Raw genomic sequence first — 56313 nt, forward strand, 5'->3', positions numbered from 1 at the left:
TCATGTGGAGGTCACGCGCGAGTCCCGTCACGTGTGGCGCGTCAGCGGCCCGGCCGTCGAGCGCATGGTGGTCCAGACCGACTGGGACAACGAGGAGGCCGTGGCGTACCTTCAGCATCGCCTCGGGCGCACGGGCATCGACGCCAAGCTCGCCGACGCAGGCTGCGCGACGGGCGACGAGGTGCGCATTCTGGATTTTGCCTTCAGCTACGAGGGCGTCGAGCACGACGAGGGGCCCGATGGCGTTGCGGGTGACGAAAGATGAGCGACGTCATCGACACCGACGGCGTCATCGTCGTCAAGCTCGGCTCCTCCACGCTCGTGGACGCCTCCGAAGGGATTGACGAGGCCTTCATCGGCAGCCTTGCCGACCAGGTGGCCCGTCTGGCGCGCGAGGGCTATCGCGTCATCATTGTCTCCTCGGGGGCCGTCGCCGCAGGCCTCGGGCGTCTGGGATTCACCCGGCGCCCCGCTGACATGCCGAGCCTTCAGGCCTGCGCGTCGGCCGGTCAGGCCGTCCTCACCGAGGTGTACGCCGATGCCCTCTCACGCCACGGCATGACGGTGGGACAGGTCCTCCTCACCCGGCGCGACCTCGCCGACCGTCAGGGCTACCTCAACGCGCGCTCCACCTTGGGAAGGCTGCTCTCGCTGGGCGCCGTCCCCCTCGTCAACGAGAACGACACCGTCTCGGTGACCGAGTTCAACTTCGGCGACAACGACACCCTGGGCGCCATCGTCGCCTGCGCGGTCAACGCGAGCCTCTACGTGATCCTCTCGGACGTGGATGGCCTGCATGCGAGCGACCCCTCCGCCCATCCCGACGCCCCGCTCGTGGCCCGCATCGAGGCCATCACGCCCGAGGTCGAGGCCATGGCGGGCGGGGCGGGCACGTCCGTGGGCACGGGAGGCATGCGCACGAAGCTCAGGGCGGGTCGCATCGCCCTGGCAGGCAAGGTGCCCATGGTGATCTGTCGGGGACGGCAGCCGCAGGTGCTCGAGGACGTGGTGCATGGCAGGCCGGTGGGCACGCGCATCGAGGCTGCGGCGCAGACGTCGCGAGAGTCCGCTCGCAAGCTCTGGCTCGCCACGGCTGAGCTGCCTCGGGGCAGCGTCGTCATAGATGACGGCGCCGTGCGCGCCGTGCTCGAGCGGGGGGCGTCAGTTTTGCCCGTGGGCGTCAGGGGCGTCGAGGGGAGCTTCCTCGAGCAGGACGTCGTCGACGTCCGCGCCGCCGACGGGACCCTCGTGGGGCGGGGCGTCTGCCGCTACTCGTCCGACGACCTCTCACGCTGCAAGGGGCTCAGGCTCGACGTCATCGGGCGCTTCTCTCCCGATAAGGCCACGACGCCCGCCATCCACCGTGACGACCTGCTCATCTTCTAGGAGGCGCATGAATCGGGACACGTGCGACAAGGACGGGGGGGCACGCGCCGACGCCGTGCGCGGCGACCTTCCCCCGCTTGGGGCGGACCCAGGGCGCACCTACCGCCTCGGCATCATGGGCGGCACCTTTGACCCCATTCACAACGGTCACCTCGTGGCGGCGGAGCAGGCCTTTGACGACCTCGGCCTTGACGTGGTCGTGTTCATGCCGGCGGGCCGTCCCGCGTTCAAGCAGGACAGGCACGTGAGCCTCGGCGAGCACCGCTATGCCATGACGCTGCTCGCGACCTCCGACAACCCCCACTTCGTCGCCTCGCGCTTTGAGGTGGACCGCGCGGGCGTCACCTACACCGCCGACACCCTGAGGCTCCTGAGGGACCTGTACCCCGACAACGTGGAGCTCTATTTCATCACGGGCGCCGATGCGGTGGCGGACATCGTGAGCTGGCGCGACGCCGGCACGATCGCCCGGCTCGCCACCCTCGTCGCGGCGACGCGGCCCGGCTACGACCTCGGCCGGGCCGAGCGCGCCATCGACCGCTCCCCGTTTGGCTTTGACGTCATCTACCTTGAGGTTCCGGCCCTCGCGATCTCGTCCAGCTACCTTCGGGCACGCGTCGCCGCCTGCCAGAGCCTGCGCTATCTCACGCCGGACGTCGTGACGGGCTACATCCACAAGCACGCGCTCTACGGGGCCCGACCCACCCGCTACGGGTCATTGGAGGACGCATGACGTCACACGTCGCATCGTCAGGGACCTTGCCGCGCCCGTCCTACGACGAGGGGCGTCGTGAGACGATCGCGCGTCTTGAGGGGGACCTTGAGCGGCACATGCGCGGCCTGAGGCCCCGACGCTTCGAACACTCGCTTTCGGTGGCCCTGACGGCCGAGTCGCTGGCGCGTGCCTACGGCGTCGACCCCTTCGTGGCCCGCTGCGCCGGTATCCTGCACGACTGGGACAAGGTCCTCTCCCCCTCGGAGCAGCTCGAGGCGGCGCGGGAGCTCGACGTCGACCTGGGCGTCGACCTTGCGCTCGTGCTGCCGCTCCTGCACGGCCTCACGGCCGCGCGACGTCTCGCGACCCTCTACCCGGAGCTGCCGCGCGAGGTCTTCAGGGCCATCGAGCTCCATACCTTGGGCTCGGCGGACATGACGCCCCTTGACATGGTGGTCTTCGTGGCGGACGCCATCGAGCCGACGCGCCGGGCGTCTGCCGACATCGAGGAGGTCAGGGCCATGGTGGCCGCCGGCGCGCCGCTCGACGCGGTGTTTGAGCGCATGTTCGTCGCGGGCATCGCCTACGTGCTCAAGACGCGTCGCTATCTGTATACGGGTACGATAGACACATATAACCAGCTGGTGCTGGCGCGCCGTTCGTGAGGGCGCCCGCCCGCGACCAAAGGAGAGGGGTTCGCTACATGACGATGACATCACGTGAGGTGGCGAAGGTTGCCGCGTTGGCGGCGGACGACAAGAAGGCCGCGGACATCCTGCTCCTTGACCTGACGGGGCTCTCTGACGTCTGCGACTACTTCCTCATCTGCACCGCGCAGAACAACCCCCAGCTCGATGCCATCGTCGATGAGGTCCGCCAGAAGGTGAGCGCAAACTGCGGCATCAAGCCGCTCTCGTCCGAGGGGCGCGGCACCGCAAGCTGGGTGCTCATTGACTACGGTTCCCTCGTCGTTCACGTGTTCAAGCCCGAGGCGCGCGACTACTTCAGGCTCGAGCGCCTGTGGGGCGAGGCGCCTCGCGTGGACCTGGGCCTCGAGGGCGCTCTGAGCGAGCCTGCCGCGCCGGGGCCCGTCGCGGGATAGTCCCGAGCCCTCCGGAGACGCCTCGCCGTAGGGCGGGGAGGCGCGGCGCGGGTCAGCCCGTCCCGTCGTGGTTGTTGCCCACCGTGTCCGACAGGGCCTCCCTCAGGCGCAGGTCGCTGCCGCGGGTGAGCGCGCCCGCGCCGAAGCGCGAGCGGATGCTGTCCTCCACCTCGACGAGGCGACGCCGGCCGCCCCCGTCGCCCCCGTCCCGTGTCGTCGGCGTCCCGTCGGGCATGAAGAGGGAGAGCTGCTCCGCCTGCGCCCGGTCGAAGCCGCTGAGCGCGACGCCCACCAGGCGCACGGCAGTCCCCTCGGACCACACGTCGTCGAGCAGCTCCAGGGCCGTCGGGCCAAACACGCGCTCGTCGTCCGTGGGGCGCGCGAGCCGCCGGTGCGCCGTGCGCGTGTGGTCAAGGTCAAAGCGGAGCTTGAGCGTGAGCTCGTCGGCGCGCAGGCCCCTTTTGCGCAGGCGGGGACCCACGAGCGCGCACATGTGGGTCACGGCGGCCTCGAGCTCCCCTCCGCCCGTCTCTTATACACATCTAGATGTGTATAAGAGACCACCCATGCGGACGGCAGGCCCCTCTTCGAGGTCTCTGCCGTCACCGGTCAGGGAATCGACGAGCTCGTGAGCGCGGTCGCGCGAACGGTCGGTCGCCTCAGGGCCGAGACGCCGCTTAAGGCCTCGACGGGCAGCGGGGCCAAGAACGCCTGCGTCTGCGCGTTCCTGACGACGCAGAGGCCGCGCGGCTTGTCGCGCTCGGAGGCGATCTTTGCCACGGTCTTGTTGACGCCCAGGCCTATGGAGCAGCTGATGCCCAGGTCGAGGACGCGGCGCTGGATGCGCCGGCAGATGGCGACGGGGTCCTCGCGCGAGTACCGGCCGGGCGTGACGTCAAAGAAGGCCTCGTCGATGGAAACCTGCTCCACGCGGGGCGTCTCGTCCCCGACGATCGCCATGACGCGCCTCGAAAGCTCGCGGTAGCGCTCGAAGTGCCCCGTCGTCCACATGGCGTCAGGACAGAGCCTCCGCGCCTGCCATGAGGGCATGGCGGAGTGGACGCCATAGCGTCTCGCCTCGTAGGATGCCGTCGACACGACGCCGCGCCGCTGCGGTGACCCTCCCACGATGACGGGCCTGCCGCGCCAGTCGGGATGGTCGAGCTGCTCGACGGAGGCGAAGAAGGCGTCGAGGTCCAAGAGCCCGATGGCAGCTCCCTCCCAGGCCATCTACGCCTCCCTTGCCGAGTGCGGCGACTGGGGCAGGATGACGAAGAAGGTCGTCCCCGCCGCCCTGTCGCTCGTCGCCGCTATGGATCCCCCCTGAGCCTCCGCGATGCCCTTGGCGATGGCCAGGCCCAGGCCAAACCCCCCGGGTGAGTCCGTCCGGGTGCGCGAGCCGTCCGAGCGGTAGAAGCGGTCGAAGACGTGCCTGAGGTCGCCGGGCAAAATCGTCTCGCCCTGGTTGGTGACGGACAGGCGCAGGCGGCGGTGACGCTCCGGGGCGAGACGCACCGTGACCTCGCTGTCCCTGCACGCGTACTTGCAGGCGTTGTCGACGAGGATTCGCACGAGGCGCGAGGTCCAGTCCGGGTCACCCTGGGTATGGAGTCCCTCGACGATCTCGGTCTTGATGGCGCAGCCCCTGTCGAAGGCGATGGCGTCAAACTCGAGGCAGGCGGACTCGACCAGCTCGCTGAGGTCCATCTCGCGGGTGCTGAGAGCGGGGGAGGCGGGGTTGGCGACGCCCTCGTCCGCCTTGGCGAGCTGCAGCAGGTCGACGACGAGGCCCCTCATGCGCCGGGCCTCGTCCCGGGTGCTCTCGACCCAGCGTCGGTCACGCGCAAGGAGCGCGTCCGACCTGAGGAGGATGTCGCTGTTGGCGAGGATGACGGCAAGCGGCGTCTTGAGCTCGTGTGAGGCGTCTGCCACAAAGCGCCGCTGTCGGTCGAAGGCCTCCTGGATGGGCTGGACGACCCAGTCGGCGAGGAACATGGCGATGATGGTGACCGCTCCCAGCGAGAGGACGAAGGCGACGAGCGAACGCGTCACCTGGCTCTTCCAGAAGCGGTTGTAGCCGCTCGCGTCGAGCATGGCGATGCGCAGGTTGCCGTTGGCGAGCCTTCGGGACTTCCAGGCGACGTCGAGGCCGTCCACGCGCCCGTCACCCGACGCGCCCCCCAGCGCCATGGAGACGATTGCCTCGAGATCGTCCGCGTCAAGCGAGACGGACGGGTTGTTGGTGGACAGCACGATGCCGGTGGGGGAGACCTCAAGCGAGGTCACCAGGACGCCGCTGCCGACGGCGGCCTCGGGGCGCATGTCGACGGCGGGCTGGGCCGAGAGCGACCCCTCGAGGTAATGGCCGAGCACCTGATCCATGGCGTTGCTCTTGGCAAGCCAGGAAAACCACAGCGACGCCGCCAGGACGCCCGTGAGGACGAGGCCCACGAGCGTCGTGACGACGATGGTGAACTTTCGCTTGAGCGGCCCGAGCATGCTCACCCCCGACAGAGCGTCGCGTGGCGCTAGCAGTCGTCCTGACCAAAGTACTCAAGACGATAGCCGAGCATGCGCAACGTGGTGATCTGCACCTTCGAGTGGATGTGAGCGACCTTCTTGCGCAAGAACGAGACGTAGGCCTCGACGGAGTTCTCCGAGGCGCCGCCCGTCGTGCCCCAGACCCTGCTGAGGAGGTCCTGCTTCGAGATGACGCGTGCGTTGGAGCTCATGAGCATCTGCATGACGGAGAACTCCTTGCCCGAGAGATGCACCTTGCGCCCGCCGCAGGACAGGTCATGGGTCATGAGGTCGAGCTTGAGGTCGGCAAAGTCCACCTCGTCGATGACGACGTCTCCCTGACGGCGGGTGAGCGCCCTCAGGCGGGCGATGAGCTCTGGCGTCTCGAAGGGCTTGGTCATGTAGTCGTCCGCGCCGGCGTCCAGGCCGCTGACCATGTCGGCGGTGGACGTCTTGGCCGTGAGCATGAGCACGGGCACGGAGTTGCCCGAATGGCGCAGCGCCCTGACGACCTCGATGCCGTCGATGCCCGGAAGCATGATGTCGAGGACGACGGCGTCATAGAGGCCGCTCTGGGCGGCGGCGAGGCCTGAAGGCCCGTCATAGACGGCCTCGGCGTTGAAGTCCTCGTCCTTGAGGATGTGCACGATGGCGTCGGCGAGGTTGCGCTCGTCCTCGACTACCAGGATGTTCATTGCTGCCTCCTGCGGCTGGTGGATGGGGCGTGCTGACGAGACGGGTTCGAGCCATTGTACTATCTGCGCCTGTAATTGGCCTTAAACCACGTTGCCCATCGCGCCTCCACACGACTCACGGCACCTGTCGCCCGCCCGATGGCGCCGGCTCCACAAAAACTGTAGCTTGCGCCAGGTGACGCATGTCGTATCATAAAGAATCGCTTGTGTGGCAATGCGACGCATGACCAAACCGACCGAGGCGTCGCGCGATGTAAGGAGTACTACTTTGGCAGTTAAGATTCGTCTCGCCCGTCACGGCGCAAAGAAGCGTCCGTATTACCGCGTCGTCGTCGCCGACGGCCGCATGCCCCGCGACGGCCGCTACATCGACCTCGTCGGACGCTATAACCCGCTGACGAACCCCAAGACGATCGACATCGACATCGAGAGGGTCGACGAGTGGGTCGCCAAGGGCGCCCAGCCCTCCAACGCCGTCGCCCATCTGATCGACATCGTGAAAAACGGCACTCCCGCCCCCGAGAAGAAGCGCAAGCCCTCCAAGAAGGCTGCCGCCAAGGCCGCCGCGGCCGCCGAAGAGAGCGCGGAGTAGCCGTCGTGGACGAGACACGCGCACCCGAGGTCGAGGAGCTTCCCTCCGACAAGGTGGCCGACCTCGTCGAGTTCGTCGTGTGCGGCTTGGTCACCCACGAGGAGAGCGTCTCCCTTGACGTCACCGACGGTGACGGCGCCTCGCTCATCGAGATCAGCTGCGCCGAGGAGGACGCCGGGCGCGTCATCGGCAAGCGCGGCCGCACCATCAAGGCCATTCGCACCCTGGCCCGGGCGCTGGGCTCCAAGGTGGGATGCGCGGTAGAGGTCGAGGTCCTGGGGTAGACGTTGCGTCAGAGCTTTCGACAGCTTGCGCGCGTCGAGAAGGCGCACGGACGAAGAGGGGAGGTCGTCGCGGTTCCCGTTGACGGCCTCCCGTGCTACCTACGCCCCGGCATGACCGTGTGGGCCGTCCCGCCGCCGCTTAAGGCGCCGAGGCGTCTGATGATTCAGGGCCTCAGGGGCGACGGGGAAGGTCGCCTGGTCTCCTTTGAGGGCGTGGGGGACATCGACGCCGCCTCCGCCTACGTGGGGACCACGCTTCTCGCGGCGACGGACGACCTGCCCGCCGACTTCTGGCTCCATGACGCCCGCACCCTGGTGGGGCGTCCGGTGCGCGACCTGCGTCGCGGGGACGTGGGCAGCATCGTCGAGGTCATGCGGGGCGTCGCCAACGACGGCTGGGTCGTGCGGGGGCCGGACGGCGACCTGCTCGTCGCCGTCGTGGACGAGCAGGTCGTGGGCATTGACGAGGGGGGCGTCGTCGTGGTGCGCCTGCCGGCGGACGCCCGGGCGGCGACGCCCGGCGAGGACGAGGAGGTGTCAGGCTCATGATGATCGAGGCCCTCTCGGTGATCCCGGAGGTCTTTGACCCCTACCTGTCGGCGTCCGTCCTCGGTCGCGCCCGTCGCCGCGGCGTCTTCACCTTCGAGGCGCACGACCTCAGAAGCTGGACGCACGACCGGCATCGCACCGTGGACGACGCCCCCTTCGGCGGAGGCCAGGGCATGCTCATGATGTGCGGACCCCTCTTCGAGGCCGTCGAGGACCTCAGGGCCCGCGGCCCGAGGCGCCCGCACGTGGTGTTTTTCTCGCCCTGCGGACGACCCTACAGCCAGGCGCTGGCGCAGGGGCTCGCCGCCCGCGACCGCCTCCTTCTTGTCTGCGGCCGCTACGAGGGCATGGACGAGCGGGCCTATGAGCTGGCGGACGAGACGGTCTCGCTGGGTGACTACGTCCTGACGGGCGGGGAGCTCGCCGCACTGGCGCTCATCGACTCCGTCGTTCGGCTGCTGCCCGGCGCCCTGGGCGACGAGCAGAGCGCCCAGGACGAGTCGTTCTCGGACGGCCTGCTCGAATACGCGCAGTACACGCGCCCCGCCGACTTTCGGGGCAGGCGGGTGCCCGAGGTGCTCCTGTCGGGCGACCATGCGAAGGTGGACGCCTGGCGCAGGGAGAGCGCCATCAGGCGCACGGCCCGCTGGCGCCCCGACCTCCTGGACGCCGCGACGCTCACGGTGCTCGAGCGCGCCTTCGCAGGGGAGCTCGCGGGCCGGGCGGAAGGGGAGGGCCAGGATGGGTGACATCGATGACGCCTCGGGCGCGGGCGGCGCGCACCTGCGCGAGGAGCGCCGCGATGCCGGCGCCCTCTCGTGGGCCAAGTCCTTCGTCGTCGCCCTCGTCGTGGTGGCGCTGCTGCGCGCCTTCGTCTTCGGCGTCTACTACGTGCCGTCGGGCTCGATGCTCGACACGATTCGCCAGGGTGACCAGCTGGTGGGCGAGAAGGTGTCGTACCGCTTCGTGAGCCCCCGCCCCGGCGACGTCGTCACCTTCGATGACCCCGAGGACCCGGGCACGACCCTCATCAAGCGCGTGGTCGCGACGGCGGGCCAGACGGTGGACATCCATGACGGGAAGGTGTACGTGGACGGCGTCGAGCAGGTGGAGGACTACGTCGAGGGCAGGCCGACCCTCCCGCTCGACCGCCACGCCCCCGCCCTCGCGGCCGACGTCAGCTATCCCTACATCGTGCCCGGCGACCGCGTCTGGGTGATGGGTGACAACCGCACCAACTCGCTCGACTCCCGCTACTTTGGCGCCGTGAGCGTCTCGTCGATCACGTCGCGCGCGCTGTTCATCTATTGGCCCTTCGCCGACGCCAGGGGGCTCTAGCATCCCGTCGGGACGGATTGGAGACGCACGGAGGATGGATACGAAATCGCTGACGTTCCAGGACATGATCCTGGCCCTCGAGCACTACTGGGCGGACCAGGGATGCACCGTCATGCAGCCCTATGACTCGGAGGTGGGCGCCGGCACGTTCCACACGGCCACCCTCCTGCGCTCGCTCGGCCCCGCCGCGTGGCGCACCTGCTACCCGCAGCCCTGCCGCCGCCCCGCCGACGGGCGCTACGGCGAGAACCCCAACCGCATGCAGCACTACTACCAGTTCCAGGTGGTCCTCAAGCCGTCCCCGGCGGACTCCCAGGAGCTCTACCTCGGCTCGCTCTCGGCGATCGGCCTTGACCCCGCCGCCCATGACGTGCGCTTCGTCGAGGACGACTGGGAGAGCCCCACGCTCGGTGCCTGGGGCCTGGGCTGGGAGGTGTGGATGGACGGCATGGAGGTCACGCAGTTCACCTACTTCCAGCAGGTGGGCGGCATCGAGGTCGATCCCGTCCCCGTCGAGATCACCTACGGCCTGGAGCGCATCGCCATGTACGCCCAAGGCGTCGACTCGGTGTATGACATCGTGTGGAGCTATCTGCCCGACGGGACCCCGATGACCTATGGCACGGTGTTCCTCGAGAACGAGCGCGAGTTCTCGACGTACAACTTCGAGGTCGCCAACGTCGACCTCATGCGCGAGAAGTTTGACGAGTACGAGGCGGAGTGCCACGCCTGCCTACGGCGCAGGCTGCCGCTCCCCGCCTATGACTGCGTCATGAAGTGCAGTCACGCCTTCAACCTGCTGGACTCGCGCGGCGCCATCTCGGCCACCGAGCGCGCCAACTACATCCTGCGCGTCCGCGCCTTGGCCAAGGCCTGCTGCGAGTCATATCTGACGGAGGTGGCGTCCGCCGTCGAGGGCGCGGGCACGGAAGGGGAGGTGGCCTAGGATGGCCGAGACACGCGACTTTCTGCTCGAGATCGGCTGCGAGGAGATGCCCTCCGCGCCGCTCATGAACGCCCAGAGGCAGCTGGGCGAGCTCGTCCGCGCCGGCCTGGGGCAGGCGGGCCTCGCCTTCGAGGGCCTTGAGACCCTCTCCACGCCCCGTCGCCTCGCCGTCGTCGTCAGGGGGCTGCCGACCCGGACAAGGGAGGTCCGTGAGACCCGGCGCGGCCCTGCGGCCTCCATCGCGTTTGACGAGGGAGGAAGCCCCACGAAGGCTGCTCTGGGCTTCGCACGCAAGAACGCCGTCGACTCCGGCGACCTCGTGCGCCGACGTGACGCTGACGGCAAAGAATACGTCTTCGCCGAGCGCGTGAGCCCCTCCCGCCAGAGCGCCCAGATCCTCAGCGAGCTGTCCGAGCACGTCATGGCCTCCCTGGAGTGGCCCAACTACCGCTCCCAGCGCTGGGGCTGCGAGCGCCAGACCTTCGTGCGACCCGTTCGCTGGATCTGCGCCCTCTTCGGCGCCGAGGTGGTCCCCGTGACCTACGCGGGCGTCACGAGCGGCGCCACGACGCGAGGTCACCGGGTCATGGGTGCGGGCGAGCATGAGGTCAAGGACCCGGCGAGCTACGTGGAGACGCTCCGCTCCTGTCACGTGATGGGCGAGCGCGAGCGCGCGCAGGTCATCCGGGCGGGCATCGCCGACGTCGAGGCCGCCCGCGACGGTGCCCGGGTGGACACGCCCGCCCGCGTCTTTGACGAGGTCGTGAACCTCTGCGAGTGGCCCCACGTGCTCGTGGGCCGCTTTGACGAGGAGTTCCTCGCGGTGCCCGAGGAGATCATCAGCGAGTCCATGCTCTCCCACCAGCGCTACTTTCCCATCCTGGACGCCTCGGGCGCCCTCACGCGCGAGTTTGTCGTCGTCTCCAACGCCGACCCGGCCTGCGACGACACGGTGATCGACGGCAACGAGCGGGTCGTGAGGGCGCGCCTCGACGACGCCAAGTTCTTCTGGGAGGAGGACCTCAAGCGCCCTCTGGAGGACTACGTGAGCCGCCTGGGCACCGTCGTCTTCCAGGAGCGCCTGGGCACGGTCCTGCAGAAGGCCGAGCGCATGGAGGCCGTCGCCCCCGAGGTCGCCCGCGCGGCGGGCGCAGACGCCGACGTCGTCGCCCATGCGGCGCGCGCGGCCCGCCTTGCCAAGGCCGACCTCGTCACCCAGGCCGTCGTCGAGTTCACGAGCCAGCAGGGCGTCATGGGGGGCTATTACGCCCGGGCCGCCGGCGAGCCCGCCGACGTCGCCGACGCCATTCGCGAGCACTACCGCCCGCGGTTTTCCGGCGACGCGCTGCCCACCGGCGTCGTGGGCACGGCGGTCGCCGTCGCCGACAAGCTCGACACCATCTGCGGCATCTTTGCCATCGACGAGGCCCCGACGGGCTCCAAGGACCCCTTTGCGGTGCGTCGGGCGGCCATCGGCGTCATCGCACTGCTGCGCTCGCTGCCTCCCGTGAGCCTGTGCGCGCTCATCTCCCTCTCGCTCGACACCTATCAGTCCCAGGGGCTCCCGTTTGACCCCGAGGTCGCCCTTCGTGCGATCGTCGGCTTCTTCCAGGGGCGCCTGGCGACCATCGCCCGCGAGGACGGCGTCTCCGTCGACGTCATCGAAGCCGTCACGGCCGTCGGGGTCATCGACCCCGCCGAGTTCCTCGCGCGCGCCCACGCCCTCGAGGACGCCCGCTCAAGAGAGCCCGAGCTCTTCGAGGATCTGGCCCACGCCTACACCCGTGCCGCCCACCTCGCCGACTCGAGCCTGGCCGGCGAGCCGGACGAGACGACCATGAGCGACGCCGAGCGCGCGCTGCTCGCGGCCTGCCGCGTGGGGTCCGCCTCCGTGCGCGCCGCGCTCGCGGCGCACGACTACGAGGCCGCCTGCGTCGCCCTCGCCGAATTGCGCCGACCAATCGACCGGTTCTTCGAGGACGTTCTCGTCATGGACAAGGACACTGGTATCAGGGAGAATCGTCTTAGGCTCCTCAACCTGTTCGTCTCGGTCTTCACGGGCGTGGCGGACGTCGGGGCGCTCTCCAGGGCGCAATAGGGCCAGCAGCATCGTTTGTGCCGCGAACGTCGTCGGCGGCACCGAGGATTGGGAGGACCATAGATGGTGGAAGATTCGCTTGGCGTGGACATCTTCTCGGACGTCACCCCCGTCGTGTTCGTGCTCTCCGACGCGCGCGGCGAGACTGCGGCGAGCGTCGTCGAGGCGGCAGCCGATCAGTTCAGCGACAAGGTCGTGACCATCAAGCAGCTCGGCAACGTCAAGTCCTTGGACATGGTTCGCACGTACCTGGACTCCAACATCACCGCGGACGTGCCCCTGGCGGTGTTTCACACGATCGTCGATCGCAACCTGCGTCGTGACATCCGCCGCGAGCTTGACAGCCGGGGCATTCCGAGCATTGACCTGCTCGGCCCCGCCATCACGGTCATCTCGACGCTCACGGGCGAGGAGCCCCGCTACGAGGTGGGCCGCCGCAGCGACAACGAGGCTCAAGTCGGCTAGCACATCCAGGCCCTCGTCTGCGCCACAAATATGCCAGGTGGTCAAAGGATTCGATGTTTGGCGGACCTCCCAGGCTCGCGGCGTTGCTGACTAGAATGGATTCGATAGGGAGGCGGCGTTTTTGGACGCCGTCTTGCAGGAATGGTACGGACAGTCCGTGCCTGGCTATTGATTGGGGTGTCGCATGGCTGAAAAGCATGTATATCGCTTCGGCGTGGACGAGAACGGCCAGAACGTGACGGAGGTCGCCGGCGACTCCGTCGAGAAGGCGCGGTGGATCACCGGCGGCAAGGGCGCCAACCTCGCCGAGATGGCCAACATCGGCCTGCCCGTCCCCCCGGGCTTCTCCATCACCTGCCAGACCTGCGTCGCCTATTCGAACGCCGGCAACGTCTGGCCCGACGGCGTCCTCGACGAGATCGACGGATATCGCCAGGACCTCGAGCGTCGCATGGGCAAGAAGATCGGCGACGCCGATGACCCGCTGCTCGTCTCCGTCCGCTCCGGCGCCCCCTTCTCCATGCCCGGCATGATGGACACGGTTCTCAACCTCGGCCTCAACGACCAGTCGGTCCTGGGTCTCATCAAGAAGACGGGCAACGAGCGCTTCGGCTGGGACTCCTACCGTCGCTTCATCCAGATGTTCTCCAACGTCGTCATGGGCGTCGAGGGCCAGCTCTTCGAGGATGCCATCACCGAGATGAAGCGCGCCAAGGGGGTCAAGCTCGACACCGACCTCGACGCCGACGACCTCAAGGAGCTTACGGACCAGTTCAAGCAGATCTTCGCCAGGAACGTCGACTCCCAGGCCCATCCCGAGGTCGCCCCCGACGGCGTCGCCGCCTTCCCGCAGGACCCTCTGCTCCAGCTGCGTCTTGCCGAGCAGGCCGTCTTTGGGTCCTGGAACACCGAGCGCGCCATCCTCTACCGCAAGCAGAACAAGATCGACGACACGCTCGGCACCGCCGTCAACGTCCAGGTCATGGTCTTCGGCAACATGGGCGACACTTCGGCCACCGGCGTCGCGTTCACGCGCAATCCCGCCGACGGCACCAACGAGCGCTACGGCGACTTCTTGGTCAACGCACAGGGCGAGGACGTCGTGGCCGGCATCCGCAACACGGAGCCCATCTCGGACCTTCCCAAGATCGCCGGCCTCGAGAAGGCGGGCGAGGACCTGTATCGCGTCTTCGAGATCCTCGAGGACCACTACGCCGACATGATGGACCTCGAGTTCACCATCCAGGAGGGCAAGCTCTGGATGCTGCAGACCCGCGTGGGCAAGCGCACCGCCCTCTCGGCGCTCAAGGTTGCCATGCAGATGGTTGACGAGGGCCGCATCACCAAGGAGCAGGCGATCCTGCGCGTGGCGCCCGACCAGCTCGACCAGCTGCTGCACCCCCAGCTTGACCCCAGCGCGGACTTTGAGGTGGCCGCCAAGGGCATGAACGCCAGCCCCGGCGCCGCCGTCGGCGCGGTCGTCTTCTCCTCCGACGCCGCCGTCCACTACGCCAACGTCGAGAAGCCCTGCATCCTCGTCCGCTGGGAGACCACGCCCGACGACCTCAAGGGCATGGTGGCCGCCGAGGGCATCCTGACCTCGCACGGCGGCAAGACCTCGCACGCGGCCGTCATCGCCCGCGGCATGGGCACCCCCTGCGTCTGCGGTGCCGAGGCGCTCAGGATCGACGCCAAGAACAAGGAGGTCTCCATCGCCGGCACCGACATCACGCTGCACGAGGGGGACATCATCTCCATCAACGGCACGACGGGCGACATCATCGTGGGCGCCGTGCCCCTGAAGCGCCCCGAGCTCACCGGTGACCTCGAGCACATGCTCCAGTGGGCCGACGAGGTTCGTCGGGACGCCTCGCGCGGTCGCATCTTCGGCGTGCGCACCAACGCCGACAACCCCGAGGACGCGCAGCTCTCCGTTGACTTCGGCGCCGAGGGCATCGGCCTCGACCGCACGGAGCACATGTTCCTCGGCGAGCGCAAGCAGATCATCCAGTCCTTCATCCTCGCCGAGACCGACGGCCAGAAGCAGCAGGCCCTCGGCCAGCTCCTCAAGGCCCAGACCGGCGACTTCGAGGGCATGTTCAGGGCCATGGACGGCAAGGCCGTCATCGTGCGCCTGCTCGACCCGCCCCTGCACGAGTTCCTCGACGACCCCCGCGAGCTTGCCGTCGAGATCGCCCATGCCGAGGGCCGCGGCGAGAACGAGACCCAGATCGAGGCCATGCGCGAGCGCCTCGCCCGCCTGGACTCCTTCCAGGAGGCCAATCCCATGCTCGGCCTGCGCGGCTGCCGTCTGGGTATCGTCTATCCCGAGCTCAATGACATGCAGGTTCGCGCCATCGCCGGCGCCGCCGCCGCACTCAAGAAGCAGGGCCTTGACCCCAAGCCCGAGATCATGGTCCCGCTCATCTCCACGGTCGAAGAGCTCAGGCTCGTCCGCGAGCAGGTCGAGGCCGGCATCAAAGCCGTCGAGGAGTCCGAGGGCGTGGAGCTCTCCATCCCCATCGGCTGCATGATCGAGCTGCCGCGCGCGGCCGTGACCGCCGACGAGATCGGCATGTACGCCGACTTCTTCTCCTTCGGCACCAACGACCTCACGCAGACCGCCTTCGGCTTCTCGCGCGATGACGTCGAGAGCGCCTTCATCCCGCAGTACCTCGCCAAGAAGGTCCTCAAGACCAACCCGTTCGAGACGCTTGACGCCGGCGTCGCCAAGCTCGTCGAGATGGGCGTCAAGGGCGGTCGTTCCGCCAACGAGACCATCGTCTGCGGCGTCTGCGGCGAGACGGGCGGAGACCCCGACTCCATCAAGATGTACTATGACCTCGGCCTTGACTACGTCTCCTGCTCGCCCTATCGCGTGCCCATCGCACGCCTCGCCGGCGCGCAGGCCAAGATCCTCTCCAACGGCGGGCCCGCGACGGTCGCCTAGGTGAGGCCAGAGCGGTAGAACGAGAGGGGGAAGGGGTCTGGCCCCTTCCCCCTCTCTTTTGGAAGGGAGTCTCCCATGGGCAAGGGCCTCGCCCTCATCAGTCGCGAGGATCTCGAGGGCAGGGAGCGACGGCTCCTTTGTTGTGCCGCCTGTCGAGCCGACCAGAGCAAGGGGAGGCTCCGCGCCGAGCAGGACGATCCCTACCGCACCTGCTTTCAGCAGGACCGCGACCGCATCCTTCACAGCAAGAGCTTCAGGAGGCTGGCCAACAAGACGCAGGTGTTCCTCGCGCCCGAGGGCGACCACTACCGCACGCGGCTCACGCACACGCTCGAGGTGGCGCAGATAGCCGGCTCGATAGCCCGGCCCCTCGGCCTCAACGAGGACCTCACCGAGGCCGTCGCGCTCGGGCATGACCTGGGCCACACGCCGTTCGGCCATGCCGGCGAGCGGGCCCTCAGGGCGGCGCAGGCCAAGGTCCTGAGCGTGGACCCTGCGGCGGAGGGCCTCTTCTCGCACAGTGAGCAGAGCGTCCGCATCGTCGAGACGCTCGAGCGGGACGGACGCGGCCTCAATCTCACGGCCGAGGTCGTAGACGGCATCCTCTGCCACAACTGCGGGCCTGTCGCCTCCACCCTGGAGGGGCGCATCGTCGCGCTTGCCGACAGGATCGCCTACGTGACCCATGACATGGACGATGCCAAGCGGGCGGGCTTGCTCAAGGAGGAGTCTCTGCCTGCCGCCTATCGCGACGTTCTGGGCACGAGCTCGTCGGAGCGCATAGAGACCATGGTCCATGACGCGGTCGAGACGAGCGCGCAGGCGGGGGACATCCTCATGTCAGACACGGTGGGCAGCGCCATGCTGGGCATGCGCCGCTTTCTCTTTGAGAACCTCTACCTGCACGGCGAGGCGAAGCGCGAGGAGCCCAAGGCGTCCCATCTCGTCTTTGAGCTCTTCCTGCACTTTTATGCCCACCCCGACGAGCTTCCGCCGGCATGCGAGGGCTGCGAGGACGACCCCCTCCATGTACGGGCGGCCGACCACGTGAGCAGCATGACGGACCGCTTTGCCATCCGCTGCTACGAGAGGATCAACGTCCCCAAGGCCTGGAGCCTGTCGGGGATGGCCGTGGTGTGAGCCATGCCCATGGTTCTGGGGTTGCCGGGCGTGGGAGGTCTTGCTATCCTTAAAAAGGTAACTGAGGTTAACTTTTTAAGGAGGCTCGACAGTGGAGACGCCATCAAGGGGAGGGGACTCACCCCTTGCCCGACTGTATGAGTGGTCCCGGCCCTATCACGGACTCTACCTGCTCTCGGTCCTGTTGGCGGTCGTCGGCGTCGCCGGCAGCGTCCTGCCGTACGTCGCCGCAGGCAACATGGTCGTGGCTGTCCTGCAGGGCAGGCGGGAGCTCGGCCTCTACGTCGGCTGGTGCGCCTTTGCGGCGGCAAGCTATGGCTGCTACGTCCTGTTCCACTATGCCTCGACGTCTGTCTCGCACCTTGCGACGTTCAGGACCATCTCCGCCGTGCGCAGGCTCGTCGCGACCAAGCTCGCCCGCGTGCCGATGGGCTATGTACTCGACACGCCCTCGGGCACCCTCAAGAACATCCTCGTCGAGAAGGCCGACGGCATCGAGACGGTCCTCGCCCACGTGGTGCCCGAGATGACCAGCAACCTCCTGGTGCCGGTGGTCGTCGTCGCCTATCTGTTCTCGCTCGACTGGAGGTTGGCGCTCGTCTCCCTTGCGACGCTGCCCGTCGGCGCGCTCGCGCTCGGCCAGATGATGCGCGACTATGAGAGCTGGTATGGCAGAACGGTCAGGACGGGCAACGAGATGTCGTCCGCGGCGGTCGAGTACGTGAACGGCATACAGGTGATCAAGGCCTTCGGTCGCTCGGCGAGCTCGTACGAGAAGTTCTCGACGGCCGCGCGGAGTTACGCTCGCTCCTACATCGACTGGATGGCCCACTGCCAGGTCTGGTCCGACCTGGCCCTTGCCATCATGCCCGCGACGCTGGTGGGAGTCCTGCCCGTGGGCTGCATGCTCGTCTCGGCGGGCCAGCTGGCCCCCGAGACCCTTATCCTGGCGGCCACGCTCTCCTTGGGCATCTTCCCACCGCTGTATGCCGCACTCAGCTTCTTCGACTCCCTCGCCCAGGTCGGGACCATCGTCGGGCAGATCTCGGGCGTGCTTGACGAGAGGGAGCAGCGCCGGGCTGACGATGGCGCCGTCCTGCCTGCGCTTGAGGACGTGCCCGGCATCGAGCTTTCGGGCGTGCGCTTCTCCTATGGTGATGTCGAGGTCCTCCATGGGGTGGACCTCTCCGTCAGGCCGGGCTCCGTCTGTGCCCTCGTGGGCCCCAGCGGCTCGGGCAAATCGACCCTGGCGCGGCTCATGGCCGGGTATTGGGACCCGGACGCGGGGACCGTGAGCCTTGGGGGCCGCAATCTCACGAGCCTCTCGGCACGCCAGCTCGCCAACGAGGTCGCCTATGTGTCCCAGGAGTGCTACCTCTTCAATGACTCGATCATGGAGAACATCCGGATGGGGCGGCCCGACGCGACGGACGCCGAGGTGATGGAAGCAGCCCGCCTCTGCGGATGCCACGAGTTCATCATGGCGCTCGACCACGGGTACCAGACCGTGGTGGGTGACGCCGGCGGTCACCTCTCGGGCGGGGAGCGTCAGCGCGTCGCCATCGTCCGCGCCATGCTGCACGACAGTCCCATCATCATTCTGGACGAGGCGACCGCCTACACGGACCCCGAGAGCGAGGCACAGGTGGAGGCCGCCGTCTCTCGCCTCATCCGCGGCCGCACGCTCGTCGTCATAGCGCATCGCCTCTCCACCATAACCACCGCAGACAGGATCGTCGTCGTGGACGGCGGGCTCGTGCGCGCCAGCGGGACGCATGAGGAGCTCATGGAAGAGTGTGCGCTGTACCGCAGGATGTACCTCACGCACAGGGGCGCCCGCGACGAGGCGCAGGAAGGGGAGTAGCCATGCTTTCTACCATCCGCGCGTACTTCGCCTTTGGGGGTGCAAACGCGGCCAAGCTGCGTCGAGGCATGGCATGGGCGGTGGCGAACTCCCTCTTCGAGGCGCTGCAGATTCTCGCCCTCTCCATCGTCCTCAGCGCCGTCGCGCGCCGCGAGCTCAGCTCGTCGACTGCCGTCTCGTCACTTCTCGTCATGCTTGTCTCCATCGCCGGCAGCTTCGTCACGGCTCACTTCAAGAGCCAGAACTTCTGCGACGGCAACTACTCCATGTGCGGCGAGAAGCGCGCCGCCATAGGGGACCACCTCCGCCTTTTGCCCATGGGCTACTTCAACGAGACCAGCCTCGGCGAGATGGCGAGCACCATGACGAGCACCCTCGATGACGTGCAAAACGCCGGCGGCATCGTCTACACCAACGTCATCTCGGGCCTCGTGCTCACCCTGATCATGTCCCTCGCGCTGGGCGTGATGGACCCGCGCTGCGGCTTGCTCGCGCTCGCCACCCTCGCCGGCGTGCTGGGGGTCATGGCCGTCATGCAGCGCGTCTCACGCGCCACCTCGCGCCGTCGAGTCGAGGCACAGCAGGGCCTCGTGGGCGCCGTCCTTGAATACGTGCAGGGCATGTCGGTCGTGAGGGCCTTCTCGGTCGCAAAGCGCGCCGAGAGTCGCCTTGGTGCGGCAATACGGTCCTGCGAGGCCGTCAACCTCGGCCTCGAGCTTCGCTTCATCGGCTTCATGGTGCTGGAGGCGGCAATCTGCAAGGCCGCCAGCGTTGGCCTGTGCCTCCTCTCTGTCCATCTTTGGGTCTCGGGCTCGCTTGAGACGGGCACCTGCCTCACCATGCTCGTCGCGTCGTTCCTGGTCTTCGCCAAGCTCGAGCTCGTCGGCAGCTATGCCAGCCTGCTGCGCATGATTGACCTCAGCATGGACAAGGTGAACGCGCTCATCGCCACGCCCCCCATGGACGAGGGGGCGGGCGTCGAGTCAAGCGAGGGCTTTGACATACGGCTGGAGGACGTCTCGTTCAGCTATGGGGGGCGTCGAGTGGTCGATCGCGTTTCGCTCGACATCCCTCAGGGCAGCTCCTGCGCCCTCGTCGGTCCCTCCGGCGCGGGCAAGACTACGCTCGCACACCTCATGGTGCGCTTCTGGGACGTGAGCGCGGGCCGCGTCCTCGTGGGGGGCCATGACGTGCGCGACTGGAAGGTAGACGCGCTCCTCTCCAACTTCTCCATGGTGTTCCAGGGCGTCTACCTCTTTGACGACACGGTCGAGAACAACATCAAGTTCGGCAGGCCTGAGGCCAGTCATGAGGAGGTGGTGGAGGCGGCCCGTCGCGCCTGCTGCGACACCTTCATCGAGAGCCTTCCCCAGGGCTACGAGACGAGGGTGGGCGAGGGCGGGGCTGCGCTCTCGGGTGGTGAGCGCCAGCGGCTCTCCATCGCCCGCGCCATCCTGAAGGATGCCCCCGTCGTCATTCTGGACGAGGCAACGGCAAACGTGGACCCCGAGAACGAGCTCGAGCTCCAACGTGCCGTCGAGGAGCTGAGACGCGGAAAGACGGTCATCATGATAGCCCACCGGCTGAAGACCGTGAGGACGGTTGACCAGATCGCGGTGATTGACGCCGGGAGGATCGTCCAGCGCGGAACCCATGACGAGCTCATGCGCTCGGGCGGCATCTACCGAGATTTCGTGGGCATGCGTGAGAGGGCAATCGGATGGAGGCTCGCCCGTTCCTAGGACAGACGCGCGTCTCGCGGCATGGAAGGGTGGAAATGATGAAATGCGGCTTGCCCTCGCGGGCCTTGAGTCCTACAATACTCTTTCGTGTGCAAAGCTATGTGTCACGCCAAGACGGTGGCACCTCTAGAGACGAGGAAACTATGGACTACATTCGCGCCATCGAGCGCCAGCAGATCCGCGAGGACATCCCGCAGGTCCGCGTCGGCGACAACGTCAAGGTTCACTACCGCATCAAGGAGGGCGACCGCGAGCGCGAGCAGGTCTTCCAGGGCGACGTCATCCGCATGAGCGGCGGCAGCTCCCGCGAGACCTTCACCGTCCGCAAGATCAGCTTCGGCGTGGGCGTCGAGCGCACCTTCCCCCTCCACAGCCTCAAGATCGCCAAGCTCGAGGTCGTCCGTCATGGCGCCGTCCGTCGCGCCAAGCTCTATTATCTGCGCGACCGCGTGGGCAAGGCGGCCCGCATCCGCGAGAAGCGCTAAGACGTCAGCGAAGGCCCCGGGAGACCGGGGCCTGTTCGTAAGGAGGTCCCATGGCGCGGCCGCAGGCCGCTTCGGCTCGCGAGGTCGCCGCCCTTCTGGGTGAGGCGGACGCGGACGAGCTGGGCGAGCTGATCGCACGGTATGCCGACGACCCGCGCCGGCAGGTGGCGCGCGCTTAATGGAACGGGACCCGCGTGCTCCTCCCCCCTTTCCCTACCCGGCGCTCTTCCGATCTGACCTCGAGGGCGCGCCTGCCCCTGTCTCTTATACACATCTAGATGTGTATAAGAGACAGGGGAGGTCCTGGCCGCCCGAATCCTGGCCGTGGCCGCAGCCGTGGGCGTCTGTCACGTCGAGCCCGCCGACATCGACGAGCTGGGCATGGGCCAGGCCCTGCGTCGGGCCATGGCGGGGGCCATACGCGACGCCGGCGTGACGCCCGCATGCGTCCTCATCGACGGCAACCCCGTCCATGTGCACCCGCTTGAGCGCACGGTGGTGCACGGCGACGCCCGCATAGCCTCCATCGCCGCCGCGTCCATCGTGGCCAAGGTCACGCGCGACGCCCTGATGCGCACCTACGACGAGGAGTATCCCGGCTATCACCTTGCGGCCTGCAAGGGCTATGCCTCCGCCGAGCACATAGCGGCCATCCGCGAGCGCGGGCTCACGCCGCTTCACCGGGCGAGCTTCTGTGGAAACTTCCTGGAGCCGCCCCGCCTCTTCTGAGGGCCTCGCGCCCGCCCTCGCAGCGGTCGCGTCTCATCCGGCCCCCTGAGCTTTTGAAACGGTCTGCCTGCGTCGCCTGCGCGACGCCGGCGCAGGCCGCCGCAGACGGGTGCGAGCCCCCCGCAAGTTCGGCCTGGCATCCTTGGCGTACGCACACGACCAAGGGGGGACCGATGGACGACGCCAGCTTTGTCTCGAGAATGACCTTCGGCAGGGGGGCTGAGGACCCCATGCCCGCCGACGCAGGGCCTGGTAAGGGCCTCGAGGCGCAGGAGGGGGCCGACGCCGTCCACGGTGACGTGGGCCCTGAGCATCTTCGCGCGCGCCAGGACGCCTGGTGGTCATCCGTGGACGACTGCTGGGAGCCCAAAGGCACCTCGCCCTATGACATGAGCCCGCGCGAGGTGGGCCGCCTCGGCGAGCGCCTTGCCGCCGGCTACCTCGCGCGCCGGGGCTTCGAGCTGCTGGAGCGCAATCTCGTCAATGCCGGCGGCGAGGCGGACATCGTCGCCAGGGATGACGATTGCGTCGTCCTCGTGGAGGTCAAGACGCGCGTCGCGCGCCCCGACGACGTTGACGTGGTCCCCGAGCTGGCCGTCACCAAGGACAAGCGCCGCCGCTATCGCAACATCGCCCTGGCCTACCTCCTCGAGCACGAGAGGACGGAGTGTCTGCGCTTTGACGTCATCGCCATCAAGGTGGAAGGCGAGCGGCAGGCTCATCTGCGGCACCTCGTCGGCGCTTTCGCCTGGGACCTCTGATGGCGGCGTCAAACGTGTCGGTGGCGTCGGCCTGCCTCTGGGGCGTCGAGGCGCTGCCCATACAGGTCGAAGTGGCCACGTCGGCGGGGCTGCCCGGCATCTCCATCGTGGGGCTCCCGGGGGCGGGGGTCATGGACGCCCGCTCGCGGGTGCGCTGCGCCCTCAAGTCCTGCGGGTTCAAGATGCCGCCCCTGCACTATACCGTCAACCTCGCGCCTGCTGGCATCAGAAAGAACGGCACGGGCTTTGACCTTCCCATCGCCGTGGCCGTCCTCGCCTTGAGCGGGCAGATGTCCACCGAGGGGCTCGACCGCTGCCTCTTCGTGGGCGAGCTGGGTCTGGCGGGCGAGGTGTGCGAGACGCGCGGCGCGGTGGCCTATCAGATGCTCGCTCGCAGGCTGGGGGCTCAACTCGTGGGCGCCGGCGGCGCGACGTTGGGTGCTGACGGCTGCGACCTGCGGTCCCTGCGGAGCCTGGCGGACCTTCGCCGGGGCGTGAAGGAGCTGCCTCGCGCGTCCCGCCCCGCCCCGGGCCTCGCGCCCAGTGGGGACGGTCGTGTCAAGGACCTCGACTTTGTCGACGTGTACGGCCAGGAGGAGGCAAAGAGGGCGCTGGTCATCGCCGCCGCAGGCAAACACGGCCTGCTCATGGTGGGGTCTCCCGGGGCCGGCAAGACCATGCTGGCCCGGCGCCTCCCCTCCATCCTGCCCCCTCTCACCGACGCCGAGCTCGAGGAGGTGCTGCTGATGTCGTCGGTGTCAGGCCAGCCCGTCGACGACCTGGCCGTCTCTCGGCGGCGACCCTTCAGGGCGCCGCATCATTCCGTCTCCCTGGGCGGCCTGGTGGGCGGCGGACGTCCCGTCATACCTGGAGAGATCTCCCTTGCCCATCATGGCGTGCTGTTTCTGGACGAGCTTCCGGAGTTTGCGACGAACGTCCTGCAGGCCCTGCGCCAGCCCATGGAGGACCGCTGCGTGCGCCTGGTGCGAGTGGACGGCCTCTACAGCTTCCCCTGCGACTTTCAGCTCGTGGCCGCGGCAAACCCCTGTCCCTGCGGGCATCTGGGAGACCCGGCGCGCAGCTGCAGCTGCGCGCCCGGGCGCGTCCAGGCGTACCAGGGACGCATCGGCGGGCCCCCCCTGGACAGGATCGACCTGCACCTTGACGTGAGGCGTCCGCCCTCGCAGCTCGTGGTGAAGGGGGTGCGGGGGGTGGGGTCCGCCCCTGTCCCCTATACCCCTCCAGATGGGGATAAGCGACAGCCGTGGGCCTGACTGTCTCGTTACGCCCGACCACCACCATCAGGACGGGGCGCGCATTGCCGCTCCACACCCCCCGCGCCTGCAGCTCGGTGCAGCCGCGCCCCAGGGTGTCGCGGGCGGCAGGACGATCATCGTGGCGGGCACCGGGGCCGACGTCACCTATCCGCAGAGCTCGCGCGACATCTTCCTGGAGGCTCCCGACCAGGGCGCCGTCGTCTCCCTGGAGCCCTGGGGCCAGGCACCGCGCCGTTACGCGTTTCCCAAGAGGAACCGCGTCATCGCCGCCCTGTCGCAGAGCCTGATCATCTGCGAGGCCGGGCTGCGGTCGGGAACCTTCTCGACCGCCGTCGCGGCCGATGACCTGGGACGCGACCTCTACGTGGTTCCCGGCAGCATCTTCTCGCCGGAGTCCATGGGCGCCAACCGGCTCATCGCCGACGGCGCCTGCGTCATCGCCTCCGAGATGGACCTCGAGCAGCGCATCGCGCTCGACTACGGCGTCCTCAGAATGGTGCGCGAGGGCGCCCGACGCTCCGAGGGAAGGCTGCTCGCGGCGCTCGTCAGCGAGCCGACGCGCCCCGACGACCTCGCCCGATACCTCCAGCAGGGCATCGTCCAGGTGCTGGGCGCGCTTGCCGACTATGAGTCGCGCGGCGTGGTGAGGAGGCTTCCCGACGGCCGCTTCAGCCTGACGGAGACGGCGTACCTCGCGCACGGTACAATGGGGGCGTCACATGACGCAGAGCCGGCAAACGCCGGGGGCGAGGGGGGCCGCTAGGTGCAGGACGCTCGGGTTATCGTCGTCGGCGGGGGGCTCGCGGGCTGCGAGTGCGCGCTGCAGCTGGCGCGACGCGGCGTCGCCGTGACGATCTTTGAGCAGCGCCCCGCCGTGACGTCGCCGGCGCATCATACGGGCGACTTCGCCGAGCTCGTATGCTCCAACTCGTTCAAGTCAACCCGTCATGACTCCGCGGCGGGCCTCCTCAAGGAGGAGCTGCGCGCGATGGGTTCCGTCCTGCTTTCCTGCGCCTTTGAGGCCCGCATCCCCGCGGGCGGGGCTCTCGCGGTGGACCGCGCGCGCTTCTCGAGGCTCGTCGGCGCCGCCCTTGAGGAGAGCCCCCTCATCGAGCTGCGTCGCCAGGAGCTGACGTCCGTGCCGGAGGGGCCCTGCGTCATCGCCGCGGGCCCCCTGTGCTCCCCGGCCCTGTTCGAGGACCTGCGCGCCCGTCTCGGCTCGTCCTCCCTGTCCTTCTATGACGCCGCCGCGCCCATCGTCGACGCCGAGACGCTCGATTGCTCGGTGGTCTTCGAGCAGTCCCGCTACGGGGGGGAGGGCGGCGACTATCTCAACTGCCCGCTGACCCGAGAGGAGTACGACGCCTTCCTTGACGAGCTCGTCTCGGCGCGGCGGACCATTCTCAGGGACTTTGAGCGCTCCGAGCTCTTCTGCGCCTGTCAGCCGGTGGAGGAGGTGGCTCGCACGGGACGCGACGCCCTGCGCTTTGGCGCCTTGAAGCCGGTCGGGCTCACCGACCCGCGGACGGGGCGCCGTCCCTGGGCCGTGGTGCAGCTGAGGGCCGAGAACGCCGCGCGCAGCGCCTACAACATCGTGGGCTTCCAGACCAACCTCACCTGGGGCGAGCAGGCGCGCGTGTTCCGGATGATTCCGGGGCTCGCGGGCGCGGAGTTCTTCCGCTTCGGCGTCATGCACCGCAACTCCTTCGTCGACGCCCCCCGCGCCTTGGACGAGAGCTTTGCCATACCGGGCACCAGCTGTCGGCTGGCGGGCCAGATCTGCGGCACCGAGGGGTATACCGAGGCGCTTGCCTCAGGTCTGCTCGCGGCCCTCAACACGGTTGCCGACCTGCACGGGATCGCCCGCGTCAGCCTTCCGGTCACGGGGGCGCTCGGCTCCTTGGTGGCCTGGGCGACCAACCCCGCCACGACGGACTATCAGCCCATGCACGTGAACTTCGGGCTGGTGCCCCCGCTCGCGGGCCCGCGCAAAAAAAAGCGCGAGCGCTATCAAGCCTACGCCGACCGCGCGACGGAGGACCTTGCCCGCTACCTGGCGAGCCGCCCGGAGCTCTTCGAGGTGTCCCATGCCTAGCGCCCGCCGCCACGCGGCCGCCGGCGACCTTTCCGAGCCTGTCGCCGGCCCCCAGGACGCCCGCCTCAGAGAGGACGAGGAGCGCTTCCTTGAGCACCTTCGCGTGGCGCGCGGCCTCTCGCCTCACACGATACGGGCCTACCGGTCCGACCTTGACGCCTATCGCTCATGGGTGGCGCGCCACGGCAGGGACGCGCGCGAGGTCTCCCATCGCGACCTGCGCGGCTTCTTGGGGGAGCTTTCGCGGGCGCACTACGCCACGACGACCATCGACCGTCGGCTCTCCGCCGTGCGCAGCTTCTATCGATGGCTCGCTCGCGAGGGGATCTGCGACAAGGTCGCCGCCGACGCGATCGCAAGCCCCAAGGCCGCCCGCTCGCTGCCTCGCACGATCGACGACGCGGACGTGAGCCGCCTTTTGGACGCCTGCGAGCAGGACGTCGCGGGACGCCGTGACGCCCTGCTCATCGAGCTGCTCTACGCCACGGGCGCGCGCATCTCCGAGGTCGCCCGGCTCACGGTGGGAAGCGTTGACGTCGCGCGCGGGCAGGTGCGACTGTTTGGCAAGGGCTCCAAGGAGCGCATCGTGCCGCTCTACCGCGGAATCGTCGAGCGGCTCTGCTCGTACGTGCGCGGCCCTCGCGCGGAGCTCGCGTCCCGGGCGCGCGGGGACAGGACCGAGGCCCTGTTCGTCTCGACCAGGGGTAACGCCATGAGCGCCGACGCGCTGAGGGCGGCCTTCGAGCGTCGGGTCAGCCTCGCGGGGCTCTCGGACGAGGTGACGCCGCACACGCTTCGTCACAGCTATGCGACCGAACTGCTCGCCGGCGGTGCCGACCTGCGCAGCGTCCAGGAGCTGCTGGGTCACGCAAGCCTCTCGACGACGCAGATCTACACGCACCTGTCGGCCGAGCGCCTGAAGGAGGCCGCGCGTCAGGCGCACCCGCGCGCCGAGTGACGACGCGCCGCCGCCCTTCCTCGTTCACTAACTGTGGATGAACGAGCATACGGCGTCGTTCTTGGTGGCGCGGACGTGGCGCGCCTGCTACAATCAAGAGCTGCCGTGCGACCGCACGGCGTCAATTCGCACGCGTGGCTACTCGAACCCCCTGGTGCCCAGGCCTCTTGCCAAGGCGTGGGTGGGGCTTTGGGACTGACACCACGCGGAGGCCCAACCAACGGAGGTTAGAACATGGCTGTCAAAATCAACATCCGCACCCTGCTCGAGGCCGGCTGCCACTACGGTCACCAGACCCGTCGCTGGAACCCCAAGATGAGGGAGTACATCTTCGGCGAGCGCAACGGCATCTACATCCTCGACCTCAAGAAGACCGTCCTCGGTGCCGACAGGGCCTACAGCTTCCTCAAGGAGACCGCCGCCAAGGGCGGGCGCGTGCTGTTCGTGGGCACCAAGAAGCAGGCCCAGGAGCCCGTCGCCGCCCAGGCCGAGCGCGCGGGCATGCCCTACATCAACCAGCGCTGGCTCGGCGGCATGCTCACCAACTTCGTGACCATGCGCTCCCGCATCGACCGCATGGAGGAGCTCGAGGCCATGGTGGAGGACGGCCGCATGGCGCTTCGCGGCAAGAAGGAGCAGGCCGTGCTCACCAAGGAGCTTGAGAAGCTCCAGCGCAACCTCGGCGGCGTCCGCGACATGAAGAGCCTGCCCCAGGCCCTCTTCGTCATCGACTCCAAGCGCGAGGAGATCGCGATTCGCGAGGCCAACCGCCTGCACATCCCCGTCGTCGCCCTGCTGGACACCAACTCCGACCCCGACGTCGTCGACTACGGCATCCCCGCGAACGATGACGCCATCCGCTCGGTGAACCTCATGTGCGAGCTCGTCGCCGACGCCGTCCTCGCGGGCTCCGGCAAGGAGCAGATCAGCGTCGAGGAGATGGAGGCCGGCCAGACCACGCCTGCCGTCGAGACGACCCCCGCTCCCGAGCCCGCCGCCGCGCCCGAGGGCGCGCCCGACGCCGGCAAGGCCGAGTAGCTCGAGCCCAGACACATCAGCTCTCAGGACCCAAGAAGGAGACACACCATGGCCAACGTTACCGCCGCAATGGTCAAGCAGCTGCGCGAGATGACCGACTCGCCCATGATGGAGTGCAAGAAGGCCCTCGTCGAGGCCGACGGGGACATCGAGAAGGCCGTTGACGTGCTGCGCAAGATGGGCGTCGCCAAGGCCGTCAAGCGCGCCGGCCGCGACACCAACGAGGGCACCATCGCCACGCACATCTCCGAGGACGGTAAGGTGGGCGCGATTCTCGAGCTCACCTGCGAGACCGACTTCGTGGGCACGAACCCCAAGTTCACCGACTTTGCCGCCGAGCTCGCCAAGGTCGTCGCGCAGAACGACCCTGCGGACGTCGAGGCGCTCAAGGCCTGCGCCATGGGAGACGCGACCGTGGCCGACGAGCTCACCGAGATGATTCACGTCATCGGCGAGAACATGAAGATCGCCCGCTTCCGCCGCGTGAGCGTCGAGGACGGCGCCCTCTCCTCCTACGTGCACCTGGGCGGCAAGCTTGCCGACCTCGCCTGGTTCTCGCTCACCAAGGCCGAGACGGCGCAGAGCGACGCGTTCAAGGTCTTCGCGCATGACGTCGCCATGCAGGTCGCCGCCGCCGCGCCCGTGGCTGCCAGGCGCGAGGACGTGCCCGCCGAGACCGTGGAGCACGAGAAGTCCATCTACATGGCCCAGGCCGCCGAGTCCGGCAAGCCCGCGTTCATCCAGGAGAAGATGGCCGTCGGCAAGCTCGAGAAGTTCTACAAGGAGATCGTCCTCACCGAGCAGGAGTTCATCAAGGACTCCTCGATGACCATCGCCGATTACGCCGCCAAGGTCGGCAAGGAGCTCGGCGACACCGTCAAGGTGGAGGGCTTCGTCCGCTTCGCCTTCGGGGAGTAGGTCTCGGGGCCTGCGGATGCTGCGCCTGCCAGGCCCGCACCACACGGTGCGGGCCTTTTTTGGGCCGCGCGGTCGTCGCGCACGAGGCGGACGGCATGCCTTTGCGGGCGCGTCCGCGTCGCGGGGGAGGGGGGAGTCTGCGGGCTCTGGTAGAATTGACGGGGCCAGGCTGCTGCCGGGCCACGTGACGGGCTCGCGTCTGGAGGTCAATGGTGACTACGTACAAGTACAAGCGCGTCTTGCTCAAGCTGTCCGGCGAGGCGCTCATGGGCGACAAGGACTTCGGGATCGACCCCTGCGTCCCCCAGAAGATCGCCGACGACATCAAGCCCGCCTATGACAACGGCGTGCAGATAGCCGTCGTCGTGGGCGGCGGCAACATCTTTCGAGGCCTCTCCGGCGCCGCCGCCGGCATGGATCGCGCCCAGGGCGACAACATGGGCATGCTTGCGACGGTCATCAACTCCCTCGCGCTGCAGGACTGCTTCGAGCGCAATGGCATGCAGTGCCGCGTCATGAGCGCCATCGAGATGCACCAGGTGTCCGAGACCTACATTCGGCGCCGTGCGATTCGCCACCTCGAGAAGGGTCGCATCACCATCTTCGCGGCGGGCACCGGCAATCCCTACTTCACCACCGACACGGCGGCGGCCCTCAGGGCCTGCGAGATCGGTGCGGAGGTGCTCATGAAGGCGACGCAGGTGGACGGCATCTACGACGCCGACCCCCGCACGAACGAGGATGCCACCAAGTACGATACCATCAGCTACACGGAGGTCCTCCTCAAGGGTCTGCAGGTCATGGACTCCACGGCCACGGCGCTCTGCCATGACAACCACATGCCCATCATGGTGTTCAACCTTGATGGCACCGACATATTCGAGCGCGCCCTCAAGGGCGAATCCGTGGGAACGACCGTCGTTGACGAATAGGAGACAGCTATGAGCGAGTACACCGACTCGGCCAAGAGGCACATGGAGAAGTGCGTTGACGCCCTGGGCCACAACTTCTCGAAGGTACGCACGGGGCGCGCCAACCCCCATGTCCTCGATGACATCCGGGTTGACTACTACGGTCAGTCAACCCCGGTCAACCAGCTCGCGGGCATCAAGTCCGAGGCGTCCCTGCTCATCGTCGAGCCCTGGGACAAGAGCTCCCTCAAGGCCGTCGAGAAGGCCATCGCCTCCTCGGACCTTGGCATCACGCCCAGCAACGACGGCGTGAGCATTCGTCTGCCCTTCCCCAAGCCCACCGAGGAGCGCCGCCGCGAGCTTGCCAAGGAGTGCAGCAAGTACGCCGAGGAGGCGAAGATTTCCGTGCGCAACGCCCGTCGCGACGCCAACAGCCTTGCCGAGCGCGCCGAGAAGGCGGGCGACCTCTCCGAGGACGACGTCAGTCGCGAGAAGAAGTCCATCCAGAAGCTCACGGATGGCTTCATCGAGCGGATCGACGCCATGCTCAAGGCGAAGACCGCCGAGGTCATGGAGATATAGGTGGAGTTTGACCTCGACAAGCTGCGCGCGCACTATGCCGACGCCCGGAAGGACGTCTCCCTGGCCGACGTCGACCTCTCGCGCCTGCCCTCCCACGTCTCGATCATCATGGACGGCAACGGCCGCTGGGCCCAGGCCCGGGGCCTCGACCGCTCCCGAGGCCACGTCGCCGGCGTGGACGCGCTGCGCGAGACGGTCACGACGAGCGTGCGTCTGGGGCTGGACGTGCTGTCGGCCTACGCCTTCTCCACTGAGAACTGGCGTCGTCCCCAGCGCGAGGTTGACCTGCTCATGCACCTGTTCGCCACCACGCTCGTCAAGGAGCTCCCCCTCTTTCGCCAGGAGAACGTGAGGCTGCGCTTCCTGGGCGACCTCGATGCCCTGCCCCGCAAGACCCACGACGTCTTCATGCGCGGCCTGGACGAGACGGCCGGCAACACCGGCATGACCTTCGCGCTGGCGGTCAACTACGGCTCGCGCGCCGAGATCGCCCGTGCCGCCCGCCTTGTCGCCCTCGACGTCGTCGAGGGGCGCTCGCGCGTCGAGGACGTCGACGAGGAGACGCTGGGACGGCACCTCTACACGGCGGGGCTTGCTGACCCTGACCTGCTCATTCGCACCTCCGGCGAGCTGAGGCTCTCCAACTACCTGCTGTGGCAGCTGGCATACACGGAGCTGTACGTGTCACGCGTGTTGTGGCCCGACTTCGATCGCTGGGAGCTGCTTCGCGCCATCCGGGACTTTCAGTCCCGCGACCGCCGCTTTGGGGGTGTCCACTCGTCGTGAGCGACGCATCTGGCACAGAGGGCCGCAGGACGGAGGCGCGGCGCACGCGCGGCCTTGACGCGGGCATAGACCTGCTCGAGCGCATCCGCCTGAGGCGGGAGCCCCGGCGCGACCGCGGCGACCTGCGTTCCCAGAAGGTCCGTGCGCGCACCGAGAGGGTCCTCACTCGCGTGCTCACCGGCGCCATCTACGCCCTCACGACCCTGGTGGCCATCCTCTTGGGGAGCCTTCCCACGGCAGTCGTCGTCTGCTCCATGTCCTGGCTCTGCTGCTCCGAGTTCTACAAGCTCACGCGCCTCTCGGGCCGCATGCCCAACGAGGTGGTCGGCCTGGCCGCCGCCGTCGTCTTTCCCCTGATGCCCCTCACGGGACGTCTCGTGGGGTCGCTCGTGGCGCTGTTCGTGTTCATAGCCCTTGTGGCGGGCTGGTACGTGGTGACGCCGCGGGCCAACGTCTCGGACGTCGCGATCACGTTCTTCGGCCCCGTCTACACCTCGCTGACCCTCTCGTGCATCGTGATCATCCGCATGTGCGACGGCGGCGTCAACGGGCAGCTGCTCACCTTTGGCGTCATGGGGTCGGTGTGGCTCAACGACTCGCTCGCGTACTTTGCGGGCTCGCGCTTCGGCAAGCATAAGCTCGCCCCGCGCATCTCGCCCAACAAGAGCGTCGAGGGGCTCGTCGCGGGCCTGCTCGGCAGCGTCCTCGTCTGGATCCTCATGTGGCTGCTGGGCGTGCGCGGCCTCACCCTGGGCCTCGCCGTGGCGGGCGGTCTACTCGTGGGCGTCTTCGCCGTCGTGGGCGACCTCTTTGAGTCGCGCATCAAGCGCGGCGTCGGCGTCAAGGACTCCGGCACCATCATGCCGGGCCACGGCGGCCTTCTCGACCGCTCGGACTCCATGCTCTTTGGTGCCACCGTGGCGTTTTTGCTTCTCTATCTAGGAGGTATGCTGTGAGCATCCTCGACGAGCCGCCCGTCCCTTGCGGCGGGCGTCCGCGCCCTCTTCGTCTTGCCATCCTGGGCGCCTCGGGCTCCATCGGCACGCAGGCTCTGGACGTCTGCCGCCGTCATCGTGACCGCCTTGAGGTCTACGGCCTGTCCGTCAACGGCTCCGTCGCCGCGGCGGTGCGCGCCGCGCGGGAGTTTGGCGCTCGCCGCGTCGTCATCACCGACGAGGCGCATCGCGATGACGCCGCCCTTTCTGACCTGCCTGCGGGCTGCCGCGTCGACGTGGGTGCCGCCGCGCTCGAGGACCTCGCGCGCGACGCCGAGGTGGACTGCGTGCTCAACGCCGTGACGGGCTTTGCCGGCATCGGCGCCGGCTTCGAGGCGCTCAAGGCGGGCAAGATCCTGACCTACGCCAACAAGGAGTCCCTCGTCGTGGGGGGCGACCTCCTCATGCCGCTTGCGCGTCCGGGACGCTTTCGTCCCATCGACTCCGAGCACAGCGCCATCTTCCAGTGCCTCGTGGGGGAGCGCCACGAGCGGATTCACGCCCTGTGGCTCACCTGCTCGGGCGGTCCCTTCTTCGGTCGCAGTCGCGAGGAGCTCGCGCGCGTCACGGCTGCCGAGGCGCTCAGGCACCCCACCTGGTCCATGGGTCCCAAGATCACGATCGACTCGGCGACGCTCATGAACAAGGGGCTCGAGGTGCTCGAGGCGCACCAGCTCTTTGACGTGTCGGTCGACCAGGTGCGGGTCCTCGTCCACCGCGAGAGTCGCGTCCACTCGATGGTCGAGTTCTCCGACGGGGTCGTGAAGGTGCAGCTCGGCCCCTCGGACATGCGCACGCCCATCCAATACGCCCTGAGCTACCCGGAGCGCTGGGACTGTCCCCAGGAGCGCGTGGACTACTGCGCCATCGGGAGCCTGAGCTTTGACGCCCCCGACGAGGAGGCGTTCGGCTGCCTGGCGCTCGCCCGCGAGGCGGGGCGCGTCGGCGGCACGCTTCCCTGCGCCATGAACGCGGCCAACGAGGTCGCCAACGCGCGCTTCCGGAACGGGGTCTGCGGCTTCTTGGACATCGAGGCCTGCGTGAGCGCCGTCATGAACGCCACGGACGTCGAGCGGGTCGAGTCCCTCGGCCAGCTTCGTGACGTGGATGGTCGGGCCCGTCGGCAGGCCGAGGCCTTCCTGGGGTCGCTGTGCTGACGGCCGCCTGCGCAGGCGCGCTTTCGGCGGCGTTCTGGGGCGTGCTCGTCCTCTCCCTGCTCGTCTTCGTGCACGAGGGGGGTCACTACCTCATGGCGCGCGCCTGCGGCATGCGCGTGACGGAGTTCTTCCTGGGCATGCCCTGCAGGCTCAAGCTGTCGTGGAAGTCGCGGCGACGGGGCACGGAGTTTGGCGTGACGCCCCTGCTTCTGGGGGGCTACACGCGCATCTGCGGCATGGGGGGCGTCCAGGACGAGCTGCTGGGCGCCTGCTTCGAGCTGGTCCAGCGCCAGGGGCGCGTGAGCCTGCCCCAGGTGGCCCAGACCCTGGGCGTCGACGAGGGACGTGCCTACGACCTGCTCGTCACCCTGTGCGACTGGGCGGCCATCAGGCAGCGGCCCGCCGCGACGGGCGACGACGCGCGCTTCGAGACCCTCGCGCGCGACGGGCGCTTTTTGACCGAGTACGATCGCGGCTGCGACTTCGCCCTGCCCGGATGCACCGACGCGGGCGCGCCGCGCCCCCTGGACGGGGACGTCGCCTCCGCCCTCGACAGGGAGCGCTCGTTCACCTACCTGGGAAAGGGCTTCGTCCGCCGCACGCTCACCCTTCTGGCCGGCCCCCTCGTCAACCTGCTTTTCGCATTCGTGGTCATGACGGCGGGACTCTGCCTCGTGGGGACCGACGTTGCCTCCGGCAGCAACGTCGTCGGGTCCGTGGGCGACGGCAGCCTCGCCCAGGCGGCGGGGCTTCAGGCGGGCGACGCCGTCGTCTCCGTCGATGGCCGACCGGTGAGCGACTGGGCCGGCGTCGCGCAAGCCCTGTCGGGGGTGCTGGGGGAGGGGCGCGACTTCTCCCTTGACGTCATGCGCGCGGGCGAGACCATCACGCTTTCCGTCGACGTCCCCGACGGCCAGGACGTCCAGGCCATCGGCATCAGGCCCACCACCCGCAAGGTCAGGATGGGCCTCGTCGAGGCCTCCCGTGTCACCCTGTCCTACGGCGCCTCGGTGGCGGGCTTTGCCGTTCGGCTCATCATGCCGCAGCACACGCTTGAGACGATCCAGGGCACCTCGTCGGTGGTGGGCATCTCGGCCATGGCGAGCGAGGCGGCCTCTGCGGGCGCCTACCCGCTGATCCTCTTCATGGCGCTCGTCTCCATGTCGCTGGGCGTCATGAACCTGCTGCCCATCCCGCCGCTGGACGGGGGCAAGGTCATCATCGAGCTGATTCAGCTCGTCCTGCGCCGCCCCCTTTCGCTCAGGGTCCAGACGGCCGTGAGCTACGTGGGGCTCGCCCTCTTCGTCCTCATCTTCGTCATCGCCTTGAGGAACGACGTCTTGCATCTCATGCTCGGATAGGAGGACCCATGAACCTTCCGAAGGGGCGACGGTTTCCCCATCCGCCGACGGAAGACGCCCGCCGTGCCACGCACCAGGTTCGCGTGGGATCCGTCGCCGTGGGCGCAGGAGCGCCCATCTCGGTGCAGTCCATGTGCACCACCAAGACGGACGACGTTTCCGCGACGCTGTCGCAGATCGCCCTGCTCGCGCGGGAGGGCTGCGAGATCGTCCGCGTGGCCGTCCCGAACGCCCGCTCCCTCGACGGGTTTGCGGCCGTCTGCGAGGCGAGTCCGCTGCCCGTGGTGGCCGACATCCACTTTGATTACCGTCTGGCGGTCGAGGCCGCACGGCGCGGCGCCGCGGCGCTGCGCATCAACCCCGGCAACATCGGCTCCCTCGATCGAGTGGACGCGGTCATCGACGCGGCGGGGGAGGCGCACATCCCCATTCGCATCGGGGTCAACGCGGGCTCGCTCGACCCTGCGGTGGACGGGCGGGATGACCTCACCCTGTCCGAGAAGCTCGTTTACTCCGCGGCATCCTTCGTGAGGCACGTGGAGGGGCGGGGCTTTCATGACGTCGTGCTCAGCGCCAAGGCGCACTCCGTCCCGGTGACGCTCGCCACCTACCGCGCCCTCTCGCGCGAGCTGCCCCACGTGCCCCTGCACGTGGGCGTGACCGAGGCGGGCGGCCTGCGCCAGGGCACCGTCAAGAACTGCGTTGCCGTGGGCGTCCTGCTCGAGGAGGGCATCGGCGACACGATGCGCCTCTCGCTGACGGCCGATCCCGTCGAGGAGGTCCGCGTCGCCTGGGACCTCCTGGGCGCCCTGGGCCTCAGGCGCCTGCATCCCGAGCTTGTCAGCTGCCCCACCTGCGGACGCTGCCAGGTGGACCTCATCGGGATCGCCGACGAGGTCCAGCGGCGCCTCCAGGAGGTTGACGCGCCGCTCTCCGTCGCCGTGATGGGCTGCGTCGTCAACGGGCCCGGCGAGGCGCGCGACGCCGACCTGGGCATTGCCTGCGGCCTGGGGCAGGGCGTGCTCTTCGAGAACGGTCGGCGCGTCAGGAACGTTCCCGAGGAGCGCATCGTGGACGAGCTCATGAACGAGGTGGCCAAGAGGGTCGCCGGCACGTCCTAGCGCGAAGCCGGACCCGGTGATGTACCATGGCAGCCGGTCGCAGGGGCCTGACCTTGCATGCCGGCGAGGAAGATGACGTGAAAGGACGAGCGTTGAGAAGCTACATGAGGATGTCAAGGCTGTACGGCCCCACCCTGAAGGAGGACCCCGCAGAGGCGGAGCTCGCGAGCCATCGGCTCCTGCTGAGGGCCGGCTTCATCCGCAAGGGCGCGTCGGGCCTCTACAGCTACCTGCCCCTCGCGTGGCGCTCGATCATGAAGATCGAGGCCATCATCCGCGACGAGATGGACGGCATCGGCGCGCAGGAGATGCAGGTGCCCATCCTCACGGATGCCGAGCTCTGGCACCAGAGCGGCCGCTGGGACGCCTACGGGCCCGAGCTCATGCGCATCACCGACCGCCACGACCGCCAGTTCGCCCTGGGGCCCACCCACGAGGAGTCGTTCACCGACCTCGTCCGCAACGAGCTCAAGAGCTACAAGCAGCTGCCCGTCACGCTCTATCAGATTCAGGACAAGTTCCGCGACGAGCTGCGGCCCCGCTTTGGCCTCATGCGCGGCCGCGAGTTCATCATGAAGGACGCCTACTCCTTCAGCGCGACGCAGGAGTCGCTCCAGGAGTGCTACGACCAGGAGAAGGAGGCCTACGCCCGCATCTGCGAGCGCTGCGGCCTCAGGGCACTTCCCGTCGTGGCCGACTCCGGCCAGATCGGCGGCGACACCTCCGTCGAGTTCATGGCGCTGGCCGAGGCCGGCGAGGCCGAGCTCGTCTACTGCGACGCCTGCGGCTTCGCGGCCGACACCGAGGCCGCGACGGCGCCGGTCAGGCTCGTGGAGGGCGAGGAGGGCTCGCTCGAGGTCGTCTCGACGCCCGGCTGCTCCACCATCGCCCAGCTCGCGGACTTCCTCGGCGTGGACGAGGCCGCGACGCGCAAGGCGCTCGCGCTCGTGGACGGCGAGGGAGCGCCCGTCGTCGTGTTCGTTCCCGGCGACCATGACATGAACGACGTCAAGGCGCGGCACGCCTTCGGCGACTATCACCTGATGAGCGACGAGGAGCTCGCCCAGGCCGGGCTCTGCAAGGGCTTCATCGGCCCCATCGGGCTTCCCGAGGGCGTGCGCGCCTGCTTCGACGTCTCGCTCAAGGGCTCCCAGTGGTGGTGCGCGGGAGCCAACGAGGAGGGTCGCCACATGGTCCACGCCCTCGTGGGCCGTGACATTGACATTCCCGACGACGCCTGGGTTGACGTCCTTGCGGTGAGGGAGGGCGACCTCTGCCCGCACTGCGGCTCGCCGCTTGCGAGCGCCCGCGGCATCGAGGTCAGCCAGGTGTTCCAGCTGGGCACCAAGTACTCCGAGGCCATGGGGGCGACCTTCGCCGACGAGGACGGCAGGGAGCGGCCCTTCCTCATGGGCTGCTACGGCATCGGCGTCTCGCGCATGCTCGCCGCCGTGGTCGAGCAGCATCACGACGAGGATGGCATCGCCTGGCCCGTTCCCGTGGCACCCTTTGAGGTCGAGGTCATCGCCCTTGACGTCAAGGACGACCTCGTCTGGCCGGCGGCGCAGGCCCTCGCCGCCGCGCTCGCGGAACGTGGCCTCGACGTGCTGCTCGACGACCGCAGGGAGCGCCCGGGCGTCAAGTTCAACGACGCCGACCTGATGGGCGTTCCCTTCCAGCTCGTCTGCGGCAAGCGAGGGATCAAGGCCGGCATGGCCGAGCTCAAGGTGCGCGCCACGGGCGAGCGCAGCGACGTGGCGCTCGACGAGGCTGCAAAGCTCGTGGCGTCAAGGGTCGCGGCGCTGAGAGGCTAGGGGAGAGCCAGGGAGCCTTCGGGGGGCCAGAGGCTAGGGGAGAGCCAGGGAGCCTCCAGAGACTAGGGGAGAGCCAGGGAGCCTTCGGGGAGCCGTCGGGGGCTCGTTTCAGGCCCGTCCCACCAGGGCCCTTCCTCACGCTCGCTCGAGGCGTCTCTTGACGACGAGGGCGGACAGGCAGACGGCCAGGCAGAGCACGGCCCCCATGGCGATGGCGCCCAGCGCCAGGACGTCGGCGGCGCCCACGGTCGCGACGGCGGTCGAGAGGTTCGCCAGCTCGACGGCGCACCCCACGCCCGAAGCACGGCTGATGAGGCGGGCGTTGGAGGGGACGTTGGCCAGCCTCGCCAGGCGCAGGTTGATGACGAGCAGCACGACGCCCCCCATGAGGACCAGACCTCCCTTGACGGGATGCTGTCCCTGGGCGAGCAGCACCGCGCCGAAGACGGCGGCTGCGGCGCCGGCCGCGAGGGCGACGAGGGTCAGGATCTTCACACGCTTGGCGTCTGAGGGCATGGCTACTCCCTTTCATGTCGGCTCACGTGGGTAGTCTACCTCACGGGCGTATGACGCGCGTGGCGAGGCGTTTGCGACGACGGCCGTCAGGAGCCTCGTGTCGCGGGCATCCCGCGATTGCGGGCTCGCCCGACACGCGGGTCCTCTCGACAGGAGGAGTCCTCTCGACAGAAGGGGTCCTCTCGACATGTGCAGAACTGATAATTTCTCCTTGGGTCCCGACGCCGCTTCTGGTACCATAGCTAGCGCGCTAGGGCGATTGGCTCAGGGGTAGAGCACTTCCTTCACACGGAAGGGGTCGCTGGTTCAAATCCAGCATCGCCCACCATGACATGACGAGGGCCAGGTTGGGTGACCTGGCCCTTTTTTCATGAGCACGCACCGTCCGGCCTTATCGCTCAAGAGTTGACTCTCGCTCGATCACTTTATGCGGAATGACAATTTCATGACAAGGGAGCTCAATGCCTTCCAGCATGTCGGACATTGCCTCCACACAGCTCATGGCAAGTTGATTCGTGTTCCTGCTGATGGTGGAGATGGCGGGATGGCTGATCTGAGAGTAGAGCGAATCATCGATTCCCATGACTTTGACGTCGTGACCCACCTTCAGTCCATGATCGCGAACGGCCTCCAGAGCGCCCAAGGCAAGGCGATCACCAATGGCTGCAATGCCGTCAATGGCCAGTCCCGACGAAAGCGCCTTCGAGACGCGCTCATAGGAATCCCTGCGACTGGATTTGAGGTGAGGACCGGAAAGAAGGAGCTGCGGGTTAAAATGCAGACCGTTTTTTTGGAGAGCGTCCCTGAATACATTGTATAGGGAGCCTCCCTGAGAGAAGCTGTCGTCCGTGTTGATGACGGAAAGGGCAATTCGCGTGCATCCTCGGTCTGCGAGTACGCGCACTTGGTCGCGAATCATCGCGCCTATGTCATTCACGGCCAGGAAGTACTGGTCCGGCCTGGACGGCCCCGTATAGTCCAACAGGGCGCAGGGTTTGTCAGCGATGATTGAGAAGTCCTCCTCACCGGTATAGCCAACGAGAAAATAGCCATCAATGCCACGCTGGTAGAGGTTTTGCAGGTATTCGTTGACGACCGAGGAGCGATAGGACGAGTTTGCGATATACGAGGCATATCCTTTGAGATACATGCCTCTCTCGATGTGAAGGACGATGTTTGAGAAAAAATCATTGCACACGTCGGGCGTGATGATCGCAACCGTCTTCGTGCTTGCGACACGCAGACTGCGTGCCGTCAGGTTGGGGGCGTATCCAAGGTCATTCGCTGCCTTGAGGACACTTCTCTTAGTACGTTGCGAAAACCTGCCTCGGTCGTTGAGGACGTTCGAGACGGTCGCTGCGCTTACGCCACAGACCTTCGCAATGTCATAAATAGAGACGGACACGGACGTTCCTCTCGATAGGAAGAGAATAATAGCTTAATGATACAATGATACATCGATTAACCACTCGCGGACATTTTTATGCCGTTCATGGTCGAAATCTTAATTGGGTAAGTTCGTAACTGGTTAGTCGATTAATCTGTAGATAAACCGATTAAGCATCATGGTTTTACGGGACTCCCTCGTATTACTGGTGATTAATCGAAATATCAATTACGTGTGAGGAGGTTACCCATGAAGAAGATCGTTCTACTTTGCTCCGCCGGCATGTCAACAAGTCTTCTGGTCACCCGTATCAGGGAGGCCGCGCGCAGCCAGGCCTACGATGCTCAGGTTGACGCTTATCCGCTTTCCCAAGCCGAGAAGGCCGCCGCCCATGCCGACGTCGTCCTCATCGGCCCCCAGGTTCGCTTCCAGCTGGACGACCTCAAGAAGCGCCTCTCATGTCCCGTGGACGTCATTGACATGATGGCGTACGGCACGATGGATGGTGCAAAAACGCTGGCCCAAGCCCAGAAAGTCATGGGGGAGTAGTCATGGCGGGAGAGGCCCAGGCGCAGATGCAAGACGAGGAAATGCTCTCTTTTAAAATAATCGCGGCGGTCGGATCTGCGCGCAGCTGCTACATCGAGGCCATCCATGCCGCTCGCGACGGTGACTTCGTGCGCGCCGCAGAAAGCATCGAGCAGGGTAGGAAGGAGTTCCTTGCGGGACATGCTGTTCACAGTACCCTGCTTCAGCGCATGGCCTCCGGCGTCGACGTGAACATGAACATGCTTCTCACTCACGCGGAGGACCAGCTCATGAGCGCCGAGGGGTTTGGGATTCTTGCCGAGGAGTTCGTGAGCGTGTACCAAAGGATATATGAAAAGCAGGCCTAGCCACCAGAAGCTAAACCCCTACAACGACTTCTCGCCTCTATCTCTATAGAAGGAAGGCACACATGCATACAGAGGAAAAGCGCACGCTCGTTGATGCGGTCATGGACAAGATCACGCTTCTCGCCGGCCCCCTGACCACGTTCTCGAACCTGCCCGCCATTGCCGCCATCCAAGACGGCCTCATCGGCGTCATGCCGCTGATTCTGATCGGTTCTATCTTCCTGGTGATTTCGCTCCTTGGCACAGACGCCATTGGAGGGGTCATCCTGATTCCCTTCCTTGCTCCCTTCGTCGAGAAAATCCAGGTCATCAATGCGCTGACCATGGGATTCCTAGGCATCTACGCCGCCGTCACCATTCCCGCCTCCTATGCAGAGAGGCAGGGACTCGATGTCAAGACTTGCTCAGTCCTGGGGCTTGCTACCTTTTTCATGTTCACTCTCGACGGCGTGAGCAAGGACGGCACGATAGCGACAACGGCGTTCTCGGCAACGGGCCTCTTTGCCGTCATCGTTTCCTCTGTCATTGCCGTTTGGATCTTTCAGATCTTTACCAAGAGGAACATCACGATAACAATGCCCGATGGCGTCCCTGCGGCCGTGGGCACCGCCTTCACGTCCCTCATTCCCTTTACGGCCGTGTTTGTGATTTGCTGGGTCATCCGCACGCTTTTGGACTTTGACTTCGTCCAGTTCCTCACGACGTTCCTCACGCCGCTCGTGGGAGCTGCGGACAACATAGGAATGTACGTCCTCGACCGTGGTGTAAGCGCGCTCCTATGGTCCTGTGGCCTCCACGGAGACAACATGTGGACCGTTCCCATCTTCGCACCCTTTGAGCTCATCTGGACCCAGGAGAACTCTGCAGCAATGGCGGCTGGAAGCTCCCTTCCACACATCTGGACCTACAGCGGCATCGACCGCATCTCCACCTGGCCTGCCCTCGTGTGGCCTCTCGTTCTTCTCATGATTCGTTCCAAGGTCAAGTACCTCAAGGCTCTGGGATGGGCCTGCCTGCCTGCCGCGCTCTGCACCATCGTCGAGCCCGTCATTTTTGGTTTGCCCGTCGCCCTCAACCCCTTCTTGCTCATTCCCTTCGTGGTCATTGCCGTCATCGTCGCCATCCTTACCTACGGCTTCTTCGCCCTGGGATTCTGCGCCAAATTCTTCGTCACCCTTCCTTGGGCGACCCCTCCCTTCCTGCTGGGGCCTCTCGGCACCGGCGACCTAAGGTCCCTCATCGTGGTCGTCGCCTCGTTTTTGATAGGGCTTGCCATCTATTTGCCCTTCTGGCGCATGTTCGAGAAAAGCTTGCTCAAGAAGCAGGAGGCTGACGAGGCGGACGCAAGCCCAGGGGCCGAGTCGTAGGAACTTCCGAGGCATGGGCTCTCGCTCGCCTGCCGATAAGCTCACAAGACAACCGTTCTATGCGCACACCGCATTAACTACTCGACATATCGAGAAAGGACTATCCATGGCAACGTTTTCGAATGATTTTCTGTGGGGCGGGGACATCTCTGCAACCCAGATCGAGGGTGGTTGGGACGAGGGCGGCAAGTCGCCCGTCGAGACGGATTACATGGTCGGCGTCACTCATGAGACTCCCTTCCGCTACGGCTTCTATCGCAATCCTGACGGGAGCGAGGGTACCATGCAGCTCTATTCGGGGAAGCTTCCCAAGGGCGCTCAGATGATCATCAAGGAGGGATACGACTACCCCAACCACAAGGCCTCCGACTTCTATCACCATTACAAGGAGGACCTTGCGCTTCTTGCCGAGATGGGGTTCACGGCGCTCAACCTCACGATGAGCTGGGCGCGAATCTTCCCTGGAGGCATCTCACAGGGCATCAACTCGGAGGGCGTGGAGTATTACCGCAGCGTGCTCAGCGAGTGCAAAAGGTTGGGCATGGAGCCAATCGTCACGCTCTACAAGTATGACATGCCCTTCTTTTATGTGAGTGAATGGGGGGGATGGTCAAATCGCAGGCTTATCGAGGAGTACGTCGAGTTTGCGCGCGTCTGCCTGACGGAGTTCAAGGGACTTTCCCACCATTGGATCACCTTCAACGAGCTTAACATCCTTAAGCTTACGATGGACACCCTTCCGGATGTCACCGCGGAGGATCGCCAGCGCTTCTTCGAGGAGGCCCACAACCAGCTCGTTGCCTCCGCTCGAGTCGTCAGGCTCGCCCACGCGATTGACCCTGACAACCTTGTGGGCTGCATGTGCGCGGGACTCTTTGGCTACGGCTACACCTGCGACCCCAACGATCAACTTAAGATGCAGAAGTACATGCAGGACGCCATGTTCTACTACGGAGACGTCATGGTTCGTGGTGCGTATCCCCGCTTTGCCCGTCGCGTTTGGGAGGAGAACGGCGTCAGCCTCAACGTCAGCGCCGAGGATGCGGCCGACCTCATGGCGGGTCGTGTGGACTTTCTGCCCTTCTCGTATTACAGCTCCACCTGTCTGACGACCCATGAGATTGACGCTTCCTTGGTAAGCGGCAACGCCAGCTTCAGCGGCGTGAAGAACCCCTATCTCGCATCAACCCCCTGGGGTTGGGAGATCGACCCTGTGGGCTTCAAGATTGCCCTGCATGTCCTTTCTGACCGCTATTACGACACGCCGCTTCTCGTTGTCGAAAATGGCATGGGAACTCTTGACAGGCTTGAGGATGATGGAAGCGTCCATGACCCCTATCGTATCGAGTATCTGCGAGAGCATATCCGCAACATGCGCGAGGCGGTTAAGGAGGGCGTCAACCTCATCGGATACACGATGTGGAGCTGCATAGACCTCATCTCTGCCGGTACGGGCGAGATGCGCAAGCGCTACGGGTTCATCTATGTTGATGCTGCCGACGATGGGTCTCCGCAGGGTAGCTACAAGCGCTATCGCAAGGATTCCTTCCACTGGTACAAGGGCGTCTGCGAGTCAAATGGCGAAGCGCTCGCCCAGGCAGCTCCCTAGACGGGAGTCGCGTCGTCGTATCGGACATTGGACCGAATGGGAAAGAGACCATGAACACCCCGCTTGCGCTTGTGCCCGCCCTCTCGTTCGGTGTCATCCCGGGCATCGTGACGAAATCGGGCGGACGCCCTTGCCAGCAGCTCATGGCGACGGCGGTCGGAATCGGGGGGCTTGCTGCCTCCGTTGCCCTCGTGCTACGGCCTGACATAGGTATCGTCGTCTTTGGCGCGGGCTTTGCCTCGGGACTCCTCTGGGCCGTCGGCACCGTGCTCCAGTATGAGACGTTCTCTCTGGTTGGTTCTGGAAGCGCATTCTCGCTGCAGGTAGGGGCCCAGCTCGTCCTCAGCGCGATTGCGGGGTTGACACTCTTCGGCGAATGGGCAACGTCCGTCTCGCGGGTCGTAGGCCTTGTCGCTCTCGCTCTGGTGATGGCCGGGGTCTCCCTTGCGGGCTGGCAGGGGAGAGGTGTCGCTGCTGCCGACCACGCCGACCACAGGCGTGCCGTTCTTCTCTCCCTCGCGGCGAGCGTCGCGTTTGTCTCCTACGCCATGATGCCCCGGCTGGTGGGCGCCACCGGCGCGGCGGCTCTCGTCCCGCAGGCCGTGGGGATTGCGCTCGGGGCCCTTTGTTTGAGTCTCGTTGACCGGGCGCTGCAGCGCAGGGCAGACGCGTCAGAGGCCCTCTTTGGCATCAATGTGATGCCCTGCGTGCTCGCGGGTGTCGTGTGGGCGGTTGGTGACATGGCCTTCGTCTATTCGAACCAGCTAAACGGCATCGCGGTTAGCTTCACGTTCTCCCAGCTTGCGGTTGCGGTGTCCACCGTTATCAGCATCGTGGTTCTACATGAGGCTGCTGATGTGGATAAACGAAGGAGGCTGATTGCTGGTGCCGTGCTCATCACCGTGGGCGCGTCCCTGGTTGGCGTGACAAAGCTCTAGGCGTACCCACGCGTTCGCATGATTTGACGCATTTCCATTTCTAGAAAGGAGGGGGACATGCTCCTCTGCCCCAGTATGATGTGCGCTGACTATGGTGCCCTCAAAGACGATGTGAGGGCACTTGATGAGGCGGGTGCGGACATCTTTCACTGTGACGTGATGGACGGCACCTTCGTGCCCAACATCACGATGGGCCTCATGGACGTGAGGGAGGTTCGCAAGGCGACGAAGAAGCCCGTTGACGTCCACCTCATGGTGGAAAATCCCCTTGCCAAGGTGGACCTCTTCCTCGACGCTGGTGCTGACATTGTCTACATCCACCCTGAGAGCGAACGCTATGTGGTGAAGACGCTCGCTCGCGTCAGAGAGCGTGACGCCGCCGCAGGCCTCGCCATCAACCCCGACACGTCGGTGGGATCGATTGAGGAACTACTCAACGTCGTTGATTATCTTATGGTCATGACGGTGAATCCCGGCTTTGCGGGCCAGAAGTTCATCGACTTCTCGAAGAGGAAGATTGAGCGTCTCGCGGACATGAAGGAAAAGTATGGCTACAAGCTCATGGTTGATGGCGCCTGCAGTCCCTCAGTCGTCCGGGAGCTCTCGTCTTGCGGTGCCGATGGCTTCGTGCTTGGTACGAGCGCGCTCTTTGGCAAGAGGATCGGCTATGCCGAGTGCCTCAGGAACCTTCGCGAGAGAAAGGACTATTGACATGCAGGTTGCCATTGGAAACGACCACGTGGCCGTGGAACTTAAGCGTATCATTAAAGAATATCTTGAAGAGAAGGGCATCAAGGTCGCCGACTTTGGGACAAACAGCCCAGAACGCTTTGACTACCCCCTCAGTGGATATAGAGTCGGTAAGGCGGTTGCCTTGGGGGAGGCAGACCTGGGCATTCTCATATGCGGGACGGGTGTGGGCATCAGCCTCGCGGCAAACAAGGTGAGGGGAATCAGGGCCGTCGTCTGTTCGGAACCTTACACGGCTCGTCTCTCGCGCCAGCACAACAACACGAACATTCTCGCCTTTGGTGCTCGGGTCGTGGGAAGCGAGCTTGCGAAGATGATTGTGGACGCGTGGCTTGACGCGGAGTTTGAGGGAGGGCGCCACCAGAAGCGCATTGACATGATCGCTGAAATTGCGGACACGCAGCGGCTTGCGGTGGCGGAGGACGACGAGTAGGCCCTTCATGGCGGGAGCGGCATCTTGCGTTATGGCGCGGTCCGTGCCCTTTTCGTCCGCCTGTCCCGGGTAATGCGGTACAATGCCCCTCGCACGGATGGTCAGGCCAGCGTGTTCGTCTGACTCCAGTGGGCCTATGGCGCAACGGTTAGCGCAGGGGACTCATAATCCCTGGGTTGCAGGTTCGAATCCTGCTGGGCCCACCACGACGTCTCACCCCGTCTCACGCTCGTGGGGCGGGGTTTTACATGCGCCGCTGACGTTACGACGGCACGTAAGAGCACGCGGCGGCGCAATACAGGGCGACGCGACGCAATATGACACGCTCATCTTGCCATTTGACGCACTTTTCGCTCATAATCGGCCACAAACTGTGTAAAAAGACAAGATGAGGGCGCTGCGGGGCGCCGTGGCGTGTCGCATCGTGCTGCGAGGTGCCATGGAGTGCTGCGTCGCGCTGCAGGATGCAACGGAGTGCGGCGTGGCGACGCACGGTGGGCTCCGCCGACATTTCCGCCTTGGCACGACGATTCCGAGAAAAAACTTCTCAAATTTTCCCTAGGCAGTCGCCAAAGTCTTTGCTATAGTAGCTAGCGCACCAACGCAACGGGGAATTAGCTCAGTTGGGAGAGCGCATGACTGGCAGTCATGAGGTCAGGGGTTCGAATCCCCTATTCTCCACCATGTAATTGCTGACCAGGGCTTTTGCCCTGGTTTTTTTATGCCGACCTGATTCGTACGCGAAAACGTCCCGTGTCGAGGCCGCGCCGCCAGCGACGAGGGCGTCCCTTGGCAAGGGCGCCCGTGCGCTCTGTGTGTGACGGCGCCTCGAGGCGACCGCCTCGCCCGCGGGCATACCGTATAATTCATGCGGAAGGTTGGGGGGCGCCCGTCAAGGCGCCCGGCGACGCTCAGGGGGTCGTGCTTGATCGCGCTCGCGGACAAGGTGTCAAAGTCGTTTGGCGGCCGGGTTCTGTACTCGGCCGTCAGCTTGCAGCTCAACGCTGGCGAGCGCTGGGGCCTCGTGGGACCCAACGGCGCCGGCAAGACGACGCTGCTCAAGATTCTGATGGGCCAGGAGACGGCCGACGAGGGCAGCGTGAGCTTTGCCAAGGACACCACCGTGGGCTATCTCGAGCAGGAGACGAGAATATCCGGGACCAAGAGCGCCCTTCAGGAGGTCATCGACTCCGCTCACGAGATTCGCGAGCTCGAGCGCCGCATCAAGGAGATGGAGCGCCAGATTGCCGCCACGGTCGGCGCGGACGAGCGCCTTCTCGAGCGCTACGGCGTCGCCCAGGACCGCTTCGAGCGCCTGGGAGGCTACGAGCTCGAGGCCAAGGCCCGCCAGATCCTGGGTGGGCTGGGCTTTCCGATCAAGGACTTCGACAAGCCGTCCGGGGACTTCTCCGGCGGCTGGCAGATGCGCATCGCCCTCTCGAAGCTGTTGCTCAAGCATCCCGACCTGCTGCTGCTTGACGAGCCCACCAACCATCTTGACCTTGAGTCCGTGGGCTGGCTCGAGCAGTTCCTCTCGGCGTATGACGGGGCGGTGCTCCTGGTGAGCCACGACCGCTCGTTCATGGACGCCTGCGTGAGCCACGTGGCGTCGCTCGAGAACAAGCGCCTTGTCACCTATGTGGGAAACTACTCCCTCTACCTGCGTCAGCGCGAAGACAACCTGGAGCAGCTTCGGGCAAAGCGCGCAGCCCAGGAGCGCGACCTCAACCACATGCAGGTGTTCGTGGACAAGTTTCGCTACAAGCCCACCAAGGCCCGGCAGGTCCAGGAGCGTCTGCGCCGCATCGAGAAGGTGCGCAGCGAGCTCGTGCAGCTGCCCGAGAAGTCCAAGAGCGTGCACTTTGCGTTTCCCGAGCCCCCGCGCACGGGCGACGAGGTAGTGGCCCTCGAGGGCGTGTCCAAGCGCTTTGGCGACAACGTGGTCTACGAAGGCGTTGACCTCAAGCTTTACCGCGGGGACCATGTGGCCCTCGTGGGGCCCAACGGCGCCGGCAAGTCCACGCTCATGAAGCTCATCGTGGGCCACGAGGCGCCCAGCGCGGGCACGGTGAGCCTGGGCCAGAACGTGACCCAGGCCTATTACGCCCAGCACCAGCTCGACACCCTCGACGAGTCCAAGACCGTTCTTCAGGAGATGGACGAGGCGGCCCCCGGTTGGACCAGCTCGGAGGAGCGTCGTCTGCTGGGCGCCTTCCTCTTCCACGGGGACGACGTGGACAAGCGCGTGGGGGTTCTCTCGGGTGGCGAGAAGGCCCGTCTGGCCCTCGCTCGCATGCTCGTGGCGCCCGACCCGCTCCTCTGCCTGGACGAGCCCACCAACCATCTTGACATTGACTCTGTGAGCGTCCTCGAGGACGCCCTGAGGTCGTTTCCGGGCACCATCGTGCTCATCAGCCATGACGAGCACCTGGTGAGGGCCGTTGCCAACAAGGTGGTGGACGTCCGAGACCACATGGTCACGCTCTATGACGGCGACTTCGAGTACTATCGCCTCAAGCGCGCCGAGCTCGAGGCGCGCGCATCGCAGGGCGTCGGCCCGGATGCCGCGCACGCCGTTGCGTCCGTCCCGAGCGCCCAGGCTCCCGGCGGGGGTGCCCAGCCGGCGGCGGACAAGATGGCGACGGGACGCAACGTCAAGACCCGCGAGCAGCGCCGGGCCGAGGCCGAGGCGCGCAACGCCGCCAACAAGGCCGTCAGGGAGGAGCGTCGGCGCCTTCGTCAGGTGGAGGCGGCGCTCAAGCCCGCTCAGCGTCGCTACCAGGAGCTCATGGGCCTCATGGCGAGCGAGGAGCTCTACAACGACGCCGCGCGCTTTGACGCCTGCATGAAGGAGTACAACGCTCTCTCCAGGAAGATCCCCGCGTTGGAGGAGGAGTGGCTGGCGCTGAGCGAGTCCATCGAGGAGGGGCTCAATGGCTGACGAGCGACACGTTTCGCACGCGACGCGCGTGCTGCGGCGGGGTCGTCCCGGCGCCTTCGAGGCGACGGCGGCCCTCGCGCACCTGCTGTCGCTGGCCTGCCGCCTCGCCGCACTGGCGCTCACCGCCCTGGTCGTCCTCTCCGCCGTCGTGACGGGGGCGGGCCGCCTGACGCTGGTCGGCTACAGTGGTACGGTGACGTCATGGCTTCCCGACGGCCTGGCCGGGCGTTTCGTGTTCGAGACCCCCCTGGGCGGCGTGCTGCGCGGGGACTTTGCCCTCGCCGCGCTCGCCCTGTTCGTGACCGATTGGCTGCTTGCCCGCCTTGCGCACGCGCTGCGGTCCCGGCGCGGCTAGAAAGGAACGTGCGACCATGAACATCTCCACCGTCAGAATCGTCACGATGGTCTTCTCCATCGTGCTCGTGATGTTCTCGACCATCCTCCATGAGGTGGCGCATGGCTGGATGGCCCTTAGGTGCGGCGACACCACCGCCCGCGACGCCGGGCGCCTCTCTCTGGACCCGCGCAGGCACCTTGACCCCTTTGGCTCCTTCGTGCTGCCCCTCATCATGGCCTGGCTGGGCGGGCCCGTCTTCGCCTATGCGAAGCCGGTCCCCTATGACCCCCGCAACCTGCGTGACCGCCGCGTGCAGGAGTTCCTCGTGGCGCTTGCGGGACCCCTGTGCAACGTCGTCCAGGCGCTTGCGGGCACGCTCCTGTTCGTCATCGCCTTCCGCGTCTGGGACGGGGGCATGGGCGCGCTCTTCTGGGTCCTGCGTGTGCTTTCCACCTACGTGTACGTGAACCTCGTCCTCGCCTTCTTCAACCTCATACCGCTCCCTCCGCTTGACGGGTCCAAGGTGGTCTCGCTCTTCCTCAAGGGGTCCCGGCTCGACAGCTACTACGCCTGGCAGCGCTACTCCATGCCCATCCTGCTGGTGATTCTCTTCGTGCTGCCCATGGTGCTCCACGTCGACATACTGGGCGCCTATCTCAACGCCACGGCAGGTGCTCTCACCGACCTGCTGCTGGGGCTGGGGGCGTAGGTCGCGTGTCGTTTGCGGTCAGGACACAGGCCTACTCGGGCCCCTTCGACCTTCTGCTCCAGCTGGTGAGCCGCCAGAAGGTCACCATCGGCTCCATCTCCGTCGCCGAGGTGGCCAGCCAGTACCTTGCCGAGGTCGATGCCATGGGGTCGCTCGACCTGGACGTCGCCAGCGACTTCGTGCTCGTGGCCGCGACGCTGCTCGACATGAAGGCGGCGGCCCTCGTGCCGAGCCGACCCGTGCGTCCGCGCGGGGACGAGGACGAGGACGACGACCTCGCGGGTCTCTCGCCCGACGAGGCGCGGGAGGTCCTGGTGGCGCGCCTCGTCGCCTATAAGCAGTTTCGCGCCGCCGCCGCCGCGCTGGCGGGACGCATGGAGGCCGAGAGTCGCATGGAGCCGCGCTGCGCGGGCCCCGACCCCGAGTTCGTCGGCCTCATGCCCGACTTCCTGGCGGGCATCTCGCTGCGCTCGCTCGCGGTCATCTGCGCGGACCTCGACGGTCGCCGTCAGAGCCTCCTGCTCGAGGCGGAGCACGTCGCCCCCCGGCGTCTTCCCATCGCGCTGACCGTGGCGACGATCGACCGCGTGACGCGCTCGCGCTCCGCCGTGACCTTCTCGGAGCTTCTGGGGGCGGATCGGCGGGCCGAGACGGTCGTGGCGACCTTCCTGGCCATTCTCGAGCTTTCGAAGAGGGGGGCGGTGACCCTCTCGCAGTCCGAGACCTTTGGCGACATCGACGTCGTGCGCGTGGAGGGGGCCCCGGCCTTCGAGCTTGACGAGGCGACGCTCAGTTCCCTTGAGGAGGACATCTGATGCAAGACCTGCAACCCTTGGAGGCGGGGTCACTGAAGGCGGCGCTCGAGGCGCTGCTGCTGGTGTCGAGCGACGCCGTGAGCGCGCTCGACCTTGCCCGCGCCCTCGGCGTCGCGCCGACGGAGGCCTCGTCCGCCTTGGCCGACCTCGCCGCGGAGTATGCGGACGCCGGTCGCGGCTTTCAGCTGCGCGAGGTGGCGGGCGGCTGGCGCCTCTTCACCCATCCGGCCTTTCACGAGCAGGTCGAATCCTACGTCCTCAGCTGGGACACGCGCCGGCTGTCCCAGGCGGCCCTCGAGACGCTCGCCGTCATCGCCTACCATCAGCCCGTGTCACGCGAGGGCGTCAAGGCGGTCCGCGGCGTCAACTCCGACGGCGTCATCGGCTCCCTGCGCGAGAAGGGCCTCGTGCGCGAGGCGGGGCGGGACCCCGGCCACGGCAATGCCGTGCTCTTTGGCACGACGCAGCGCTTCCTGGAGCAGTTCGGGCTGCGCTCGCTCAGGGAGCTCCCCCCGCTAGAGGACTTCGCCCCGGACGAGCAGGCGCGCCAGTTCATCCGTGAGCGGCTGTCGGGCACGGCCGCCTCGTCCACGCTCGAGGAGACCGTGGACGACATGGACGACGAGCGCGAGCTGCTGGGCGAGGAGTACGACGATGCCGACGACTGAGCGCGAGGGCTATCCGCGGACCATGCGCCTGCAGCGCTTCCTCGCGCGCGCGGGCGTCGCCAGCAGGCGGGGCGCGGAGGGCCTCATGACGGCGGGGCGCGTGAGCGTCAACGGCGTCGTGACCAGCAAGCTGGGCAGCAAGGTGGACGCCGACCGCGACGAGGTGACCGTTGACGGCAGGGTCGTGCGCCTCGACGACGAGCACAGCTATCTCATGCTCTACAAGCCGGCCGGCTACGTGACCACCATGAGCGACCCCCAGGGACGCCCCTGCGTCGCCCAGCTCGTCCCCACGGATCGCCTGCCGGGACTCTTTCCCGTGGGACGCCTGGACGCCGACACCACGGGACTGCTCCTCTTCACGACCAACGGCGACCTTGGCAACCTCATGCTCCGCCCCGCCAGCCATGTGTGGAAGCATTACGTGGCCCTGGTGAGGGGGTCCTTGGGCAACGAGGCCGTCCGTCGCCTGAGGGAGGGCGTCGCGCTCCAGGACGACCGCGCCCAGCCCGCCCGCGTGGAGCTGCTGGGCGCGGACGACGCGCGGGCGCGGCCCGTCGTGGCGCAGGGGGTGCCGCGCGGCACGAGCGTGGTGGGCATCACCGTCCATGAGGGCAAGAAGCATCAGGTCAAGCGCATGCTCAAGGCCGTCGGGCATGAGGTCGTGCGGCTGCATCGCGACGCGTTCGGCCCCTTGCGCCTCACGGGGCTTCGCCCCGGGCAGCTGAGGGGGCTCGACCCTGGCGAGCGCGCCGCCGTCGAGGGGCTTATGAGGGACGTAGCCCACAAGGGAGGCGCTCATGATGCGACGTCATAGGATCCTGGCCATGCGTCACCCCGAGACGCTGGCCAACGTTGCCCACACGCTCTCGGGGCGCAAGGACGTCGACCTCACGGAACGCGGCGAGGCGCAGATGGCCCGCGCCGTCCGGGCGCTCTGCGCCTGGGGTCCCGATCGCCTGTGGACCTCCCCGCTCTCGCGCTGCCGCGCCGTCGCCGAGGAGGCCTCCGCGCTCCTCGGCGTGCCGTGCACGGTGGTGGAGGACCTCCAGGAGATCGAGTTCGGCAGCGCCCAGGACCTGACGCTGGAGGAGCTCGAACGACGGGGGCTGAGCTTTCCCTGGCGCTTCGGCGCGGACGGTCGCTCACGCCCGGCGCCCGGCGCCGAGAGCTTCGAGGAGCTGCTGGAGCGCGGCCATGCGGTGCTGGACCTCCTGCGACCCCTGGACGGCGCGACCGCCTGCGTCACGCACGGGGGCCTCTCGCGGGCCCTCGTCGGCGCCGCCCTCGGCGCCTCCGCGAGCAGCTTCTGGAACCTGCGCGTGGCCAACGTCAGCTCCCTGGAGCTGAGCTGCGACGGCGACGCCTTCACGCTGTGCTCCCTGGGCCTCTCGCCCGAGGAGCTCATGGAGCGCTGCCGGCATCCCGAGCGCGCGGGGACCGACGTCGCCGACGCGTTCAGAAAGGACACGACGACATGATCGTTGCCATCGACGGGCCCGCCGGGTCGGGCAAGAGCAGCGTCGCCAGGGCCGTCGCCCGGCGTCGCGGCCTCATGCTGCTCGACACCGGGGCCATGTATCGCGCCATCACCTGGCGCTGCCTCATGCGCGGCGTCAGCTGCGAGGACGAGGGGGCCGTCTCGCGCGAGGCGGCGCAGGCCCGGGTGAGCTTTGGCGTGGGCGACGACGGGTCGCAGACCGTCATGCTCGACGGCGACGACGTCACGCGCCAGATTCGCCTGCCCGAGGTCGATCGCAACGTCTCGGCCGTCTCCTCCTTCAAGGCGGTGCGCGAGGCCATGGTCGCCCAGCAGCGCCAGCTGGCCGCGGCACAGGACGTCATCGCCGAGGGACGTGACGTCGGCACGGTGGTCTTCCCGCAGGCGGACGTGAAGGTCTTCCTGACGGCGGACGCCCGCGAGCGCGCCTTCCGCCTGCCTCTTATACCCCTGGCGGGGGCATGGTGTCCGCGCCGTCGTGGGGTCCGCGGCGACCGGGTCGCCGGCTTTTGTAAGGGGCGATTCCCCGTGTCTGTTATACCCTTCTGTAGGTTAAAAAGAGCGAGGCGGGGACGAGCGGGACGCGCCCGGGCGCGGGCCCCGCTGGGGGCGGCCGCCGATGCCGTGCTCATCGACTCCTCCCGCCTCACGTTTGACGAGGTGGTCGACAGGATCGTACGGATGATGGACAGGGTGGGGTGAGGGCGATGACGCAGCAGATCTCCCAGGGCGCCGGCGACGCGACGACGCCGGCCGCCCGTCCCGGCAGCTCGCTCGAGCGTCTCTACGGCGGTCCCATGCGCGACTACCCGCTGTACAGCCGGGCCCTCCTTGCCGTCGTCATCGTCATGCTGGGTCTCGTCACCAAGATCCTGTGGCCCTGGAGGATCGAGGACGGCCATAAGCTCTGGGACGACGAGCGCGGCCGCGTGCTGGTCATGAACCATCAGTCCATGCTCGACCCGGTGGTGGTCGTCGTTTCGCTGTGGTTCCACCATCGCCGCGTGCGCTGCGTCTATAAGAGCGAGTTTGACGCGTCGCCGATCGTGCGCTGGCTCTTTGCGCATGCGGGCGGCATTCCCGTGGCGCGCGGCACCGCCGACATGAGGGCCATCCGCCGCGCCCAGCACGCGGTGGAACGCGGCGAGTACGTGCTCATCTACCCTGAGGGGACGCGCGTCAAGTCTGACGACCAGAAGGTCGAGATACACAAGGGCTTCTCGCTCATCGCCCGGCTCGCCAAGGCGCCCGTGCAGCCCATCGCCATCGTGGGCGCCCGGGACATCACGCCCAAGGGGCGTCACCTGAAGCGCCTGGGCCGCGTCTACCTGCGCGCGGGAGATTGCATCGAGTTCGAGGACCTGGGCGTCACGTCCAGGAAGGGACAGGCCGAGGCCATGGAGCGCAGGGCCATGGGAGCAGTCTTTGACATGGTGGACGCGCTCAGGCGCGAGCACCCCGGAAAGATGTGATGAGGCCATGACGCCCACGATTCGCGTGGCCGACGAGGCTGGCGCCTGCTATGGCGTCAACAGGGCCCTGGACATGGCGCGCGCCGCGACCCGCGAGGCGCCAGCGCCCATCCACACCCTTGGGCCCCTCATCCATAACCCCAGTGTCGTGGCCCAGCTCGCCGCCGAGGGCGTGGGCGTGGTCGAGGACCCGTCCGACCAGCCGGGGGGTACCCTGCTGCTGCGGTGCCATGGCGTGACGCCGAGCCAGGAGCGCGAGGCGCGCGCCACCCACGAGCTGGTCCTTGACGCCACCTGCCCCTTCGTGGTCAGGGCCCATCAGGCCGCCGAGCGCCTCACGTCCGAGGGCTACCAGGTGATCGTCCTGGGTGAGAAGGGGCACCCCGAGGTCGAGGGCACGCTGGCCCATGCCCCCGACGCCGTCGTGCTCTCCGGCGCGGCCGGCCTCGACGGGATGTCACTCGGGCGCAAGGTGGGCGTGGTGGTGCAGACCACGCAGGCCCGCTCCTGCCTGCGCGACCTCGTGGCCGCCCTCGTGGGGCGCTGCGTTGAGCTGCGCGTCATCGACACCATCTGCGAGGCGACCAGCCTCAGGCAGGAGGCCGCGGCGCGCCTTGCGGGCACGTCCGACGTGATGGTCGTCATAGGCGGGCGCAACTCGGCCAACACGACGCGCCTGGCCCGCATCTGCGCCGAGCGCTGCCCTGCCACCCATCACATCGAGCTGCCGGGCGAGCTGAGGGCGTCCTGGTTCGAGGGGGCGGCGCGCATCGGCGTGACGGCGGGCGCCTCCACCCCCCAGACGCAGATCGACGAGGTCGTACACGCCATCGGCGCGCTGGTGGGTGACGGGCGTGGCGCGTGACGCGAGGCACTGGCTCTTATACACAACTAGGTGGGGTTAAGAGGCAAGGCAGAGCATGGGAGAGGGGCGGGGCGGGGAAGAGGGAGGAACACGGGGGGAGCGGTGGTATTTCGACTACGCCAGCTCACGCCCGCAGGCGGACGGCGCCTGGGTCGCCGCGGTGCAGGAGGGAAGCCCCGCCTGGGAGGCGGGGCTGGAGCCGGGCATGCGCATCGACGGCGTGGGGGGGCGTCCCCTGCGCGACATCATCGACTGGCGCTGGGAGGCCGACGGCCAGGTTGCCGACCTCGTCGTCAGCGTGCCGGGCGAAAAGGGGACCTTCGCCTGCACGCTCGAGCGCGAGCCGGGCCAGGACTGGGGCCTGACGTTCACGGACGTCCTCTTTGACGGCATACGCACCTGCGTGAACGCCTGCCAGTTCTGCTTCATGCGCATGCTGCCCGAGGACGCGCGATCCTCCCTCATGCTCCGCGACGACGACTACCGCCTCTCGTTTCTCCAGGGCAACTTCGTGACCCTGACGAACGTGACGGACGAGGACCTGGAGCGCATCATCCGTTGCCGCCTCGAGCCCATGAACGTGTCCATACACGCCATCACGCCCGCGGTCAGGCGCTCGCTCATAGGCCCGCACGCCCAGCGAGGCATAGACGTTCTCGAGCGGCTCTGCGAGGCGGGTCTCGAGGTTCACGGCCAGATCGTGCTCTGTGCGGGAATCAACGACGGTGACGAGCTCGCGCGGACGCTCGACTGGGTGGAGGCGCGGCCCGCGATCAGCTCGCTGGCCATCGTCCCCATGGGCTACACGCGCTACTCGACGCGCTTCTCGTCCTCGTTCTCCGAGGACGTGGAGGCCTCGCGCCGGGTCGTCGAGCTCCTCGGCCCCTATCAGCGACGCGCCCGCGAGACGCGCGGCATCACGCGCTTTCAGCTCTCCGACGAGTTCTACCTGGACGCTCGCATGGACGTGCCTCCCGCCGAGACCTACGACGGCTACCCTCAGTACTACGACGGCATAGGCATGCTTCGGAGCTTCCTGGACGAGAGCGAGGAGCTGTGCCGTCTGCGCGGCGACGACCTTGCGCTTGTCACGCGGCGCCTGCGGTCGCGGGGCCTCAGGGCGCTGATCGTGTGCGGCGAGGCGGCGCTGGGCGTCAACAGCCGGCTCGTCGAGCTCTGGGACGCCGTCTGCGGAGGTGACTGCCTGGTAGGCGTCCAGGCCATCCGCAACGACTACTACGGGGGCGACGTCAACGTGACGGGGCTCATCGTGTCCAAGGACCTCCTGTCACAGCTTGCCGAGGACCTGTCCGGCACCCTCGTCGTGATACCCCAGATCATGTTCAACTTTGACGACGTCACCTTGGACGGGGACGACAAGGGGCACATCATGGACGAGCTCGCTCGCAGGGGGGCCCATGCGCTCGCCTGCGACACCACCCCCGTCGCCCTCCTCGACGCGCTTGCGGGGACGCTCGGGCTGGCATGATAGACTCTTAGGCACATGAGGACGAATCAGGGGGAGACGCATGCCCAAGCCCAAGGTAGCCATCGTCGGCAGGCCCAACGTGGGAAAGTCGACGCTCGTCAACAGGCTCGCGGTGAGCCGCGAGGCCATCGTCCACGAGTCGCGCGGCGTGACGCGCGACCGCTCGTATCATGACTGCGACTGGAACGGCCGAGAGTTCACCCTCATCGACACCGGCGGCATCGAGTCCGTCAGGAGCAAGGACGC

57 protein-coding genes, 3 tRNA genes and 3 pseudogenes (2 of these 63 only partly in view) are annotated in these 56313 nt (G+C 67.1%); 56 read left to right on the top strand and 7 right to left on the bottom strand.

The annotated features are described in order from the left end of the window. The 5 genes in view from obgE to rsfS are tightly spaced (at most 38 nt apart) and all read left to right on the top strand, a layout consistent with a single transcriptional unit that may run on beyond the window. A protein-coding gene (obgE, locus tag BN3001_RS02915; RefSeq protein WP_197407444.1) for a GTPase ObgE crosses the window boundary here: on the top strand, positions 1-265 show its final stretch. It extends 1106 nt beyond the left edge of the window; 265 of the gene's 1371 nt are visible here — the last part of the coding sequence; its start codon lies beyond the left edge, outside the window; it ends in the stop codon at positions 263-265. Beyond that, a complete protein-coding gene (gene proB, locus BN3001_RS02920; protein ID WP_058270313.1) occupies positions 262-1386 on the top strand; it encodes a glutamate 5-kinase in 1125 nt (374 codons plus the stop codon). The genes obgE and proB overlap by 4 nt, the downstream gene beginning before the upstream one ends. 7 nt (positions 1387-1393) lie before the next feature. Continuing rightward, on the top strand, positions 1394-2119 hold the full coding sequence (gene nadD / locus BN3001_RS02925; protein WP_058270314.1) for a nicotinate-nucleotide adenylyltransferase: 726 nt from the start codon (positions 1394-1396) through the stop codon (positions 2117-2119). Beyond that, positions 2116-2766, top strand: a complete 651-nt coding sequence (yqeK, locus tag BN3001_RS02930; protein ID WP_058270315.1) for a bis(5'-nucleosyl)-tetraphosphatase (symmetrical) YqeK — start codon at positions 2116-2118, stop codon at positions 2764-2766. Before nadD ends, yqeK begins: the two co-directional genes overlap by 4 nt. A gap of 38 nt (positions 2767-2804) precedes the next feature. Further along, positions 2805-3203 carry a ribosome silencing factor gene (gene rsfS / locus BN3001_RS02935; RefSeq protein ID WP_058270316.1) on the top strand — a complete coding sequence of 133 codons (399 nt, stop codon included), beginning with the start codon at positions 2805-2807 and terminating at the stop codon, positions 3201-3203. A 52-nt stretch (positions 3204-3255) separates the two neighbouring features. On the opposite strand, the gene BN3001_RS02940 is transcribed toward rsfS, so the two are convergent. From BN3001_RS02940 to BN3001_RS02955, 4 genes and pseudogenes are all read right to left on the bottom strand, one after another. Next, on the bottom strand, positions 3256-3696 hold the full coding sequence (locus tag BN3001_RS02940) for a DinB/UmuC family translesion DNA polymerase (protein ID WP_058270317.1): 441 nt from the start codon (positions 3694-3696) through the stop codon (positions 3256-3258). A 170-nt stretch (positions 3697-3866) separates the two neighbouring features. Next, a pseudogene (locus tag BN3001_RS02945) lies at positions 3867-4433 on the bottom strand (Y-family DNA polymerase); the annotation flags it as partial. Then, positions 4434-5702 carry a sensor histidine kinase gene (locus BN3001_RS02950; RefSeq protein WP_058270537.1) on the bottom strand — a complete coding sequence of 423 codons (1269 nt, stop codon included), beginning with the start codon at positions 5700-5702 and terminating at the stop codon, positions 4434-4436. A gap of 29 nt (positions 5703-5731) precedes the next feature. Further along, entirely contained in the window at positions 5732-6418 is a 687-nt protein-coding gene (locus tag BN3001_RS02955) for a response regulator transcription factor (RefSeq protein ID WP_058270318.1), read from the bottom strand. Between the two features lie 268 nt (positions 6419-6686). Between BN3001_RS02955 and rpsP the strand changes: the two genes are divergently transcribed. The 16 genes and pseudogenes from rpsP to BN3001_RS03035 all read left to right on the top strand — a co-directional run bounded on the left by rpsP (position 6687) and on the right by BN3001_RS03035 (position 23635). Next, positions 6687-7010, top strand: coding sequence for a 30S ribosomal protein S16 (gene rpsP, locus BN3001_RS02960; protein ID WP_058270319.1), 324 nt, complete (start codon positions 6687-6689; stop codon positions 7008-7010). Between the two features lie 5 nt (positions 7011-7015). Beyond that, positions 7016-7294 carry a KH domain-containing protein gene (locus BN3001_RS02965; protein ID WP_058270320.1) on the top strand — a complete coding sequence of 93 codons (279 nt, stop codon included), beginning with the start codon at positions 7016-7018 and terminating at the stop codon, positions 7292-7294. A gap of 3 nt (positions 7295-7297) precedes the next feature. Continuing rightward, complete coding sequence (locus tag BN3001_RS02970; protein ID WP_058270321.1) at positions 7298-7843, top strand: ribosome maturation factor RimM; 546 nt, start codon at positions 7298-7300, stop codon at positions 7841-7843. Continuing rightward, on the top strand, positions 7840-8592 hold the full coding sequence (gene trmD / locus BN3001_RS02975; protein WP_058270322.1) for a tRNA (guanosine(37)-N1)-methyltransferase TrmD: 753 nt from the start codon (positions 7840-7842) through the stop codon (positions 8590-8592). Before BN3001_RS02970 ends, trmD begins: the two co-directional genes overlap by 4 nt. Then, positions 8585-9181: a signal peptidase I gene (lepB, locus tag BN3001_RS02980; protein WP_082629944.1), complete on the top strand. Its 597-nt coding sequence runs from the start codon at positions 8585-8587 to the stop codon at positions 9179-9181. Before trmD ends, lepB begins: the two co-directional genes overlap by 8 nt. A 34-nt stretch (positions 9182-9215) precedes the next feature. Beyond that, positions 9216-10127, top strand: a complete 912-nt coding sequence (locus tag BN3001_RS02985) for a glycine--tRNA ligase subunit alpha (RefSeq protein WP_058270323.1) — start codon at positions 9216-9218, stop codon at positions 10125-10127. Position 10128: 1 nt separating this feature from the next. After that, entirely contained in the window at positions 10129-12225 is a 2097-nt protein-coding gene (glyS, locus tag BN3001_RS02990; RefSeq protein WP_058270324.1) for a glycine--tRNA ligase subunit beta, read from the top strand. A gap of 63 nt (positions 12226-12288) precedes the next feature. Continuing rightward, the gene (locus tag BN3001_RS02995; protein ID WP_058270325.1) at positions 12289-12690 is read left to right on the top strand and encodes a kinase/pyrophosphorylase; all 402 of its coding nucleotides are present in this window, start codon (positions 12289-12291) and stop codon (positions 12688-12690) included. A gap of 184 nt (positions 12691-12874) precedes the next feature. Further along, complete coding sequence (gene ppdK / locus BN3001_RS03000) at positions 12875-15640, top strand: pyruvate, phosphate dikinase (protein WP_058270326.1); 2766 nt, start codon at positions 12875-12877, stop codon at positions 15638-15640. A 75-nt stretch (positions 15641-15715) separates the two neighbouring features. Further along, entirely contained in the window at positions 15716-16780 is a 1065-nt protein-coding gene (locus tag BN3001_RS03005; RefSeq protein ID WP_058270327.1) for a deoxyguanosinetriphosphate triphosphohydrolase, read from the top strand. Positions 16781-16871: 91 nt separating this feature from the next. After that, the gene (locus BN3001_RS03010) at positions 16872-18644 is read left to right on the top strand and encodes an ABC transporter ATP-binding protein (RefSeq protein WP_058270328.1); all 1773 of its coding nucleotides are present in this window, start codon (positions 16872-16874) and stop codon (positions 18642-18644) included. Positions 18645-18646: 2 nt separating this feature from the next. After that, positions 18647-20386, top strand: coding sequence for an ABC transporter ATP-binding protein (locus tag BN3001_RS03015; RefSeq protein WP_058270329.1), 1740 nt, complete (start codon positions 18647-18649; stop codon positions 20384-20386). Between the two features lie 143 nt (positions 20387-20529). Continuing rightward, on the top strand, positions 20530-20871 hold the full coding sequence (rplS, locus tag BN3001_RS03020) for a 50S ribosomal protein L19 (protein WP_058270330.1): 342 nt from the start codon (positions 20530-20532) through the stop codon (positions 20869-20871). Between the two features lie 50 nt (positions 20872-20921). Beyond that, positions 20922-21600: pseudogene (locus BN3001_RS08705) on the top strand (ribonuclease HII). A 173-nt stretch (positions 21601-21773) separates the two neighbouring features. Next, positions 21774-22361, top strand: a complete 588-nt coding sequence (locus BN3001_RS03030; protein ID WP_058270331.1) for a YraN family protein — start codon at positions 21774-21776, stop codon at positions 22359-22361. Further along, positions 22361-23635: a YifB family Mg chelatase-like AAA ATPase gene (locus BN3001_RS03035; protein ID WP_058270332.1), complete on the top strand. Its 1275-nt coding sequence runs from the start codon at positions 22361-22363 to the stop codon at positions 23633-23635. Before BN3001_RS03030 ends, BN3001_RS03035 begins: the two co-directional genes overlap by 1 nt. Positions 23636-23645: 10 nt before the next feature. On the opposite strand, the pseudogene BN3001_RS08675 reads toward BN3001_RS03035, so the two are convergent. Continuing rightward, a pseudogene (locus BN3001_RS08675) lies at positions 23646-23729 on the bottom strand (DUF2179 domain-containing protein); the annotation flags it as partial. Between BN3001_RS08675 and BN3001_RS03040 the strand changes: the two are divergent. From BN3001_RS03040 to BN3001_RS03100, 13 genes are all read left to right on the top strand, one after another. Then, a complete protein-coding gene (locus BN3001_RS03040) occupies positions 23703-24401 on the top strand; it encodes a DNA-processing protein DprA (RefSeq protein WP_328585288.1) in 699 nt (232 codons plus the stop codon). The pseudogene BN3001_RS08675 and the gene BN3001_RS03040 sit on opposite strands and share 27 nt — an antisense overlap. Continuing rightward, on the top strand, positions 24402-25733 hold the full coding sequence (gene trmFO / locus BN3001_RS03045; protein WP_058270334.1) for a methylenetetrahydrofolate--tRNA-(uracil(54)-C(5))-methyltransferase (FADH(2)-oxidizing) TrmFO: 1332 nt from the start codon (positions 24402-24404) through the stop codon (positions 25731-25733). It begins immediately after the preceding gene. Beyond that, the gene (locus BN3001_RS03050) at positions 25726-26691 is read left to right on the top strand and encodes a tyrosine recombinase XerC (protein ID WP_058270335.1); all 966 of its coding nucleotides are present in this window, start codon (positions 25726-25728) and stop codon (positions 26689-26691) included. The genes trmFO and BN3001_RS03050 overlap by 8 nt, the downstream gene beginning before the upstream one ends. A 234-nt stretch (positions 26692-26925) precedes the next feature. Next, positions 26926-27729, top strand: a complete 804-nt coding sequence (gene rpsB / locus BN3001_RS03055) for a 30S ribosomal protein S2 (RefSeq protein ID WP_058270336.1) — start codon at positions 26926-26928, stop codon at positions 27727-27729. A 48-nt stretch (positions 27730-27777) separates the two neighbouring features. Further along, entirely contained in the window at positions 27778-28647 is an 870-nt protein-coding gene (gene tsf / locus BN3001_RS03060; RefSeq protein WP_058270337.1) for a translation elongation factor Ts, read from the top strand. A 212-nt stretch (positions 28648-28859) separates the two neighbouring features. Beyond that, entirely contained in the window at positions 28860-29579 is a 720-nt protein-coding gene (pyrH, locus tag BN3001_RS03065; protein ID WP_058270539.1) for a UMP kinase, read from the top strand. A gap of 9 nt (positions 29580-29588) precedes the next feature. Continuing rightward, positions 29589-30140 (top strand): ribosome recycling factor, encoded by a 552-nt coding sequence (gene frr, locus BN3001_RS03070; RefSeq protein ID WP_058270338.1) that lies wholly within the window; start codon positions 29589-29591, stop codon positions 30138-30140. After that, positions 30141-30926 (top strand): isoprenyl transferase, encoded by a 786-nt coding sequence (locus tag BN3001_RS03075; protein WP_058270339.1) that lies wholly within the window; start codon positions 30141-30143, stop codon positions 30924-30926. Then, on the top strand, positions 30923-31882 hold the full coding sequence (locus tag BN3001_RS03080; protein WP_058270340.1) for a phosphatidate cytidylyltransferase: 960 nt from the start codon (positions 30923-30925) through the stop codon (positions 31880-31882). Before BN3001_RS03075 ends, BN3001_RS03080 begins: the two co-directional genes overlap by 4 nt. Beyond that, positions 31879-33078 carry a 1-deoxy-D-xylulose-5-phosphate reductoisomerase gene (gene dxr / locus BN3001_RS03085; RefSeq protein ID WP_235815023.1) on the top strand — a complete coding sequence of 400 codons (1200 nt, stop codon included), beginning with the start codon at positions 31879-31881 and terminating at the stop codon, positions 33076-33078. The genes BN3001_RS03080 and dxr overlap by 4 nt, the downstream gene beginning before the upstream one ends. Next, the gene (locus tag BN3001_RS03090; RefSeq protein ID WP_235815024.1) at positions 33072-34439 is read left to right on the top strand and encodes a M50 family metallopeptidase; all 1368 of its coding nucleotides are present in this window, start codon (positions 33072-33074) and stop codon (positions 34437-34439) included. The genes dxr and BN3001_RS03090 overlap by 7 nt, the downstream gene beginning before the upstream one ends. Positions 34440-34447: 8 nt before the next feature. Beyond that, on the top strand, positions 34448-35560 hold the full coding sequence (gene ispG / locus BN3001_RS03095; protein WP_058270341.1) for a flavodoxin-dependent (E)-4-hydroxy-3-methylbut-2-enyl-diphosphate synthase: 1113 nt from the start codon (positions 34448-34450) through the stop codon (positions 35558-35560). Positions 35561-35664: 104 nt separating this feature from the next. Then, positions 35665-37374, top strand: a complete 1710-nt coding sequence (locus BN3001_RS03100; RefSeq protein WP_058270342.1) for a proline--tRNA ligase — start codon at positions 35665-35667, stop codon at positions 37372-37374. Between the two features lie 135 nt (positions 37375-37509). On the opposite strand, the gene BN3001_RS03105 is transcribed toward BN3001_RS03100, so the two are convergent. Further along, complete coding sequence (locus BN3001_RS03105; protein WP_058270343.1) at positions 37510-37890, bottom strand: hypothetical protein; 381 nt, start codon at positions 37888-37890, stop codon at positions 37510-37512. A 253-nt stretch (positions 37891-38143) separates the two neighbouring features. On the opposite strand from BN3001_RS03105, the gene BN3001_RS03110 reads away from it, so the two are divergent. Next, a tRNA-Val gene (locus BN3001_RS03110) sits at positions 38144-38218 on the top strand. A gap of 63 nt (positions 38219-38281) precedes the next feature. On the opposite strand, the gene BN3001_RS03115 is transcribed toward BN3001_RS03110, so the two are convergent. Further along, positions 38282-39295 carry a LacI family DNA-binding transcriptional regulator gene (locus BN3001_RS03115; protein WP_058270344.1) on the bottom strand — a complete coding sequence of 338 codons (1014 nt, stop codon included), beginning with the start codon at positions 39293-39295 and terminating at the stop codon, positions 38282-38284. Positions 39296-39526: 231 nt separating this feature from the next. Here BN3001_RS03115 and BN3001_RS03120 point away from each other — a divergent pair, with 231 nt between their 5' ends. The 21 genes from BN3001_RS03120 to der all read left to right on the top strand — a co-directional run. Continuing rightward, complete coding sequence (locus BN3001_RS03120; RefSeq protein ID WP_058270345.1) at positions 39527-39826, top strand: PTS sugar transporter subunit IIB; 300 nt, start codon at positions 39527-39529, stop codon at positions 39824-39826. Positions 39827-39828: 2 nt separating this feature from the next. Beyond that, complete coding sequence (locus tag BN3001_RS03125; protein ID WP_235815025.1) at positions 39829-40173, top strand: PTS lactose/cellobiose transporter subunit IIA; 345 nt, start codon at positions 39829-39831, stop codon at positions 40171-40173. A gap of 62 nt (positions 40174-40235) precedes the next feature. After that, entirely contained in the window at positions 40236-41540 is a 1305-nt protein-coding gene (locus BN3001_RS08115) for a PTS sugar transporter subunit IIC (RefSeq protein ID WP_082629946.1), read from the top strand. Between the two features lie 106 nt (positions 41541-41646). Beyond that, on the top strand, positions 41647-43149 hold the full coding sequence (locus BN3001_RS03135; RefSeq protein WP_058270346.1) for a glycoside hydrolase family 1 protein: 1503 nt from the start codon (positions 41647-41649) through the stop codon (positions 43147-43149). Between the two features lie 50 nt (positions 43150-43199). Further along, complete coding sequence (locus BN3001_RS03140; RefSeq protein WP_058270347.1) at positions 43200-44087, top strand: GRP family sugar transporter; 888 nt, start codon at positions 43200-43202, stop codon at positions 44085-44087. 57 nt (positions 44088-44144) lie between these two features. Next, positions 44145-44798: a ribulose-phosphate 3-epimerase gene (gene rpe / locus BN3001_RS03145; RefSeq protein ID WP_058270348.1), complete on the top strand. Its 654-nt coding sequence runs from the start codon at positions 44145-44147 to the stop codon at positions 44796-44798. A 1-nt stretch (position 44799) separates the two neighbouring features. After that, positions 44800-45270 (top strand): ribose 5-phosphate isomerase B, encoded by a 471-nt coding sequence (gene rpiB, locus BN3001_RS03150; protein WP_058270349.1) that lies wholly within the window; start codon positions 44800-44802, stop codon positions 45268-45270. Between the two features lie 130 nt (positions 45271-45400). Then, positions 45401-45476 (top strand) — tRNA-Ile (locus BN3001_RS03155). A 402-nt stretch (positions 45477-45878) separates the two neighbouring features. Further along, a tRNA-Ala gene (locus BN3001_RS03160) sits at positions 45879-45954 on the top strand. A 241-nt stretch (positions 45955-46195) separates the two neighbouring features. Further along, positions 46196-48211 carry an ABC-F family ATP-binding cassette domain-containing protein gene (locus tag BN3001_RS03165; RefSeq protein WP_058270350.1) on the top strand — a complete coding sequence of 672 codons (2016 nt, stop codon included), beginning with the start codon at positions 46196-46198 and terminating at the stop codon, positions 48209-48211. Then, positions 48204-48566, top strand: a complete 363-nt coding sequence (locus tag BN3001_RS03170) for a hypothetical protein (protein ID WP_058270351.1) — start codon at positions 48204-48206, stop codon at positions 48564-48566. The genes BN3001_RS03165 and BN3001_RS03170 overlap by 8 nt, the downstream gene beginning before the upstream one ends. A 16-nt stretch (positions 48567-48582) precedes the next feature. Beyond that, positions 48583-49257, top strand: a complete 675-nt coding sequence (locus BN3001_RS03175; RefSeq protein ID WP_148362933.1) for a site-2 protease family protein — start codon at positions 48583-48585, stop codon at positions 49255-49257. A gap of 5 nt (positions 49258-49262) precedes the next feature. After that, on the top strand, positions 49263-50072 hold the full coding sequence (locus tag BN3001_RS03180) for a segregation and condensation protein A (RefSeq protein WP_058270352.1): 810 nt from the start codon (positions 49263-49265) through the stop codon (positions 50070-50072). Then, a complete protein-coding gene (scpB, locus tag BN3001_RS03185; protein WP_058270353.1) occupies positions 50072-50740 on the top strand; it encodes an SMC-Scp complex subunit ScpB in 669 nt (222 codons plus the stop codon). The genes BN3001_RS03180 and scpB overlap by 1 nt, the downstream gene beginning before the upstream one ends. Continuing rightward, complete coding sequence (locus BN3001_RS03190) at positions 50727-51557, top strand: pseudouridine synthase (protein ID WP_058270354.1); 831 nt, start codon at positions 50727-50729, stop codon at positions 51555-51557. The genes scpB and BN3001_RS03190 overlap by 14 nt, the downstream gene beginning before the upstream one ends. Then, positions 51541-52221, top strand: coding sequence for a histidine phosphatase family protein (locus tag BN3001_RS03195; RefSeq protein ID WP_058270355.1), 681 nt, complete (start codon positions 51541-51543; stop codon positions 52219-52221). Before BN3001_RS03190 ends, BN3001_RS03195 begins: the two co-directional genes overlap by 17 nt. Further along, on the top strand, positions 52218-52943 hold the full coding sequence (gene cmk / locus BN3001_RS03200) for a (d)CMP kinase (protein WP_058270356.1): 726 nt from the start codon (positions 52218-52220) through the stop codon (positions 52941-52943). Before BN3001_RS03195 ends, cmk begins: the two co-directional genes overlap by 4 nt. A gap of 5 nt (positions 52944-52948) precedes the next feature. Beyond that, positions 52949-53713: a lysophospholipid acyltransferase family protein gene (locus BN3001_RS03205; RefSeq protein WP_058270357.1), complete on the top strand. Its 765-nt coding sequence runs from the start codon at positions 52949-52951 to the stop codon at positions 53711-53713. A gap of 7 nt (positions 53714-53720) precedes the next feature. Beyond that, positions 53721-54578: a 4-hydroxy-3-methylbut-2-enyl diphosphate reductase gene (gene ispH / locus BN3001_RS03210; protein WP_058270358.1), complete on the top strand. Its 858-nt coding sequence runs from the start codon at positions 53721-53723 to the stop codon at positions 54576-54578. Positions 54579-54633: 55 nt separating this feature from the next. After that, complete coding sequence (locus tag BN3001_RS03215) at positions 54634-56067, top strand: DUF512 domain-containing protein (protein WP_058270359.1); 1434 nt, start codon at positions 54634-54636, stop codon at positions 56065-56067. Between the two features lie 40 nt (positions 56068-56107). After that, positions 56108-56313, top strand: partial view of a ribosome biogenesis GTPase Der gene (gene der / locus BN3001_RS03220; protein WP_058270360.1) — the start only. Its footprint extends 1117 nt past the window's final position; 206 of the gene's 1323 nt are visible here — the first part of the coding sequence; it begins with the start codon at positions 56108-56110; its stop codon lies beyond the right edge, outside the window.

It is taken from the genome of Olsenella massiliensis (assembly GCF_001457795.1).
Classification (GTDB): domain Bacteria; phylum Actinomycetota; class Coriobacteriia; order Coriobacteriales; family Atopobiaceae; genus Olsenella_F; species Olsenella_F massiliensis.

What these genes read in the sequence shown, in the direction of transcription:
- BN3001_RS03170 (WP_058270351.1), top strand. Translation starts at nt 48,204, where the DNA reads ATGGCTGACGAGCGACACGTTTCGCACGCGACGCGCGTGCTGCGGCGG.
- glyS (WP_058270324.1), top strand. Translation starts at nt 10,129, where the DNA reads ATGGCCGAGACACGCGACTTTCTGCTCGAGATCGGCTGCGAGGAGATG.
- scpB (WP_058270353.1), top strand. Translation starts at nt 50,072, where the DNA reads ATGCAAGACCTGCAACCCTTGGAGGCGGGGTCACTGAAGGCGGCGCTC.
- BN3001_RS02995 (WP_058270325.1), top strand. Translation starts at nt 12,289, where the DNA reads ATGGTGGAAGATTCGCTTGGCGTGGACATCTTCTCGGACGTCACCCCC.
- BN3001_RS02985 (WP_058270323.1), top strand. Translation starts at nt 9,216, where the DNA reads ATGGATACGAAATCGCTGACGTTCCAGGACATGATCCTGGCCCTCGAG.
- BN3001_RS08115 (WP_082629946.1), top strand. Translation starts at nt 40,236, where the DNA reads ATGCATACAGAGGAAAAGCGCACGCTCGTTGATGCGGTCATGGACAAG.
- ispG (WP_058270341.1), top strand. Translation starts at nt 34,448, where the DNA reads ATGAACCTTCCGAAGGGGCGACGGTTTCCCCATCCGCCGACGGAAGAC.
- BN3001_RS03100 (WP_058270342.1), top strand. Translation starts at nt 35,665, where the DNA reads ATGAGGATGTCAAGGCTGTACGGCCCCACCCTGAAGGAGGACCCCGCA.
- BN3001_RS03120 (WP_058270345.1), top strand. Translation starts at nt 39,527, where the DNA reads ATGAAGAAGATCGTTCTACTTTGCTCCGCCGGCATGTCAACAAGTCTT.
- cmk (WP_058270356.1), top strand. Translation starts at nt 52,218, where the DNA reads ATGATCGTTGCCATCGACGGGCCCGCCGGGTCGGGCAAGAGCAGCGTC.
- BN3001_RS03175 (WP_148362933.1), top strand. Translation starts at nt 48,583, where the DNA reads ATGAACATCTCCACCGTCAGAATCGTCACGATGGTCTTCTCCATCGTG.
- tsf (WP_058270337.1), top strand. Translation starts at nt 27,778, where the DNA reads ATGGCCAACGTTACCGCCGCAATGGTCAAGCAGCTGCGCGAGATGACC.
- BN3001_RS02955 (WP_058270318.1), bottom strand. Translation starts at nt 6,418, where the DNA reads ATGAACATCCTGGTAGTCGAGGACGAGCGCAACCTCGCCGACGCCATC.
- lepB (WP_082629944.1), top strand. Translation starts at nt 8,585, where the DNA reads ATGGGTGACATCGATGACGCCTCGGGCGCGGGCGGCGCGCACCTGCGC.
- nadD (WP_058270314.1), top strand. Translation starts at nt 1,394, where the DNA reads ATGAATCGGGACACGTGCGACAAGGACGGGGGGGCACGCGCCGACGCC.
- frr (WP_058270338.1), top strand. Translation starts at nt 29,589, where the DNA reads ATGAGCGAGTACACCGACTCGGCCAAGAGGCACATGGAGAAGTGCGTT.
- BN3001_RS03135 (WP_058270346.1), top strand. Translation starts at nt 41,647, where the DNA reads ATGGCAACGTTTTCGAATGATTTTCTGTGGGGCGGGGACATCTCTGCA.
- BN3001_RS03015 (WP_058270329.1), top strand. Translation starts at nt 18,647, where the DNA reads ATGCTTTCTACCATCCGCGCGTACTTCGCCTTTGGGGGTGCAAACGCG.
- rpiB (WP_058270349.1), top strand. Translation starts at nt 44,800, where the DNA reads ATGCAGGTTGCCATTGGAAACGACCACGTGGCCGTGGAACTTAAGCGT.
- BN3001_RS03205 (WP_058270357.1), top strand. Translation starts at nt 52,949, where the DNA reads ATGACGCAGCAGATCTCCCAGGGCGCCGGCGACGCGACGACGCCGGCC.
- rpe (WP_058270348.1), top strand. Translation starts at nt 44,145, where the DNA reads ATGCTCCTCTGCCCCAGTATGATGTGCGCTGACTATGGTGCCCTCAAA.
- BN3001_RS02940 (WP_058270317.1), bottom strand. Translation starts at nt 3,696, where the DNA reads ATGTGCGCGCTCGTGGGTCCCCGCCTGCGCAAAAGGGGCCTGCGCGCC.
- BN3001_RS03035 (WP_058270332.1), top strand. Translation starts at nt 22,361, where the DNA reads ATGGCGGCGTCAAACGTGTCGGTGGCGTCGGCCTGCCTCTGGGGCGTC.
- BN3001_RS03195 (WP_058270355.1), top strand. Translation starts at nt 51,541, where the DNA reads ATGATGCGACGTCATAGGATCCTGGCCATGCGTCACCCCGAGACGCTG.
- rplS (WP_058270330.1), top strand. Translation starts at nt 20,530, where the DNA reads ATGGACTACATTCGCGCCATCGAGCGCCAGCAGATCCGCGAGGACATC.
- ppdK (WP_058270326.1), top strand. Translation starts at nt 12,875, where the DNA reads ATGGCTGAAAAGCATGTATATCGCTTCGGCGTGGACGAGAACGGCCAG.
- BN3001_RS03105 (WP_058270343.1), bottom strand. Translation starts at nt 37,890, where the DNA reads ATGCCCTCAGACGCCAAGCGTGTGAAGATCCTGACCCTCGTCGCCCTC.
- trmD (WP_058270322.1), top strand. Translation starts at nt 7,840, where the DNA reads ATGATGATCGAGGCCCTCTCGGTGATCCCGGAGGTCTTTGACCCCTAC.
- BN3001_RS03125 (WP_235815025.1), top strand. Translation starts at nt 39,829, where the DNA reads ATGGCGGGAGAGGCCCAGGCGCAGATGCAAGACGAGGAAATGCTCTCT.
- BN3001_RS03215 (WP_058270359.1), top strand. Translation starts at nt 54,634, where the DNA reads ATGGGAGAGGGGCGGGGCGGGGAAGAGGGAGGAACACGGGGGGAGCGG.
- rpsB (WP_058270336.1), top strand. Translation starts at nt 26,926, where the DNA reads ATGGCTGTCAAAATCAACATCCGCACCCTGCTCGAGGCCGGCTGCCAC.
- rsfS (WP_058270316.1), top strand. Translation starts at nt 2,805, where the DNA reads ATGACGATGACATCACGTGAGGTGGCGAAGGTTGCCGCGTTGGCGGCG.
- BN3001_RS03050 (WP_058270335.1), top strand. Translation starts at nt 25,726, where the DNA reads ATGCCTAGCGCCCGCCGCCACGCGGCCGCCGGCGACCTTTCCGAGCCT.
- ispH (WP_058270358.1), top strand. Translation starts at nt 53,721, where the DNA reads ATGACGCCCACGATTCGCGTGGCCGACGAGGCTGGCGCCTGCTATGGC.
- proB (WP_058270313.1), top strand. Translation starts at nt 262, where the DNA reads ATGAGCGACGTCATCGACACCGACGGCGTCATCGTCGTCAAGCTCGGC.
- BN3001_RS02950 (WP_058270537.1), bottom strand. Translation starts at nt 5,702, where the DNA reads ATGCTCGGGCCGCTCAAGCGAAAGTTCACCATCGTCGTCACGACGCTC.
- yqeK (WP_058270315.1), top strand. Translation starts at nt 2,116, where the DNA reads ATGACGTCACACGTCGCATCGTCAGGGACCTTGCCGCGCCCGTCCTAC.
- BN3001_RS03140 (WP_058270347.1), top strand. Translation starts at nt 43,200, where the DNA reads ATGAACACCCCGCTTGCGCTTGTGCCCGCCCTCTCGTTCGGTGTCATC.
- BN3001_RS03005 (WP_058270327.1), top strand. Translation starts at nt 15,716, where the DNA reads ATGGGCAAGGGCCTCGCCCTCATCAGTCGCGAGGATCTCGAGGGCAGG.
- BN3001_RS03030 (WP_058270331.1), top strand. Translation starts at nt 21,774, where the DNA reads ATGGACGACGCCAGCTTTGTCTCGAGAATGACCTTCGGCAGGGGGGCT.
- BN3001_RS03190 (WP_058270354.1), top strand. Translation starts at nt 50,727, where the DNA reads ATGCCGACGACTGAGCGCGAGGGCTATCCGCGGACCATGCGCCTGCAG.